The 56,931-nt window shown below is 72.3% G+C and carries 44 protein-coding genes; 26 read left to right on the plus strand and 18 right to left on the minus strand.

Translation table 11 applies throughout. The features are described from left to right. Positions 1-1,139: 1,139 nt before the first annotated feature. Positions 1,140-1,319: a hypothetical protein gene (locus AB0J36_RS24440; RefSeq protein ID WP_357128614.1), complete on the minus strand. Its 180-nt coding sequence runs from the start codon at positions 1,317-1,319 to the stop codon at positions 1,140-1,142. Positions 1,320-1,338: 19 nt separating this feature from the next. Here AB0J36_RS24440 and AB0J36_RS24445 point away from each other — a divergent pair, with 19 nt between their 5' ends. The 5 genes from AB0J36_RS24445 (at position 1,339) to pulA (ending at position 9,824) form a co-directional block, all read left to right on the plus strand. Then, positions 1,339-2,181, plus strand: coding sequence for a hypothetical protein (locus tag AB0J36_RS24445; RefSeq protein WP_357397075.1), 843 nt, complete (start codon positions 1,339-1,341; stop codon positions 2,179-2,181). Positions 2,182-2,230: 49 nt separating this feature from the next. After that, positions 2,231-2,620: a hypothetical protein gene (locus tag AB0J36_RS24450; RefSeq protein WP_357128053.1), complete on the plus strand. Its 390-nt coding sequence runs from the start codon at positions 2,231-2,233 to the stop codon at positions 2,618-2,620. Between the two features lie 135 nt (positions 2,621-2,755). Next, positions 2,756-3,421, plus strand: a complete 666-nt coding sequence (locus tag AB0J36_RS24455) for a hypothetical protein (protein WP_357397079.1) — start codon at positions 2,756-2,758, stop codon at positions 3,419-3,421. Between the two features lie 92 nt (positions 3,422-3,513). Beyond that, positions 3,514-4,212 carry a cellulose binding domain-containing protein gene (locus AB0J36_RS24460; protein ID WP_357397083.1) on the plus strand — a complete coding sequence of 233 codons (699 nt, stop codon included), beginning with the start codon at positions 3,514-3,516 and terminating at the stop codon, positions 4,210-4,212. A 110-nt stretch (positions 4,213-4,322) separates the two neighbouring features. Then, positions 4,323-9,824: a pullulanase-type alpha-1,6-glucosidase gene (gene pulA / locus AB0J36_RS24465; RefSeq protein WP_363661151.1), complete on the plus strand. Its 5,502-nt coding sequence runs from the start codon at positions 4,323-4,325 to the stop codon at positions 9,822-9,824. Positions 9,825-9,896: 72 nt separating this feature from the next. Here pulA and AB0J36_RS24470 read toward each other — a convergent pair whose 3' ends face one another. The 3 genes from AB0J36_RS24470 to AB0J36_RS24480 all read right to left on the minus strand — a co-directional run bounded on the left by AB0J36_RS24470 (position 9,897) and on the right by AB0J36_RS24480 (position 16,095). Beyond that, positions 9,897-11,543: a hypothetical protein gene (locus AB0J36_RS24470; RefSeq protein ID WP_357128065.1), complete on the minus strand. Its 1,647-nt coding sequence runs from the start codon at positions 11,541-11,543 to the stop codon at positions 9,897-9,899. 287 nt (positions 11,544-11,830) lie between these two features. Then, a complete protein-coding gene (locus AB0J36_RS24475) occupies positions 11,831-13,816 on the minus strand; it encodes a right-handed parallel beta-helix repeat-containing protein (protein WP_357397089.1) in 1,986 nt (661 codons plus the stop codon). 791 nt (positions 13,817-14,607) lie between these two features. After that, a complete protein-coding gene (locus tag AB0J36_RS24480; RefSeq protein ID WP_357128071.1) occupies positions 14,608-16,095 on the minus strand; it encodes an aminopeptidase P family protein in 1,488 nt (495 codons plus the stop codon). A 132-nt stretch (positions 16,096-16,227) separates the two neighbouring features. Between AB0J36_RS24480 and asnB the strand changes: the two genes are divergently transcribed. Beyond that, entirely contained in the window at positions 16,228-18,189 is a 1,962-nt protein-coding gene (gene asnB / locus AB0J36_RS24485; RefSeq protein WP_357128568.1) for an asparagine synthase (glutamine-hydrolyzing), read from the plus strand. 97 nt (positions 18,190-18,286) lie between these two features. On the opposite strand, the gene AB0J36_RS24490 is transcribed toward asnB, so the two are convergent. Beyond that, positions 18,287-19,435 carry a lytic polysaccharide monooxygenase gene (locus AB0J36_RS24490; protein WP_357128074.1) on the minus strand — a complete coding sequence of 383 codons (1,149 nt, stop codon included), beginning with the start codon at positions 19,433-19,435 and terminating at the stop codon, positions 18,287-18,289. A gap of 409 nt (positions 19,436-19,844) precedes the next feature. On the opposite strand from AB0J36_RS24490, the gene AB0J36_RS24495 reads away from it, so the two are divergent. The 3 genes from AB0J36_RS24495 to AB0J36_RS24505 all read left to right on the plus strand — a co-directional run bounded on the left by AB0J36_RS24495 (position 19,845) and on the right by AB0J36_RS24505 (position 23,893). Next, positions 19,845-20,981 (plus strand): XdhC family protein, encoded by a 1,137-nt coding sequence (locus AB0J36_RS24495; RefSeq protein ID WP_363661152.1) that lies wholly within the window; start codon positions 19,845-19,847, stop codon positions 20,979-20,981. A 61-nt stretch (positions 20,982-21,042) separates the two neighbouring features. After that, on the plus strand, positions 21,043-21,978 hold the full coding sequence (locus AB0J36_RS24500; protein WP_357128571.1) for a PfkB family carbohydrate kinase: 936 nt from the start codon (positions 21,043-21,045) through the stop codon (positions 21,976-21,978). Between the two features lie 88 nt (positions 21,979-22,066). Next, positions 22,067-23,893 (plus strand): alpha-galactosidase, encoded by a 1,827-nt coding sequence (locus AB0J36_RS24505; RefSeq protein ID WP_363661153.1) that lies wholly within the window; start codon positions 22,067-22,069, stop codon positions 23,891-23,893. Positions 23,894-24,036: 143 nt separating this feature from the next. On the opposite strand, the gene AB0J36_RS24510 is transcribed toward AB0J36_RS24505, so the two are convergent. Next, a complete protein-coding gene (locus tag AB0J36_RS24510; RefSeq protein WP_363661154.1) occupies positions 24,037-24,867 on the minus strand; it encodes an MBL fold metallo-hydrolase in 831 nt (276 codons plus the stop codon). Continuing rightward, positions 24,864-25,268 carry a hotdog domain-containing protein gene (locus AB0J36_RS24515; RefSeq protein ID WP_355052715.1) on the minus strand — a complete coding sequence of 135 codons (405 nt, stop codon included), beginning with the start codon at positions 25,266-25,268 and terminating at the stop codon, positions 24,864-24,866. Before AB0J36_RS24515 ends, AB0J36_RS24510 begins: the two co-directional genes overlap by 4 nt. 116 nt (positions 25,269-25,384) lie before the next feature. Here AB0J36_RS24515 and AB0J36_RS24520 point away from each other — a divergent pair, with 116 nt between their 5' ends. Then, entirely contained in the window at positions 25,385-26,461 is a 1,077-nt protein-coding gene (locus AB0J36_RS24520; RefSeq protein ID WP_357397101.1) for a phosphatase PAP2 family protein, read from the plus strand. A gap of 98 nt (positions 26,462-26,559) precedes the next feature. Here the strand turns inward: AB0J36_RS24520 and AB0J36_RS24525 are convergent, their stop codons facing one another. The 3 genes from AB0J36_RS24525 to AB0J36_RS24535 form a co-directional block, all read right to left on the minus strand. After that, positions 26,560-28,146, minus strand: a complete 1,587-nt coding sequence (locus tag AB0J36_RS24525; RefSeq protein WP_363661155.1) for a PH domain-containing protein — start codon at positions 28,144-28,146, stop codon at positions 26,560-26,562. Between the two features lie 40 nt (positions 28,147-28,186). After that, positions 28,187-28,726, minus strand: a complete 540-nt coding sequence (locus AB0J36_RS24530; protein ID WP_363661160.1) for a PH domain-containing protein — start codon at positions 28,724-28,726, stop codon at positions 28,187-28,189. 381 nt (positions 28,727-29,107) lie between these two features. Beyond that, on the minus strand, positions 29,108-29,338 hold the full coding sequence (locus AB0J36_RS24535; protein ID WP_357128092.1) for a hypothetical protein: 231 nt from the start codon (positions 29,336-29,338) through the stop codon (positions 29,108-29,110). Positions 29,339-29,579: 241 nt separating this feature from the next. Here AB0J36_RS24535 and AB0J36_RS24540 point away from each other — a divergent pair, with 241 nt between their 5' ends. From AB0J36_RS24540 to AB0J36_RS24550, 3 genes are read left to right on the plus strand one after another with little or no spacing between them, the layout of a single operon-like run. Beyond that, complete coding sequence (locus tag AB0J36_RS24540; protein ID WP_355052719.1) at positions 29,580-30,686, plus strand: MoxR family ATPase; 1,107 nt, start codon at positions 29,580-29,582, stop codon at positions 30,684-30,686. Further along, positions 30,665-31,666 (plus strand): DUF58 domain-containing protein, encoded by a 1,002-nt coding sequence (locus AB0J36_RS24545; protein WP_357128577.1) that lies wholly within the window; start codon positions 30,665-30,667, stop codon positions 31,664-31,666. The genes AB0J36_RS24540 and AB0J36_RS24545 overlap by 22 nt, the downstream gene beginning before the upstream one ends. Further along, positions 31,663-32,613: a VWA domain-containing protein gene (locus tag AB0J36_RS24550; RefSeq protein ID WP_357128095.1), complete on the plus strand. Its 951-nt coding sequence runs from the start codon at positions 31,663-31,665 to the stop codon at positions 32,611-32,613. Before AB0J36_RS24545 ends, AB0J36_RS24550 begins: the two co-directional genes overlap by 4 nt. Positions 32,614-32,984: 371 nt before the next feature. Here AB0J36_RS24550 and AB0J36_RS24555 read toward each other — a convergent pair whose 3' ends face one another. From AB0J36_RS24555 to AB0J36_RS24570, 4 genes are all read right to left on the minus strand, one after another. Then, complete coding sequence (locus AB0J36_RS24555) at positions 32,985-34,238, minus strand: acyltransferase family protein (RefSeq protein ID WP_357397107.1); 1,254 nt, start codon at positions 34,236-34,238, stop codon at positions 32,985-32,987. Then, positions 34,235-35,131 (minus strand): alpha/beta hydrolase, encoded by an 897-nt coding sequence (locus tag AB0J36_RS24560; protein WP_357397110.1) that lies wholly within the window; start codon positions 35,129-35,131, stop codon positions 34,235-34,237. Before AB0J36_RS24560 ends, AB0J36_RS24555 begins: the two co-directional genes overlap by 4 nt. Positions 35,132-35,232: 101 nt before the next feature. Next, positions 35,233-35,895: a response regulator transcription factor gene (locus tag AB0J36_RS24565; protein WP_357128104.1), complete on the minus strand. Its 663-nt coding sequence runs from the start codon at positions 35,893-35,895 to the stop codon at positions 35,233-35,235. After that, positions 35,892-37,142 (minus strand): histidine kinase, encoded by a 1,251-nt coding sequence (locus AB0J36_RS24570; RefSeq protein WP_357128107.1) that lies wholly within the window; start codon positions 37,140-37,142, stop codon positions 35,892-35,894. The genes AB0J36_RS24565 and AB0J36_RS24570 overlap by 4 nt, the downstream gene beginning before the upstream one ends. A gap of 155 nt (positions 37,143-37,297) precedes the next feature. Between AB0J36_RS24570 and fabG the strand changes: the two genes are divergently transcribed. From fabG to AB0J36_RS24590, 4 genes are all read left to right on the plus strand, one after another. Further along, the gene (gene fabG, locus AB0J36_RS24575) at positions 37,298-38,002 is read left to right on the plus strand and encodes a 3-oxoacyl-ACP reductase FabG (RefSeq protein WP_355052725.1); all 705 of its coding nucleotides are present in this window, start codon (positions 37,298-37,300) and stop codon (positions 38,000-38,002) included. A 28-nt stretch (positions 38,003-38,030) separates the two neighbouring features. Then, positions 38,031-38,798, plus strand: a complete 768-nt coding sequence (gene fabI, locus AB0J36_RS24580; RefSeq protein WP_357128110.1) for an enoyl-ACP reductase FabI — start codon at positions 38,031-38,033, stop codon at positions 38,796-38,798. 126 nt (positions 38,799-38,924) lie between these two features. Continuing rightward, positions 38,925-39,977 (plus strand): ferrochelatase, encoded by a 1,053-nt coding sequence (locus AB0J36_RS24585; protein ID WP_357128113.1) that lies wholly within the window; start codon positions 38,925-38,927, stop codon positions 39,975-39,977. Continuing rightward, positions 39,970-40,749 carry an HAD-IIA family hydrolase gene (locus tag AB0J36_RS24590; RefSeq protein ID WP_355052728.1) on the plus strand — a complete coding sequence of 260 codons (780 nt, stop codon included), beginning with the start codon at positions 39,970-39,972 and terminating at the stop codon, positions 40,747-40,749. Before AB0J36_RS24585 ends, AB0J36_RS24590 begins: the two co-directional genes overlap by 8 nt. Positions 40,750-40,893: 144 nt before the next feature. Here AB0J36_RS24590 and AB0J36_RS24595 read toward each other — a convergent pair whose 3' ends face one another. Then, positions 40,894-41,688 (minus strand): hypothetical protein, encoded by a 795-nt coding sequence (locus AB0J36_RS24595; RefSeq protein WP_355052729.1) that lies wholly within the window; start codon positions 41,686-41,688, stop codon positions 40,894-40,896. Positions 41,689-42,058: 370 nt separating this feature from the next. On the opposite strand from AB0J36_RS24595, the gene AB0J36_RS24600 reads away from it, so the two are divergent. Further along, complete coding sequence (locus AB0J36_RS24600) at positions 42,059-42,871, plus strand: DUF3097 domain-containing protein (protein ID WP_357397119.1); 813 nt, start codon at positions 42,059-42,061, stop codon at positions 42,869-42,871. 79 nt (positions 42,872-42,950) lie between these two features. On the opposite strand, the gene AB0J36_RS24605 is transcribed toward AB0J36_RS24600, so the two are convergent. Beyond that, positions 42,951-44,252 carry a serine hydrolase domain-containing protein gene (locus tag AB0J36_RS24605; RefSeq protein ID WP_363661156.1) on the minus strand — a complete coding sequence of 434 codons (1,302 nt, stop codon included), beginning with the start codon at positions 44,250-44,252 and terminating at the stop codon, positions 42,951-42,953. A gap of 98 nt (positions 44,253-44,350) precedes the next feature. On the opposite strand from AB0J36_RS24605, the gene AB0J36_RS24610 reads away from it, so the two are divergent. From AB0J36_RS24610 to AB0J36_RS24625, 4 genes are all read left to right on the plus strand, one after another. Further along, positions 44,351-44,824: an NfeD family protein gene (locus AB0J36_RS24610; RefSeq protein WP_357128123.1), complete on the plus strand. Its 474-nt coding sequence runs from the start codon at positions 44,351-44,353 to the stop codon at positions 44,822-44,824. A 5-nt stretch (positions 44,825-44,829) separates the two neighbouring features. Then, positions 44,830-45,936, plus strand: coding sequence for an SPFH domain-containing protein (locus AB0J36_RS24615; protein ID WP_357128126.1), 1,107 nt, complete (start codon positions 44,830-44,832; stop codon positions 45,934-45,936). Positions 45,937-46,277: 341 nt separating this feature from the next. Continuing rightward, positions 46,278-47,048, plus strand: a complete 771-nt coding sequence (locus AB0J36_RS24620) for a hypothetical protein (RefSeq protein WP_357128129.1) — start codon at positions 46,278-46,280, stop codon at positions 47,046-47,048. A gap of 218 nt (positions 47,049-47,266) precedes the next feature. After that, entirely contained in the window at positions 47,267-49,468 is a 2,202-nt protein-coding gene (locus AB0J36_RS24625; protein ID WP_363661157.1) for a transglycosylase domain-containing protein, read from the plus strand. A 142-nt stretch (positions 49,469-49,610) separates the two neighbouring features. Here the strand turns inward: AB0J36_RS24625 and AB0J36_RS24630 are convergent, their stop codons facing one another. Beyond that, the gene (locus AB0J36_RS24630; protein WP_357128135.1) at positions 49,611-49,973 is read right to left on the minus strand and encodes a DUF1330 domain-containing protein; all 363 of its coding nucleotides are present in this window, start codon (positions 49,971-49,973) and stop codon (positions 49,611-49,613) included. A 173-nt stretch (positions 49,974-50,146) separates the two neighbouring features. Here AB0J36_RS24630 and AB0J36_RS24635 point away from each other — a divergent pair, with 173 nt between their 5' ends. Beyond that, entirely contained in the window at positions 50,147-50,719 is a 573-nt protein-coding gene (locus tag AB0J36_RS24635) for a TetR/AcrR family transcriptional regulator (RefSeq protein ID WP_363661158.1), read from the plus strand. 150 nt (positions 50,720-50,869) lie between these two features. Here AB0J36_RS24635 and AB0J36_RS24640 read toward each other — a convergent pair whose 3' ends face one another. Next, a complete protein-coding gene (locus AB0J36_RS24640; RefSeq protein WP_357170917.1) occupies positions 50,870-52,717 on the minus strand; it encodes a thiamine pyrophosphate-requiring protein in 1,848 nt (615 codons plus the stop codon). 119 nt (positions 52,718-52,836) lie between these two features. Between AB0J36_RS24640 and AB0J36_RS24645 the strand changes: the two genes are divergently transcribed. From AB0J36_RS24645 to AB0J36_RS24655, 3 genes are read left to right on the plus strand one after another with little or no spacing between them, the layout of a single operon-like run. Beyond that, entirely contained in the window at positions 52,837-53,649 is an 813-nt protein-coding gene (locus tag AB0J36_RS24645; protein ID WP_357128144.1) for an RNA methyltransferase, read from the plus strand. Between the two features lie 28 nt (positions 53,650-53,677). Continuing rightward, positions 53,678-55,129, plus strand: a complete 1,452-nt coding sequence (gene argG, locus AB0J36_RS24650) for an argininosuccinate synthase (RefSeq protein WP_357128147.1) — start codon at positions 53,678-53,680, stop codon at positions 55,127-55,129. A gap of 41 nt (positions 55,130-55,170) precedes the next feature. Further along, positions 55,171-56,853, plus strand: a complete 1,683-nt coding sequence (locus AB0J36_RS24655) for a PucR family transcriptional regulator ligand-binding domain-containing protein (protein WP_363661159.1) — start codon at positions 55,171-55,173, stop codon at positions 56,851-56,853. Positions 56,854-56,931: the final 78 nt, after the last annotated feature.

The raw sequence follows: 56,931 nt of genomic DNA on the forward strand, positions 1-56,931 counted from the left end.
GTCGGGGGAAACGCGCACTCGGCACACGGGGGCATGCCGGGCGGGGAAAGATCGTGGGGGGATCAGCCGGCGGCCCAGCAGGGGCCTGCTCGGATGTTCCGGAGGGTGGTCCAACGGTCCAGGCCAGCGGATCATTCCCCCGCTAGGGGACCGGGGACGGCCGGTGGTGCTCGGCCGTGCGGGGAATGTAACGACACCGACCCGGAGGGTGTTCCCGGCCGCGGCTACCGGCTCTGGGCCGGCGAGCTACTCGGCGGCGCGGGGGATGTAACGACACCGACCCAGCGGGTGTTCCCGGCCGCGGCTACCGGCTCTGGGCCGGCGAGCTGCTCGGCGGCGCGGGGGGTGTAACGACGCCGGCCTGGCGGCTGTTCCCGGCCGCGGCTACCGGCTCTGGGCCGGCGAGCTGCTCGGCGGTGCGGGGGGTGTAACGACGCCGGCCTGGCGGGTGTTCCCGGCGGCCGGGGCTGCGACCCGGGGGTCGCGACGGCGTGCCAGGTATAACGACCCCGCCCGGCCCGCGATTCCGCCCGCTCGGTGTCACCGACCACAGCATGCCGACGGCCCAAACCCGGACAGACATCGCATCCGTGACGCCGTGCACGGGCCCCACCGGCGTGATCGTCACCAGAGCGCCGATCTGGGGGCGTCCGCGCAGAGGGACGCCCCCACATCACCGGCCGGAGTGGATCACCCGGGCGATCCGGTGTCTCCGGGGAGATGTGGGGGCGTGATCGAGTCGACGTCGGCGATGTCGGGGTGTCCGGGCGTGCGGGATACCCCGATATCGCTGACCTGGAGTCGATCAAAGGGGCGGGCACGATCGTCCGCGCGTGTCCAAGCGCGTTGGACTACCGAAACCGGACAAAATCACAATCCGACGCTCGGTGATCTGCGCAGTATCGGGGATGTTGCTGCCTCAGAACCCGCTGAGGCAGCAACATCCCCGAAAGTGCTCTCTCACCGACCAGGGCGCACCAACCCGAGTGAAGTCTGAGACGGCGCACACGGCGCAAGATCGTGCTCGAACCAGGAAAGAGGGCCCTCGTCGCGCGGCCGAGGCCACTACAACCAGGATCGAGCACGATCATGCCCGCACGGACCTGCCTCGGTTGCCCGGAGGTTGGACCGGCGGGTGGTTAGGCGGAGTCCGCCGCGTCGTTGGCCTGGGCGTGACGTTCCCGCAGTCGCTCCCGGATCTCCTCCGGGGTGTACGCGCGTCGGCGCCGCTCGGCCCGGGCAATGACCACACCGGACGCTGCCACCCCGGCGAGGCCGGCCAGGCCGAGGACCTTCCACCACCGCACTCGTTGCCGCATCGGCCTAGGCTAGTCCCTCATGAGCATCAGCCTGGATGAGGCCGTCGAGTTGACCCGCACCGGTGACGTGTGGGTGTTCCGGGGCCGCAGCGTGCCGGACCGGGCGATCCAGTTCACCACGAACAGTCCGGTCAACCACGTCGGAATGGCCGTCGTGCTGGACGACATGCCGCCGCTGATGTGGCACGCGGAGTTGGGCAAGTCCCTGCCGGACCTGTGGTCGGGCACGCACCAGCGCGGTGTTCAGTTGCACGACCTGCGAGACGCGGTCTGCGTGTGGGCCAACCGGTACGGTCAGCGGGCCTGGCTGCGGCAGCTCGACCCGCCGGCGGAGGGCGAGATGGAACGCGCGGTGCTGCGGACCGTCGCGCGCCTGGACGGCACGCCGTTCCCGTCGACCGCCCAGTTGGCGTGGCGGTGGGTGCGCGGCCGGGTGCCGTCGTTGCCGGGTCCTGGCCGGGCGGCACTCCGAGCCGTATCGCGGGCCGCCCAAGCGGCCTGGATCGATCCCGCTGCTTCGGCCACCCCGACCGGTTCGACCAACGGGGCCACACCGACCGCTTCGACCAACGGGGCCACACCGACCGCTTCGACCGACGGGGTCACCCCGGTCGCTGCGGGCAGTGCGGCCAACCGGGGGACAACTGCCGCTCCGACCAGCGCGGCCGCTCGGGATCGGGCGTTGGAGACGGCGTACTGCGCCGAGGTGGTGGCCGTGACCTACGAGGCGATGGGCCTGCTGCCCGCCGGCAAGCGTCCGAACTGGTACGACCCGGGCCGGTTCTGGAGTGGTGACGACCTGGGGTTGGCCGGGGGCGCCCGACTGGGTACGGAGATCGAGGTGCGGGTCCCGCCCCGCTGAGGCTCGGCCCGAGGTTTGGCCCACCCGGCGCGGGGCAATTGCTGTCCCCGTGAACGCCTCCACGGATCTCGACACGCTGACCGGGTTCTTCGACCGGTACGGCGCCGCGTTGACCTCGGGCGACCTGCCGTCCCTCGGTGGGTGTTACGCCCTACCCGGGTTGGTGGTGGCGGACACGTACAGCTTCTCGTTCACCTCGCTGGCGGCGGTCGCGCTGTCCTTTGTGGGCGCCGCACCCGACTACCAGGACCGGGAGCTGATCGCCGCGCACGCCCGGATCGAGGACGTGCAGGCGGTGTCCGCGCTGCTGACCCTGGTGTCGGTCGAGTGGGAGTTCCTGGACAGCCAGGGGCGTGCGGTGCCGGGGGAGCGGTACCGCTACCTGCTGCGAATCTCGGGTGAGGGGCCGCTGATCTGCACGGTCGTCCGGACGGGCTGACCGCCAGCGGAGCGTCGACGCGCCCGAGCCGTTTTCCGGACGGAGGGGGCCGGTCGGTCTGATCCGTACCCGCCAGGTTTCCGGTCCGCCCGGCGCTGGCTACGCTGTCGCGTCGGTGGGACGAGGGGAGACCTGATGGCGGTGGGGCCGGACGGCGCGGGAGGTCCGCGGACGGCGCGAGTGGTGCTGTCGCTGCCGTGGATCGTGGTGCTGGTGGGCGTCTGCGCGCTGGCGGTGCTGTTGGTGGTCGCGCTGTTGTCGTTCCGTACCCGGGAGCGGGAAAGCGCGCCGCAGGCCGCGCCGCCGGTGTTCCTGCCGACGACGCCGGCTGCCGCGTCGTCGGCCCCGACACCGGGTGGGTTGGAGCGGCGGTCGGCGTCGCCGCGCGCGTCGCGCAGCAGCCGGACGCCGTCGCCGCGCGTCACCACGAAGTCGCCGTCGCCGGGCGCGACGAGCGCCGCGGCCCTGGCGACAAAGGACCCGGCGGTGTCGGCGCAGTACAAGGTCGGCACGGATGGCTGGAACGCGACCGATGCCACGCTGTCGGTGACGAACGGGTCGGACCGGTCGGTGGACTGGCGGGTGGAGTTGGCCTTCGCGGATGACACGCGGGGTCTGCGCGTCAGCGGGGCGGCGGGGATCTCGGTGGCGGCGCAGGGTGACGGCGCGTTCGTGCTCAGCGGCGGAGAGTCGTTGGGTGCGGGGGACACGCAGACCCTGCGGTTGCGGGTCAGTTGGGATGGATCGGCGCAGCGTCCGGTGCGGTGCGTGATCAACGGGGTGGAGTGCCGGCTCAGCTGACCGTGCGTCGGGCGCGTCGCGCGCGACGCCGACGCTTTCCGGGGCGGGCCGTCGATCGCTAGGCTGCCCGGACGGCCCGCTGAGGGAGGTACATGTCCGGCATGCGTCGTGCCCCGCGACCGTCGCACGGTCCGGCGGCCATCGCGTCGTCGCCGTGGATCGTGGTGGGCGCCGGCGTCGTCGTGATGGTGGTCCTGCTCTTCGTGGCGCTGGGCGCGTACCGGGGGCGTAGTCCGGCGCGGGACGGCGGGCCGCCACCGGCGGGTCTGCCGTTGCCGCAGGCGCCGGTGTCGCCGTCCGGGCTGTCGCCGACGCCGCTGCCGCAGAACTCGGCGCTGCTGCCTGGGTTGTCGCCGCGGGCCAGCGGGCTGCCGCCGAGCGCGCCGGTCACGCCGGTCACGTCGCGGCCGTCGACGGTCGGTCCGACGGTGGCGTCGACGTCGGCGCGACCGCCGATCCGGCCGTCGCAGCAGCCGTCGGCGGTGAGCGGACGCTACCGGGTGGTGCAGAGCTTCGACGGTGGTTTCATCGGCGAGGTGCTGATCGTCAACGGGTCCGGTGTGGACCGGGGTTGGACGGTGCGGTTCGAGTTCGCCGGTGGTCGACTGGTGACCACCTGGGTGGAGGGCGTGCCCCAGGGGACGCTGCGGCAGTTCGACGGCGGCTTCACGTACGTCAGCGGGGTGGACGTGCCGGCCGGTGGGTCGGTGGCGCTGCGGTTCCACCTGGAGCGGGCGTCCTCGACGCCGCGCGGGTGCACTGTCGACGGGGCGCGTTGTAGCGGGTTCTGAGCGAGCCTTCCGCAAGTTTGCTGCTCTGTTACGACTTTGTTTGCAAGGTATTGCAGTTCGTTGCGGCAAGGGTTAGCGTGCGGCCAATCACGACCAGAGGAAGGCCGTCGATGAAACCCCCGCCGATACGCCGTACCGCCCTGCTCGCGCTCGTCAGCCTGCTCACCGTCACTCTCGTCGGCGCGCCGGCCACCGCCGGTCCACTCGGCGCCAACGCCGACCCCCGGCCGTCCAGCGCCGAATCCCGGACCGCGGCCGGCGCGGTCCAATGGCGCGACGAGCCCAGCGCCGACGCGTTGCTGGCCGCGGGCGCCGACACCGCGCGTGCCGAGCAGTTCTACTTCGTCCTGCCGGACCGGTTCGCCAACGGCGACCGCCGCAACGACTCCGGCAGGCTCACCGGCGACCGGCTGCGCACCGGTCTCGACCCGGCCGACAAGGGCTTCTACCACGGCGGTGACCTCAAGGGCGTGATCGACAAGCTGGCCTACATCCAGGGCCTGGGCACCACCGCCATCTGGCTCGCCCCGATCTTCAAGAACCGCCCGGTGCAGGGCGAGGGGAACGACATCTCCGCCGGCTACCACGGTTACTGGATCACCGACTTCACCCAGGTCGACCCGCACTTCGGCACGAACGCCCAGCTCAAGGAGCTGGTCTCGCTGGCGCACCGGCGAGGCATCAAGGTCTATCTCGACGTGGTGGTCAACCACACCGCCGACGTCATCAGGTACGCCGAGGACCGCTACGCCTACGTGGACAAGGCGACCTCGCCGTACACGGACGCGCGGGGGCGGGCCTTCGAGGACCGCAACTACGCCGACGGCAGCCGGGACTTCCCGACCGTCGACGCGAACGCCGGCCCGTACACGCCGGTCCTTCCCGAGCCGGGTGACGCGACGGTGAAGGTGCCGGCCTGGCTCAACGACGCCAGCATGTACCACAACCGGGGCGACTCCACGTTCGCCGGCGAGAACAGCGAGTACGGCGACTTCTTCGGTCTCGACGACCTGTGGACCGAACGGCCCGAGGTGGTCCAGGGGATGACCAAGGCGTACGGGGACTGGATCGGCGCGACCGGCGTCGACGGGTTCCGGCTGGACACCGTCAAGCACGTCAACATGGACTTCTGGCCGCAGTTCACCCGGGGCGTCGAGCGGGCCGCCGAGACGGCCGGCAGACGCGACTTCTTCGTCTTCGGCGAGGTGTACAGCGCCGATCCGGAGGTCACCTCGACGTACGTGCGCCGCGGCGGCCTGCCGGCCACCCTCGACTTCGCGTTCCAGGAGGCCGCGCGGGGCTACACGGCGGGTGCCGGCTCGGCGAAGGCCCTCGCCGACGTGTACGCCCGGGACGACCTCTACGCCGCTCGGGACACCGACGCCGGCCGGCTGACGACCTTCCTCGGCAACCACGACATGGGCCGGATCGGGTCGTTCATCGCCGGCGGCGGCACCGACCCGGCCAGTCACCTGCGCCGCGACCAGCTCGCCCACCAGCTCATGTTCCTCACCCGCGGCCAGCCGGTGATCTACTCCGGTGACGAGCAGGGCTTCACCGGCCCCGGTGGGGACAAGGACGCCCGGCAGGACATGTTCGCCTCGAAGGTGCCCGACTACCTCGACGACGACCTGCTCGGCACCGACCGCACCCACGCCAGCGACCAGTTCGACACCGCCCACCCGCTGTACCGGACGATCGCCGAGCTGGGCCGGCTGCGCCAGGCGCACCCCGCGCTGCGCGACGGCATCCAGGTCACCCGGTACGCCGCCGACGGTCCCGGCGTGTTCGCCGCCTCCCGCGTCGCGCCCGCTGACCGGACCGAGTACCTCGTCGCGGTGAACAACGCCGCGACCGCGCAGACTGTCAGCGTGGACACCTGGTCGGCCGGCGCCACCTTCACCGGCATCTACGGCGCTTCCGCCAGCGCGAAGGCGGGCGGCGACGGGAAGGTCACGCTGACCGTGCCGCCGCTGTCGGCGGCCGTGTACCGCGCGGGCAGCCCCATCGTCCGGCCGAGCGGCACGCCGACCATCACCATCACCACCCCCGCGCCGGACGCGTCGGTGGCGACCCGCGCGGCGGTCACCGCACAGGTGACCGGCGACCCGCTGTCGACCGTCACGGTGGCGGCCCGGGTCGGCGGCGGCCGGTGGACGTTGCTGGGCAGCGCGGACCACGCGCCGTACACCGTGCACCACGACCTGGACGGGCTGGCCGGCGGCACCCGCGTCGAGTACCGCGCGGTCGTCCGGGACGGCCGGGGCCGCACCGCCACCGCCCGGTCCGTCGCGGTCGTCGGCACGCCCGAGCTGGGTGGATCCCGGGAGTGGGCGGTGGTGCACTACCAGCGCCCGGCCGGGGGGTACGACGACTGGGGGCTGTACGCCTGGGGCGACATCGACCCGGCGTACGTCACCGAGTGGCCCACGGGGCAACCGTTCGCCGGGGAGGACTCCTACGGCCGGTTCGCCTGGGTGAAGCTCAAGCCGGGCGCGAAGTCGGTGGGCTTCGTGGTGGTCGACAAGAACGGCACCAAGGACGTCGCCCAGGACCGCAGTATCGACGTGAGCGCCACCGGTGAGATCTGGCTCAAGCAGGGTGACCCGGCGATCTACCCGAGCAGGCAGGCGGCCACCGGCCAGTCGGACCCGCCCGTCGAGGAGGGCACCGCGGTGATCCACTACCGGCGGGCCGACGGCACCTACGACGGCTGGGGTCTGCACCTGTGGGACGGCGCGGCCAACCCGACCGACTGGGCCACCCCGCTCGCGCCCACGTCGACCGACGCGTTCGGCGCGGTGTTCCGGGTGCCGCTGGCGGCCGGGGCCACCGGGCTGAACTACATCCTGCACAAGGGCGACACCAAGGACCTGCCCGACGACCAGCGGCTCGACTTCGCCAGCGCCGGACGGGAGGTGTGGCTGCTCGCCGGCACCCCGGGGCGGCTGCTGCCGTCGACCGCGACCAGCGCCGGCGGGGACACCGACATCGGCAAGCAGAAGGCGCACTGGATCGACAGGTCCACGGTGGCCTGGCAGACCCCACCTACCGACGGTCGGGTGTACGCCCTGGTGGCCGCCCCGGCCGGCGGGGTGAGCGTCGTCGACGGGGAGCTGTCCGGGGCGTACACCAGTCTGCCGTTGCGCGCGCAGCGCAACGGGCTCACCGAGGCCCAGCGCGCGGCGTTCCCGCACCTGTGGTCCCACCGGGCCTTCACCCTCGACCGCGGTGACCTGGCGAAGGTGCCGGCGGCGCTGCGCGGACAGCTGCTGGTCACCGAGCGCGACGCCCAGGGCAAGCTGCTCGCCGCGACCGGCGTGCAGATCCCCGGCGTGCTCGACGACGTGTACTCCCGGGCCACCAAGGTCACGCTCGGCCCGACCTTCGCCGGCCGGACGCCGAGCCTCGCGCTCTGGGCGCCGACCGCCCGGACGGTGGAGCTGGAACTGTTCGACTCGCCCACGGCCGCGCCGACGACGGTGGCGATGCGCCGCGACGACCGCACCGGCGTCTGGTCGGTACGCGGCAGCCACGCCTGGACGGGGAAGTACTACCGCTACCGGGTGCAGGCGTGGCAGCCGGCCGCGCAGCGGATAGTCACCGCGTCGGTCACCGACCCGTACTCGGTGTCCCTCGCGGCGGACTCGACGCACAGCCAGCTCGTTGATCTCGACGACGCGGCGCTGGCCCCGCCGGGCTGGCGGACGCTGCGCAAGCCGGCCGCGGTGCCGGCCTCGAAGGCGCAGATCTCCGAGCTGTCGGTGCGTGACTTCTCCATCGCCGACGACACCGTGCCGGCGCAGCGGCGGGGCACGTTCCTGGCGTTCACCGACCCGGGGACCGCCGGCATGAAACACCTGCGGGCGCTCGGCGACGCCGGCGTCACCCACCTGCACCTGCTGCCGGCGTTCGACTTCGCCACCATCCCCGAGAAGCGGGCCGACCAGCGCCAGCCGGCCTGTGACCTGGCGGCGCTGCCGCCGGACTCGGACCAGCAGCAGACGTGCGTCGCGGCCGTCGCCGACACCGACGGCTACAACTGGGGGTACGACCCGCTGCACTACACCGTTCCGGAGGGCGGCTACGCCCTCGACCCGAGCGGGGCGGCGCGGACCACCGAGTTCCGTCGCATGGTGGCCGGAGTGAACGACGCCGGCCTGCGGGTGGTCATGGACGTGGTCTACAACCACACGGCGGCGGCCGGCGTCGACCCCAGGTCGGTGCTCGACCAGGTGGTGCCCGGCTACTACCACCGGCTGCTCGACGACGGCACCGTGGCCAACTCCACCTGCTGCGCGAACACCGCGCCCGAGCACGCGATGATGGGCAAGCTGGTGGTCGACTCGCTGGTCACCTGGGCCAGGCAGTACAAGGTGGACGGTTTCCGGTTCGACCTGATGGGCCACCACCCCAAGGCGAACATCCTGGCCGTCCGGGCGGCCCTGGATCGGCTCACCGTCGCCGGTGACGGCGTGGACGGCAAGGCGATCATGCTGTACGGCGAGGGCTGGAACTTCGGCGAGGTCGCCAACGACGCCCGGTTCGAGCAGGCCACCCAGGCCAACATGGCCGGCACGGGCATCGGCACGTTCAACGACCGGCTGCGCGACGCTGTGCGCGGTGGCGGCCCGTTCGACGCCAACCCGCGCGTGCAGGGCTTCGCCTCCGGGCTCTACACCGACCCCAACGGCGATGAGGTGAACGGGTCGGCGGCCGAGCAGAAGGCCCGCCTGCTGCACGCCCACGACCTGATCAAGGTGGGCCTCACCGGCAACCTGCGGGACTACCGGTTCACCGACACCTCCGGGCGCACGGTCACCGGGGCCCAGGTGGACTACAACGGCTCGCCGGCCGGTTACACCGCCGCGCCGGGGGAGGCCGTCACCTACGTCGACGCGCACGACAACGAGATCCTGTACGACGCGTTGGCGTACAAGCTGCCGCAGGGCACCAGCGCGGCGGACCGGTCCCGGATGCAGGTGCTGGCGCTGAGCACGGTGGTGCTGGGGCAGGGCGCCGGGTTCGTCACCGCCGGCACGGAACGGCTGCGGTCGAAGTCGCTGGACCGCAACTCGTTCAACTCCGGTGACTGGTTCAACCAGATCCGCTGGGACTGCGCCAGCGGCAACGGGTTCGGCGTCGGCCTGCCACCGGCGCAGGACAACCAGGACAAGTGGCCGTACGCGAAGCCGCTGCTGGCCGACCCGGCCCTGGTGCCCGACTGTGCGGCGATCGGCACCACCGACGCCCGGTACGCCGAGCTGCTGCGCGTCCGGGCGTCGTCGCCGGTGTTCGGGCTGGGCAGCGCCGAGCAGGTGCAGCGACGGGTGGCCTTCCCCCTGTCCGGCGAGTCGGAGACCCCGGGCGTGCTGACCATGACGCTGGACGCGCGTGGTCTCGGCGGGGCGTGGACCGCGCTGACCGTCGTCTTCAACAGCACTCCGGAGACGGCGACGCAGACGGTGACCGGTCTGCGGGGCGCGGACGTGTCGCTGCACCCGGTGCTGGTCAACTCGGCCGACCCGGCGCTGCGGACGTCGTCGTTCGACCGGGCGTCCGGCACCTTCACGGTGCCGGCGCGCAGCGTGGCGGTGTTCGTCCAGAAGTGAGCGGGGACCGGCCCCCTCCCGCGTCGCGGAAGGGGGCCGGTCCGTGTGGTGCGTCGTGCTCCGTGCTCTTGATCAGGCGAAGCAGTTCTCGATGGCGCCGCCCGGGATGGCCAGGCAGTTCGTCGGGCGGTTCGCGGTGATGGCGGACTTGTCGTCCACGTTCACCGGCCCGAAGAAGGTGAACACACCGCCCGGCGCGAAGGTCGAGAAGTTGTTGGCGACCTTCGTCTTCGACAGGTTGACCTCGCCGAAGATGTTGAAGATGCCGCCGCCGACCCCGATCGGGCCGATGGCCCGGTTGCCGACGACCTCGCTGTTGCGCAGCGTGAGGATGCTGCCGGCGTTGAAGACCCCGCCGCCGAAGAAGCCGGCGGTGTTCTCCTTGATCCAGCTGTCCTCGACGGTCACCGCGCTGTCGAAGGCGATGGCGAGACCGCCACCGACCCCGGCGGTGCTGTTCTTCGCGACCGTCACCTTGTGCAGGTTCAGCTGGCTGTCCGCCGCCGCCAGACCACCACCGGCGAGGACCGCCGTGTTCGAGGTGATCTCGGTGTCGTACGCGGTGGTGTTGCCCTCGATGTCGAGGTAGCCGCCGCCGAAGCCCAGCGTCTCGTTGTCGCTGATCACGGTCTTCTTGAGCTCGACCGTGCCGCCGTCGACGTCCTCGGTGAAGATCTCCGCGGCGCCGTTGGAGATGCCGCCACCGCCGATGATCGCGGTGTTGTCCTTGATCTTCGACTCCTCGACCTTGAGCAGGCCGGCGTTGAAGACACCGCCACCGAAGAAGAAGGCGGTGTTGCCCGCGACGGTGCTGTGCCAGATCTTCGTGGTGCCGAAGTTGGCCACACCGCCGCCGTTGCCGCCGGACTGGTTGAGGACGACCTCGGACTCGATGATCTCGGCGGAGCCGCCCGGCTGCACCAGGATGCCCGCGCCGTCGGTGTCACCCGGCTCCTCGACGAGCGGCGTGACGGCGCCCGGCGCCGCCTTCGTGGCGGCCTTCGCGGTCGCCTTCGGCGCGGCCTTCAGGCCGGCCTTCGGGTTGGCCTGCCGCGCGGTGAGGGCCTGGTCCAGCGGAACGCCGGCCTTCACCTGCGCCGCGATCGCCTCGGAGTCCGAGTAGGACGCCCAGACGGCCGCCGGCTCGACGGCGCTCAACAGTTCGAGGGTCTGACCACCCTTGACGGTCAGGCCCTTGATGGTGAGGTGTCCGCCAGGACCGACGTTGAGGATCCGGAAGTAGTCGGCCGTGGCCTCACGGGCGATGGTGGTGTGCTCGCCCTTGAGGGTGATGTTCTCGGTGATGACCGGCAGACCGTTGCCCTGGTAGTCGTTGCGGCTCAGGTTGTAGGTGCAGCCCTTGGCCAGCTCCAGCACACCGCCGTGCTTGTTGTTGGCGAACACGATCGCCTGGATCAGCTTGTCGGTGTCGCAGGGCACCTCCTTCCCACGCTCGTGGTCCTTGTCCCGGTCCTTGTCCTTGTCCTTGTTCTGGTCCTTGTCCCAGTCACGACCCTCGTCACCGTGCTGGTCGCCGTCCTTGCTCACCTGCGCGGTGTTCCAGTTCAGGCCGACCGCCCCGGCGCTGCCCGCGACGCCCACCGCCGCGAGACTGATCACGCCCGTCAGACCGGCCACGCCGCTGGCGAGCCAGAGCTTGCGGCGGCTCTTGGCCGTCGCCCGCCCGGAGGCTTCGTTGTTCGTTAGGTAGTTGGACATCGGAGCTCTCTGCCCTCTCCTCGTACCAGACAGGGTCGCCGCCCTCAGACGGTCGTCCCCTGCTACAAATCGGTTGTAGCTCCCAAAAACACCGTATGAGAATGTTCCTCGCCTCGGGGGTGTATCCGAAACAACCCCACATTAGGTTCATGTTGCCCCCAGCGAGGACCGGACGGACACACCCCTGCCCAAGTCGGCCTGTGGGCCCGTGACCTGCCCAAATGGGTACGCCCCTCCGAGCCGGTGACGGCTCGGAGGGGCGTTCTATGTGGTTCAGCCCCACCCGGTCAGGCGAAGCAGTCCAGAACGTTGAAGCAGTTGGTCGGACGGTTGGCGGTGACTGCGGACTCGTCGTCCAGCGTCACGGTGCCGCCGAGGCTGTTGAAGATGCCTCCCGGCTCAAGGGTGGAGAAGTTGTACGCCACCTTCGTCCGGTGGAGCGTGACCTCGCTGCCCTCGGTGTTGAGGATGCCGCCGCCCCGGGCGAACGGGCCGATGGCCCGGTTGCCGACGACCTCGCTGTCGCGCAGCGTCGTGCGGCTCTCGTCGTTGAAGAGGCCAGCGCCGGCGGACCCCGCGGTGTTGTCCTTGATGGCGGTGTCCTCGATCGTCGCGGTGCTGTCGGAGACGACCGCCACACCGCCACCGTCGCGGCCAGCGCTGTTCCTGGCCACCGTGGCGTGCTTGAGGGTGAGCTGACTGTCGGCCACGGCAACGCCGCCCCCGTCGAGCACCGCCGTGTTGTCGGTGACCTTCGTGTCGTGCAGGGTCGTGGTGCCCTCGACGTCCAGGACGCCGCCGCCGAAGCCGAGCGTCTCGTTGTCGGTGATCTCGCTCTTGTAGACCCAGACCGCACCGCCGTCGACGGACTCGGTGAAGATCTCGGCCGCGCCGTTGGCGATGCCGCCACCACCGATGATCCCGGTGTTGTCCTTGATCTTCGACTCGTCGACCTGGAGCACGCCGGCGTTGAAGATGCCACCGCCGAAGAAGAAGGCGGTGTTGTGTGCGACCGTGGTCTTGCTGAGCCTGGTGCTGCCGAAGTTGGCCAGCCCGCCGCCGTTGCTGCCGGACTGGTTGTAGAGCAGCTCACTGTCCAGGATCTCGGCCCGACCCCCAGGCTGTACGAGCACCCCGGCGCCGTCGTTGAACCCGGGCTCCTCCACCAGCGGCGCAACCTGAGCTCCGGTCGCCGCCGCCGCCGTCGTCGGGGCCGGGGCGGTTGCCGCTGCCGGCTTGGCTGCGGTTCCGGTTGCCGGCTTGGCGGCCGCGGCCTTGATCGCCTTGGCCGTTGTCGCTGCCGGCTTCGCTGCGGCTGCCGCCTTGGTCGCTGCTGTGGGCTCCGCCGCCTTGCTCGCTCCCGGCTTGGCGGCAGCGCCCTTGACCGCCGCGCCCTTGACCGCCGCCTGCTTGGTCGTTGCCTGCTTGGCCGCCGTCTGCTTGGCCGCCGTCGGCTTGGCCGTCGTTGTAGTCGGCTTGGCTGCCGCTGCGGTGGACGTCGCCGACTTCGCCGCCGCCGCCGTGGCCGGCTGGGCTGCGGCGCCCGCTGCGGTGGTGGCCGCCGGCTTACCCGTGGCCGGCGTGGTCCGGACCGAGGTCGCGTACGGCCCCCAGACCGTCGCCGGCTCCACGGTCATCGCCCGCTGGATGGTCTGCCCACCCTTGATGCTCAGGCCCTTGAGGGTGAGCTGCCCACCCGGTCCGACGTTCAGGATGCGGAAGTAGTCGGCGGTGGCCGCACGACCGATGGTCGTGTGCTCGCCCTTGAGCGTGATGGGTTCGGTGATCACCGGGAGGCCGTTGCCGTCCTGGTTGCGGGTCAGGGTGTACGTGCAGCCCTTGGCCAGCTCCAGCACACCGCCGTCGCCGTCGTTGGCGAAGGTGATCGCCTGGATCAGCTTGTCCGAGTCGCAGGGCACCTGCTTGGTGCGATCCTTCTCGTCCCGCTTGTCGTCCTTGCCGGCGTGGTCGTCGCTGCCGCTCCAGTCGTCGCCGCTCCACTCGTCGTTGCCACCGTTCTCCTCGCCGCCGTTCTCCTTGCCGCCGTCGGCGTTCGCGTCGGCGTCGCTGACGTTCTGCCGGTTGGTCGACGGCTGGGCGTCGGACACCCGGGCGGAGGTGGGTTTGTCGTCCCGTGCGGCCACGCCACCGAGGGCGGCCAGGCCGACCACCCCGGTCAGGCCCGCGACGCCGGCAACCCACAGGGCCCGTCGTCGTCGTGTTGGCGGAGCCGTCGAGGCCCCGCCGTCGGTACTCGTTACGTCGTTGGACATCAGAGCCTTCCGCCTCTCCTGCTACCAGACGGGGTCGCACCGCCCGCAGCGCCACGACCAGCTACAAATCGGTTGCAGCCTCCGATGTCCACCGTATGAGAACTATCTTCGCGAGGCGGACGTATCCGAGAAAACCCCGCATACGCCTCAAGTTAGGGCACGAGCCCGTAACGGTCCGGGGCGACAGGAAGGGGTGTGAGCAGCCCAAACGCCACGAGGCGCCCCTTGCCGTCCGGCGTGGGGCGCTTGGCGGTGCCGCTGGTGGTGATCGGCTCGGGTTCCTGGAAAACGCGCTCTCCGAGCGGGTCGGAAACCCCGACATCAAGGAGGTCGAGTGGATCTAGCCCGGTAGCAGGCATGATCCACTCCAGTGCGCCGATGGCGCGGTATCCCGGCGTCTGGATACCCCAAGCTCGGTGATCTGGAGTGGATCAACGCGCCGGCCACGGCCGGTGGCCCGGCACCCGCCGGCCACGAGTCCAGATCGAGGCCCGAGGCCCGAGGCCAGGCCCAGACCCAGGCCCGGACATCGGCCAGGCCCAAGCCCAGGCCCGGACATCGGCCAGGCCCAGGGATCGGCCAGGCCCAGGCCAAGCCCGGACATCGGCCAAGCCCGGACATCGGCCAGGCCCAGGCCCAGGCCAAGCCCGGACATCGGCCAAGCCCGGACATCGGCCAGGCCCAGGCCCAGGCCCAGGCCAGGCCCGGACTAGGTCCAGGCACTGGCCCAGGTCTATGCCGAGGCGGCGACCCCAGGGGCTCGGGGGCGAGGTCGAGGGGTGGGGCTTGGGTCAGCCGGGCAGACGGGGCCCGGCTTCGCGCTGCTCGGCCAGCCAGGTCTCCACCTCGTCGGAGGTGCGCGGCAGGCCAGCCGACAGGTTGACCGCGCCGGTCGCGGTGACCAGGACGTCGTCCTCGATGCGGATGCCGATGCCGCGCAGTTCGGCGGGGACCAGCTCGTCCTCGGGCTGGAAGTAGAGACCCGGCTCCACGGTGAGCACGTAGCCCTCGCCCAGGGCGCCGTCGCGGTACGTCTCCTTGCGGGCGTTCGAGCAGTCGTGGACGTCGATGCCGAGCATGTGGCCGAAGCCGTGCAGCGTCCAGCGCCGGTAGACCGACGACTTCTCGTCCATGGCCTCGTCCACGCTCACCGGCAGCAGGCCCAGGTCGGACAGGCCCTCGGCGAGCACCCGCATACAGGTCAGGTGGACGTCCTTGAACTTCACGCCGGGGCGGATGGCGTCCATGCCGGCCTGCTGTGAGGCGTACACGATGTCGTAGACCTGGCGTTGCAGGGCGGTGAACCGGCCGTCGACCGGCAGCACCCGGGTCACGTCGGCGGTGTAGAGGTTGCGCCCTTCGACCCCCATGTCCATGAGCAGCAGATCACCCGGGCGGGTGGCGCCGTGGTTGTGCACCCAGTGCAGGATCGTGGCGTGCTCGCCCGCGCCGACGATCGAGCCGTACCCGACGTCGTTGCCGTCGTGCCGCGCGCGCAGCGCGAAGATGCCCTCCAGCAGGCGCTCCGAGACGGCGCGGTCGGCCGGCAGGACGCGGGCCACGTCCTCGAAGCCCCGGACGGTGGCGTCGATCGCGTCCTGGAGCTGGCCGATCTCCCACTCGTCCTTGACCAGCTTCAGCTCCGAGATGGCGATGGCCAGCTCCCGGTCGCGGGCCGGCTGACCCTCGGCGCGCGGCCCGTCGTAGGGGCGCACGGCCGCGTCCACCTGGGCGTCGAAACCGCGCAACACCCGGGTACGCCCCGGAGCGAGGTCGGCCAGCGCCGCTTCCAGCCCGGTCAGGTCGGCGGTGGGCAGGTCCAGTTCGGTGGACTTCTCGCCGAGGGTGTGCCGCCGGCCCACCCACAGCTCGCCGTGCCGGCTGCGGAAGAACTCGTCGGTCTCCCGGGACGAGCGGGGCCGCATGTACAGCGTCGCGTCGTGGCCCGAGCCGTTCGGGCGCAGCACCAGCACGCTGTCCGGGTCGTGGTCACCGGTCAGGTAGGCGAAGTCGCTGCCCGGCCGGAACGGGTACGCGGTGTCGTTGGCACGGACCTTCTCGCCGCCGGTCGGGATGACCAGCGTCTCGCCCGGGAAGGCCGCGGAGAGCGCAGCCCGCCGCTTGGCGTAGTTGGGGATCTCTGGACGCGGCGTGACCGGGAGTTCGGTGTCGCGCCAGCCCTGCCGCATGAACGACAGGAACGCCTCCGGGAAGTCCGGATCGTGCGATTCCGTGCCGTCTGTCGGCGTACCCTCGGTGCTTTTGCGTTCCTCGGTCATTGCGCCGCTCCCCTCCGCTCGTGGCTGGTCCCGACGGTACCGCGCGCCCGGTTCGCGGTGGTGGCGGCCGGGAGCGCCCCGAACGACGGACGGCTGCGACGGGCCGACGGAGCGCGTGGAAAGATGACGACCATGTGCGGACTCCTGGCCTTCTTCAGCGCGAACGGCAACGCCGCCGCGCACCGCGACCACATCGCCGGAGCATTGGAATGCCTGCACCACCGCGGCCCGGACGAGACAGGGGTCGAGGTGGTCGGCGACGCGTCCGGCCGGTACGCGGACGGAGTGTTCGCCCACAAGCGGCTCGCCATCATCGACGTCGCGTCGAGTCACGAGCCGCTGCCCTACGCGAACGGCCGTTACCTGCTGACCTTCAACGGTGAGATCTACAACTACATCGAGCTGCGCGACGAGCTGATCCGGGACTTCGGCGCGCAGTTCGCCACCGCCGGTGACGGCGAGGTGATCGTCGCCGGCTACCACTACTGGGGCGAGCAGGTGCTCACCCGGCTGCGCGGCATGTTCGCCTTCGTCATCTGGGACCGGCAGGAGCGGCGCGCGTTCGGCGCCCGCGACTACTTCGGCATCAAGCCGCTGCACTACCTGGAGACCGCCGACGGCCTCTACCTGGCGTCGGAGAAGAAGGCGCTGCTGCCGTTCGCGCACAGCAACTACCAGGGCGACGCGGGCGTGGACGCGGCGAACCTGAGTCACTACCTGACCCTGCAGTACGTGCCGGAGCCCGGCACGCTGCACAAGGGCATCAGCCGGATCGGCTCGGGCGAGTACCTGACCTGGACCCCGGGCGGGCGGATCGACGTACGGCGGTGGTACCGGCCGGTGTTCCGGCCGGCGCCGGTCGACGATGAGCAGAAGCTGTACCACGAGATCCGCGAGACGCTGCGCGAGAGCGTTCGCATGCACATGCGCTCGGACGTGCCGGTCGGCTCGTTCCTGTCCAGCGGCATCGACTCGACCGCCGTGGTCGCGCTGGCCCGCGAGTTCAACCCGAACATCCTGACCTTCACCGTCGGCTACGACGTCCCGGGTTACTCCGAGATCGACGTCGCGCAGGACTCGGCGCGGCACCTGGACGTCACCACCATCCCCACCAAGATCGGTCCGCAGGACATGATCGACGCGCTGCCGAAGATCGTCTGGCACCTGGACGACCCGGTGGCCGACCCGGCGCTGGTGCCGCTCTACTTCGTGGCGAAGAAGGCCGCCGAGCACGTCACGGTGGTGCTCTCCGGTGAGGGGGCCGACGAGTTCTTCGGCGGTTACACGATCTACCGGGAGCCGCTGTCGCTGGGCACCGTCAACGGCCTGCCCGGTGGGGTGCAGAAGGGGCTGCGGGCGGTCTCCAAGGCCATCCCGCAGGGGGTCAAGGGCAAGAGCTTCCTCGAGCGGGGCACCACGCCGATCGAGGAGCGCTACTACGGCAACGCGCGGATGTTCACCGAGGAGGAGAAGCAGCACCTGATGCGTCGCTACGACCCCTCGGTGCGCTACACCGACGTGACCGCCCCGATCTACGCCGAGTGCACCGAGCTGGACGACGTCACCAAGATGCAGTACGTCGACCTCTACACCTGGCTGCGCGGCGACATCCTGGTCAAGGCCGACCGGATCTCGATGTCGCACTCGCTGGAGGTGCGGGTGCCGTTCCTCGACCGCGAGGTGTTCGACGTCGCGGCGAAGATCCCGGTGGACCTGAAGCTGCCGCCGCGCTCCGACGCCACCAAGTACGCGATGCGTCAGGCGTTGCAGGGCGTTGTCCCGCCGGCGATCGTCAACCGCAAGAAGCTGGGCTTCCCGACCCCGACCCGGGTGTGGCTGCGCGGCGAGATGTACGAGTGGGCCCGGCACGTGCTGAGCACCTCGGGCGCGGGTGATCTGCTCGACCTGTCGTACGCGCTGCGGCTGCTCGACGAGCACAAGCGGGAGGAGTTCGACCACTCCCGCAAGGTGTGGACGGTGCTGATCTTCTGCATCTGGCACGCCATCTTCGTGGCCAAGACGCTCGACCCGGGCATCCAGCGCAACCAGTCGGCCCTGCTGACAAAGCCGGTAGTCGGCTCCATGGTCCGCTAACCGCGCACCCACCCCGCACCCACCCTGTCGATCAAGAGGTTTGCGTCACCGGAAGCGCTCCGGATGACGCAAACCTCTTGATCATTTCAGGGGGACCTCAGCGACGGGCGCAGGTGACCGTCGGGAGGGTGTTGGTTCCTGTGCTGCTGGCCAGGAAGCCGAACGATGTCGTGCCCTCGGGCGCGACCGTGCCGTTGTACTGGACGTTCGTCGCGGTCACCGAGGCGCCGGACGTCGTCTGGGTGGCATTCCAGACCTGGTTGATCACTTGTCCGCTGGGCCAGGTCCAGCTCGCGGTCCAGCCGGAGAACGGCGTACTGCCGTGGTTCATGATCGTGACTTGTCCCTGGAATCCGCCCTGCCAGGTGCTGGTCACCGAGTAGACGGCCATGCAGTCACCGCTGGACGGCGGCGGCGTGGTCGGCGGCGGGGTGGTCGGCGGCGGAGTGGTGGGCGGGGGCGTGGTGGGCGGCGGAGTGGTCGGCGGCGGAGTGGTGGGCGGGGGCGTGGTGGGCGGCGGGGTGGTCGGGTTGTTCCCGCCCGGACCCACACCGGTCACCTGACCGCTACCACCGTCGAACGTCACGTCGGAGCAGCCGAAGAAGTTCTCCTGCGAGTCCGAACGCACCCAGCGGGAGTAGATGATGTGCCGACCGCTCTTGCCCGACGGCAGGTTGCCGCTGAAGTAGTAGTGACCGTCGTTGGTGCCGACCGCGCCGCGCTGCGGCGGGTTGGTCACCGTCAGGAACGGCTCCTCCAGGTCACTCCAGGCCAGCGCGCGGGTCGGGCTCCAGCTGTCCTTCGTCACGTAGAAGTAGAAGGTGCCCGGGTGGTGCGCCCAGTTGCTGTACCGGAAGTCCAACCGCGCGCCGGACGTCAGGTGGGTCAGCGGCCAGTCGGTGCGGGGCAGGTCGTAGCCCCGGTAGCCGGTGTTGCCACCGCTGCACAGCTGCCCGTCCGGGATGAAGCCGGTGGTACGGCCACCGGCGTCGGAGCGCAGCACGCTGAACCAGTTGTAGAGCGAGTTCGTGCCGCTCTGCGCCACGGCGGCGGCACACGCCGGGTTGTTCGGCCTGATCTCGCCGGTCTGGCTCATGCCGTCCTGCCAGCAGAGGTAGGTGCGGGCGCCCGGCGTCATCGCCGCGCCGTGCGCGGCCGCCGGTTGTGGACTGGACGCCAGGGCGACGGCGCCCAGCGCAAGGGTCAGGGCCGCGGTGAGCACTGCGGCCGTACGGGAACGGTTCACGGGTTCTCCTGACTCGCGAGGCGTGCCGCCCGAGGCCGCCCCGCCGCAAGCGGATACGACGATCACCCTGGCGCGCCCCGGCAGAAGATCGGCCGGCGGACACGCGCCATCGACGGTCCTGTCCTGGACCGGTGCCCTCGCGTCCAACAACCCGGCAACCGGCGGCGCGACAGCCCTCGCACCACCCGGTACGGGCCATCCCACCACGTCGCCCGCCACCGACGCAATAGTCGGTCCTCGATATGTCACACACGGCGGGTCGGCGCCGGCTCGGCGGACTCCTATCCGGTCCGGCGGGTTGCTTCCTATAGTGATGGTCTGCGCCCCGACGGTCTTCCCGCGCAGATCGCCCGCCTCGGGTCGCCTCACGCCGCCCGTAGCGTCGCGCAGACGAAGGAGGCGGCAGCGCGTGCCCGACGTGTTCGACGAACTGCACCGCCGCTGCCGGGCCGGCGAGCCGGTCGCCCTGGCCACCGTGGTCGCCACCTGGCGGTCCGCGCCGCAGCCGCCCGGCGCCGCCATGCTCGTCGCGGCCGACGGCACGGTCACCGGCAGCGTCTCCGGCGGCTGCGTCGAGGCGGACCTCTACGAGCGGGCCCGCCACGTGCTCGACACCGGCGTACCGGAGCTGGTGCACTACGGCGTCAGCGACGACGAGGCCTACGCCGTCGGGCTCACCTGCGGCGGCCTGCTGGACGTGTTCGTCGAGCGGTTCGACGGCGATGCCCTGGCGCAGCTCGACGTGGTCGCCGCCGCGCGGCAGGCCGGCGAACCGGCCGCGGTCGTCACGTGCGTGGCCGCCGACGCCGGTGACACGTCCGACCCGGCGGGGCGGCTGGGTCGCCGGCTGGTGCTGACCGGGCGGCGGGTGACGGGCTCGCTCGGCGACGACCGGCTGGACGACGCCGCGGCCGACGACGCGCTCGGGCTGCTCGCGGCCGGGCACAGCGGCGTCCTGGGGTACGGCTACCAGGGGCAGCGTCGGGGCGGCGGCCTCAGTCTCTTCGTCGCCGCGTACGCCACCGCGCCCCGGATGATCGTCTTCGGGGCGATCGACTTCGCGGCGGCGGTGGCGCACATCGGCGCGTTCCTCGGCTACCGGGTGACCGTCTGCGACGCTCGGCCCGTCTTCGCCACCGGCCGGCGCTTCCCCGACGCGCACGAGGTGGTGGTGCGGTGGCCGCACCGCTACCTGCGGGACGAGATCGACGCCGGCCGGGTCGACGGGCGCACCGTCGTCTGCGTGCTCACCCACGACCCGAAGTTCGACGTGCCGCTGCTGGCGCTGGCCCTGCGCCAACCCCTGGCGTACGTCGGCGCGATGGGATCGCGACGTACCCACGACGAACGGCACAAACTGCTCCGCGAGGCGGGGCTCAGCACCGCACAGCTCGACCGGCTGGCCTCACCGATCGGGCTGGACCTCGGTGGTCGTACCCCCGAGGAGACCGCGGTCAGCGTGGCCGCGCAGATCGTCGCGGCCCGCTGGGGCGGCAGTGGCCGCCCCCTGGCCGCGACCGACGGGCCGATCCACCACGCGGACTGATCCCGCTGTGCCAGCCTGGGGCGAGACGGCCGTCGCGGCCGCCGAGGGCGAGGGGGCTCTGATGGGGTACGCGGTGGTGCTCGGCGAGGCGCTCGTCGACCTGCTCGACAGCGACGTCGACGGGGAGCGGGTCTACCGGCAGGCCATCGGTGGCGGCCCGCTCAACGTCGCCGTCGGGGTGACCAGGCTCGGCGGGGCGGCCCAGTTCGTCGGCTCGCTCGGTGACGACGTGCTGGGCCAGCGGATCCGCGACTTCCTGAGCGGCGTCGGCGTCGGCCTGGCCGGTGCGGTCACGGTGTCCGCGCCGACCGCGCTGGCGGTGGTGACGTACGCCGGCCCGGAGCCGGACTTCCACTTCTACGGCGAGCCGCGCTCCTACGGCCTGCTCGGCCCGGACGACGTGGACCTGGCGCTGACGGAGGGCGCTGACGTGCTCTACTGCGGCTCGATCGTGCTGCTTGAGCCGGGCACGCTGGCCGCCGCCCGCCGGGCCTGGTCGCTCGCCACCGGCCTGCGGGTCCTCGATCCGAACGTTCGCCCGCGACTGCTCGACGGGCCGGTCGCGCTGGACGGGTTGCGGCAGGTGGTGGCGGAGTTCGCCGCGGGCGCGCACCTGGTCAAGTTGAGCAGCGCCGACGCCGGGCTGCTGTATCCGGGTGAGCCGGTCGAGGGGGTCGCCGCGTACCTGCGGGAGTTGGGCGCGTCCACCGTGGTGGTGACGCTCGGCGCGGCCGGCGCGGTGCTGGCCGCCGCCGGGGCCGACCCGGTGCGGGTGCCGGCGCCGAAGGTGGACGCCGTCGACGCCACCGGCGCCGGTGACTCGGTCATGGCCGCGCTCATCGCCGACCTGCTCCGTGACGGCGAGCCGGCGGATCCGACGGGCTGGGTCGATTCGGTGGCGTTCGCGCTGCGGGTCGCCGGTCTGGTCTGTGAGTCGCCGGGCGGGGCCACCGCCATGCCCACCCGCGCCGACGTCGAACGCCGCTTCGGCCGTTGAGGGCGGATGACGGCTGGTTGACGGCCCTGTTATGTGAACGTTAACATCGGCGTCTGCCTATTTCCTGCGTGTTATCCGGGAGACTCCGATGAGACTCGTCCTGGTACCACCGACATTCCGCCGCCTCGCCGCCGTACTGGTCGTCGCCCTGGTCGCCGTCGGCGGCGTCGCCGTCAGCGCGCCGGAGCCGGCGCGCGCCTGGGACAACGCGGTGGCCAGCACCCCGCCGATGGGGTGGAACAGCTACGACTCGTTCAACTGGAGCGTCACCGAGGCCGACGTACGGGCGAACGCCGACTACATGGCCACCAACCTGCGGCAGTCCGGCTGGCAGTACATCGTCATCGACTGGGGGTGGTACTACCCCGGACGGCACAACAACAGCCCCAACCAGGACTCCAACCTGCAACCCCGGCTCCGGATGGATGCCAACGGGCGGCTGCTGCCCGACACCACCCGGTTCCCCTCCGCCGCCGGTGACAACGGGTTCAAACCCCTGGCCGACTACATCCACGCCCAGGGCCTGAAGGTCGGGGTCCACCTGATGCGGGGCATCCCCCGCCAGGCGGTGGCCGACAACGTCCCGATCTCGGGCACCAGCTGCCGCGCCAACCAGATCAACAACAGCACCACCGCGGCCTGGCTCAACCTCATGTGGGGCCTGAACATGTCCAACCCCTGCGCGCAGAGCTACCTGGACTCGGTGTTCCAACTGCTCGCGTCCTGGGGGATCGACTTCGTGAAGGTGGACGACATCGCCGCGCCGACCTACCGGCAGGCGGAGATCGAGGGCTACAAGCTGGCGATCCAGCGCAGTGGCCGTCCGATGGTGCTGAGCCTGTCGCCCGGTGCGACCCCGCTGGCCAGCGGAAGCCACGTCCAGGCCAACGCGCACATGTGGCGGATCGTCAACGACCTCTGGGACAACTGGTCGTCCGTCGACGCCCTCTTCGACCAACTCCGCAACTGGACCCCGTACCGCGCCACCGGCGCCTGGCCCGACCCGGACATGATCCCCATCGGCCGGCTCTCCAAGTACGGGCCCGTCGGCTCACCGCGCTACTCCAACCTCACCTCGGACGAGCAGCGCACCCTGATGACCCTCTGGGCGATCAACCGCGCGCCGCTGATGTGGGGCGGCAACCTGGTTGAGAACCGCGCCTCGGAGCTGGCGTTGATGACCAACGCCGCCGTGCTGGCCGTCGACCAGAACAGCGCGAACAACCGTCAGCTCACCGGTGGCACCCGGCAGGCGTGGACCGCCGACGTGCCGGGCAGCACCGACCGCTACCTTGCCCTGTTCAACCGCGAGAGCGGCGCGGCGAACGTCTCGGTCAACCTGGCCGACCTCGGAATCGGCTCGGCCACCGTGACCGACCTGTGGTCCGGCGCGGCCCTCGGCACGGTGACCGGGACCCTCACCCGTTCGCTCCCGGCCCACGGCGCCGGGCTGTACCGGCTGACCCCAGGAAGCACCGTGCCCGTCCCGACCGCCTACACCCTCGCCGCCCAGCACAGCGGGAAGCTGCTGGACGTTTCCAACAACGCCACGACCGACGGCGCCGACATCGTGCAGTGGAGCGCGAACGGGCAGGCCAACCAGCGGTGGCGGTTCCAGGACGCCGGTGGCGGCTACCAGACGGTGGTCAGCGTGCACAGCGGCAAGTGCCTGGACGTGTACGGCGGCGCGTCCGCGACCGCCGACGGCGTCCGGGTCACGCAGTGGACCTGCAACGGCGGCACCAACCAGCAGTGGCGCGTCCAGGACCCCGGCACCGGCGTAGTCCAGCTGATAGCGAGGCACAGCAACAAGTGCCTGACCATCCTCAACGCCGCCACCACCGACGGCGCCCGCGCGGTCCAGTCCACCTGCACCACCGCCACCAACCAACAGTGGCGCCGCACAGCGGTCTAGCTCCCCCTCGTCCGATTGTCGTTCGGTGATCAAGAGGTTTGCGTCAGGATCCGGCGTGAATGTGACGCAAACCTCTTGATCGACGGGGTGGGCCGGGGGTGGGCCGGGCGCGGGGCCGGGGCCGGGGCCGGGGGTGGGCCGGGTCAGGCTTCGCCGTTCAGCTCGCGGTAGCCGCGGCGGGCGGCGATCAGGGCCGCGCGTGCCCCGAAGGGCGCCTCGGCGGCCACCCGCTCCGGCGGCGCGCCGCCGGTGTGCGCGGCCCGGATCAGCCAGGCCAGCCGCACCAGCTCGGCGTGCTGGGCCCGGACGAAGTCGACGTCCACCACGTCGCCGTGGCCCGGGACCACCACCGTGCCCGGGGTCGTCAGCCGCAGCAGGTCCGCGACCGCGTCCGGCCACTGCAGGGGGTACGAGTCCTCGAAGGCGGGCGGACCACTCTGCTCCACCAGATCGCCGGCGACGAGCACGTCCGCGTCGGGCACGTGCGCCACGAGATCCGCGTCGGTGTGCCCGCGCCCCGGGTGCCGCAGCACCACCCGCCGGCCGCCCAGGTCGAGCGTCGTCTCCGTGTGCACCGCGTGCGTCGGGGCCAGCAGCGGGGTGTCCGCCAGGTCGGCGGCCAGCTCAGGGTGCTCCGCGCGCACCTCCTCGTACGCCTCCCGGCGCAGCCCCTCCGGGTCGTCGCGCAGAGCGGCGGCGGCCCGCTCGTGCGCGTACACCGGTCGGGGTGGGTCGCCGGCCAGGACGGCGTTGCCGAAGCAGTGGTCGTAGTGGTGGTGCGTGTTGACCAGGGTCAGCGGACGGTCGGTGACCGCGCGGACGGCGGCGGCCAGCTCGGTCGCCTGCCCCGCCGAGGAGAGCGTGTCCACCAGCAGCGCCCCGTCGTCGCCGACGACGAGCGTGACGTTGACCCGCAGCAGGGGCTCGACAATCACGTACACCCGGTCGGCGACCTCGACGAACCCGCCGCTCACGACGCCCGCCCGGCCCGGTCGACGAAGCGTTGCCGGTCCACCAGGAGCCGGTCCACCCGGCCCCGGGCCACCGTCTGGTCGCCGTCGGAGACGCTGACCTCGAACGACAACCGTCGACCGTCGACCGTCGTCAGCAGCGCCTGCGCCCGTACCGTGCGGCCCACCACCGTCGGCGCGAGGTGCTCCAGCTCGACCCGGGTGCCCACCGTCGTGGAGCCGGGCGGCATCGCCGTCGCCGTGGCCGCGACGGTGGCCGCCTCCGCGAGCGCGAGCGCCCGGGGCGTGCCCAGCACCGGTACGTCCCCCGAACCGACCGCCTGGGCGGTGTCCGCGTCGGTGACGGTCAGCTCGACCTGGGCGGTCAGACCCGGCGCGAGGGCCGGCTCGGGCTGCTCCTGCATGGTCGTCAGCCTAGGTGTTCCCCGCGCCCGCCGAGCACGCGCCCGGCGATCCCGGCGCCGCCGCGCAGGGTGGTACCCGTCGGTCGATGCCGTAGCCGTCGTTAACCTTGACCGCGATGGCCGTCGTGACTGACCCCCAGCCCCCCGCCCGGACCGACCCACCCGCGTCCCCGGACGCGGGTCGTCGGCGCATAGTCGCCATGACGATCTGGGCGGTCGCCTTCGTCGGCGCGTGGCTCGGCATCGGGCTGCCCACCGACCCGGCGTACGCCTTCGTGTGGATCTGGCTCGGGACCATCGCCTGGAACAGCGACCGCCCGTGGCGCAGCCACCTGCGCTTCGCCCGGGACTGGGTACCGGTGGTGCTGCTACTGGCCGCGTACAACCTCTCGCGCGGGTTCGCCGACAACGGCGCCACCCCGCACGCCATGGAGCTGATCGTCGCCGACCGGTTCATGTTCGGCTGGGCCACCGGCGGGGAGGTGCCCACCGTCTGGCTGCAGGAGCACCTCTACCGCCCACAGGTGCACTGGTGGGACATCGCGGCGAGCTGGGTGTACTTCTCGCACTTCGTGGTGGCGCTGGCCGCCGCCGCCGTGCTCTGGATGCGCGACCGGCACCGCTGGGCCGCCTACATGCGGCGGTGGGGATTCCTGTGCGCCGCCGGCCTGGTCACGTACTTCATCTACCCGGCCGCGCCGCCCTGGTGGGCCGCGCAGAACGGCCTGCTCACCGAGGTGGCGCGGATCTCCACCCGGGGCTGGAAGGCGTTCGGCATGCACGGCGCCGGCAACGTGCTCAACGCCGGCCAGATCGCCTCGAACCCGGTCGCCGCCATGCCGTCGCTGCACACCGCGTGGGCGCTGTTCGTGGTGCTGTTCTTCCTGCACACCACCCGCCGCCGGTGGTGGCCGCTGCTGCTCGCGTACCCCCTGGCGATGACCTTCACCCTGGTCTACTCCGGCGAGCACTACGTGATCGACGTGCTGGTGGGCTGGACGTACGTCGGGCTGACCTACCTGGTCGTCGGCCTGGCCGAGCGGGCGTGGAGGTCCTACCGCGCCCGCCACCCGAAGGCCGGAACGCAACCGCCCCCCAACCAGCCCGACCCCCCGACCAGCCAGCCCGAACCCCCGACCCCCGGCGAACCAGACAGCACCACCACCCACCGCTCGGTCCCCGCCGACCACTGACCGCCCTGTCCTTGTTGATCAAGAGGTTCGCGTCACCGAATGCCCGATTCTTGACGCCAACCTCTTGATCAACAGGAGTCAGGGGGTGGGAGTGAGGGTTAGGGGGTTGGGGGGTGGGCTTGGTGGTGGGCTCTGCGGGTTAGTTCGGCTGCCAGGGACCAGGCTTCGGCGAGGTCGCGGTCCTGGGCCGCCGCGCCCGAGCCGCCGGCCGTGTCCGCGTACACGGTCGCGAGCCGCAGCCGGCGCTGCACCGGTCCCTGCACGACGCGCACACTCTGGATCCGGGCGTACGGCACGATCGCCAACTGCCGGGTGAGCAGCCCGGACCGGGTGGCGAAGACCCGATCGAACAGGCCCGCGCCGAGCGCGCCACGTCCGAGCGGGTGCAGCCAGCGCGTCCGGGGCGGTGGCGGGCTCAGCGTCAGCGCGTCCAGGCGTACGCCGGGCAGCACCTCGCCAACGATCATCGTGGCGGTCGGCAGGTCACCCACCGGCAGCAGCCGGTCCGGTCGGTTGCGGTCGTCGGCCTCCGCGATCGAGTAGCCGGCCACCTCCAACCGCAGTCGCAGCCAGTCGTTGACCCGCCACAGCAGCGGCCAGGTGGCCCGTACGGTCTGGACCCGGTCCAGCGGCACGGTCTGCGCCCGGGTCTCCAGTAGGCCGTTGTGCACCCGCAGGGTGCCACCGTCGCGGGCCAGCCGGAAGTTCCAGTCATCGAGGACCCGACGGATCGGTTGCAGGAGCACACCGGCCATCGCGGTCAACGTGCTCGCCACCGCGATGAACGACCACGACCCGGCGGTGACGAACTGCACCACGACGAAGGCAACGCCGAACGGGAGCAGGAACGCCTGCGGGGTGAGCAACTGGCTGACCAGGAGGTCCCGGTTGCGTACCGCGTGCAGTGGCCGAGCCCGCACGGCCGTCGGCGTCTCGACCCGCGTGGCGGGCGCGGTGTCGCCGGGCGGCGCCACGCGCCCGGCGAGCGCCAGCAGCCGCTCCCGCAGGCGGGTCGCGTCGGCCACCCCGAGGTACGCCAGCGGCGCTTCGGTCTTGCCTCCTCCGACGACCTCCAGGCGCAGCTCGGCCAGGCCGGTGAGCTGGGCGAGCAGGGGCCGCACCACCTCCACGGCCTGCAACCGCTCCAACGGGATGGCCCGGGTACGCCTCCAGAGCAGCCCCTCGTGCACCCGCAACTCGCGGCCCACCACGTGGTAGCCGGTGTTGTACCAACTGATCACCGACAGCACGGTCGCGCCGAGCGCCAGCACCACGACCATGGCGGCGAACCAACCGAAGCCGACCCGCGACAGTGTCGACCAGGACAGGCCGGCGATGACCACGACCAGTGACTTGGCACCGTGCAGCAGCGGGCTGAGCGGGTGCAGCCGCTGTCGAGGCTCCCCGCCACCACCGCTCACCGGGGCGGGCCAGGGCTGGACCGCCCCGGGCGGCCCGGCCGAGTACGGCGGCCCGGCCGAGTACGGCGGCGTAGCGGGATACGGCGTCCCGCCGCCATCCGGGGACCCCGCAGGGTGCGGCGGCACACCGGCGTGCGGCGGCACACCAACGTGCGGCGGCACACCAACGTGCGGCGGCACACCGGCGTGCGGCGGGCCGGCAGGGGGCGCGTCGCGGTCGGGCGGTGGCGGCACGGTGCCGGGCTCGACGGGGCTCTCGCTCATCGGGCCAGCGCCCGGTGGCGTCGGCGGTCGGCGTGGCTGGTCACAGCCCCTCCGCCCGGTCCTCACCGAGCGCGGTGAGCCGGTCGCGCAGTCGGGATGCCTCCGCCGGACGCAGGCCGGGCACCCGCGCGTCACTGGCGGCCGCCGCCGTGTGCAACTGCACGGTGGCCAGGTCGAAGGCGCGTTCCAGCGGGCCGGCGCTCACGTCGACGAACTGCATGCGGGAGTACGGGACGATGGACAACCGGCGGACCAGCAGTCCGTGCCGCACGAGCAGGTCCTCGTCGCGCTCGGCGTAGCCCCAGGCGCGTACCGCCCGGACGATGGCCGTGGCCCGCCACCCGCCGAGCACCAGCACGATGGCGAGGGCGAGTCCGAACAGCCAGTGACCGCTCAGTGCCCAGCCGACCGCCGTCACGGCCAGGCCGATGGCCACCACGATCGCGAGTCGGATCAACTCCACCCAGATCAGGTCGGTCGAGATCCGCTGCCACCGTACGGTGTCGGGCCACGGCTCCAACGGTCCACGGTCCGACGTCGCGCAGGCGTGCCCCACCGCCGAAAGGCCGGGAGCCGGCACGGAGCCGGGAGCCGCCGAAAGGCCGGGAGCCGGCACGGAGCCGGGAGCCGGCACGGGGCCGGGAGGTGGCAGGAGGCCAGGGGCCGGCAGGTCGGGCGGGGGTGAGAGGGCGGCGTGACCGGCCGACGGCGGTACGGCGTTCGGCGGCAGCGGGGCCGGTGACGAGGCGTCCGGCGGGGACGGGTCCGGGCCGAGCGTGCCGGGCGCCGGGAACGCGCCGGGCGGCGGCGCGATGTCGGGCGGTGCCGCCGCCGGGGAGGTCGGTGGGGACGGAACGGTGGGGCCAGGGGAGGCCGGTGGGTCGGCGCGGTCCTCCGGGCTCATCGACCAGATCCGTTCCACGCGCCCCGCGCCGCCGCGCTGCTGTGCCTCATCGCTCGCTCACACGTCGAGGGTAGGCGATCCGGACACCGGAGTGACGGTACGGAGAAAGCCACGGGCGTCCAGGAACGCTCCGAGAGTGTCCCGGTGCTCGGCGCAGGCCAGCCAGGTCTTGCGCCGGTCGGCGGTGTGCAGGCGGGGATTGTTCCACTCCAGCGCCCAGACGGCGGGGGCGCGGCAGCCTCGTGCCGAACAGACCAGGGCCTCGTCGGCGGGGGTGGGGACGTTCATCCGGGCCAGTCTAGGGCGGCCGGGGGCGGAAGTTTGAGCGCCGGGCGGCCACGGGGGGAGCCGCCCGGCGACGGGATGAATCGTACACGCGGCGGCCCGGTCCCTGTCCACCCGTGACGCGCGATTCGATGCTCGGGACCGCGTGGCGAAAATCGGCTTCTCCCCGCCTCGACACTCAGGAAGGCATGCGAGTCTTGATACCGCACCAGCCGCGACGACCGACAAACGCTGTGGAGGACCGGTGGCCCAGCCGACCACGCCCGACGCCCCGACGCCCAACGGGGCGGCACCCCAGGCGCCCGCCCCGGTGACCACGCCCGCACAGGACGCCACCCTGTTGGAGAAGGCGTTGTTCGAGATCAAACGGGTGATCGTCGGCCAGGACCGGATGGTCGAGCGGATGTTCGTCGCGCTGCTGGCGCGCGGCCACTGCCTACTCGAGGGTGTGCCCGGCGTGGCCAAGACCCTTGCCGTGGAGACCCTCGCGAAGGTCGTCGGCGGGTCCTTCGCCCGGGTGCAGTTCACCCCCGACCTGGTGCCGGCCGACATCATGGGCACCCGGATCTACCGGCAGTCGAGCGAGAAGTTCGATGTGGAGCTGGGCCCGGTCTTCGTCAACTTCCTGCTCGCCGACGAGATCAACCGTGCTCCGGCCAAGGTGCAGTCGGCGCTGCTGGAGGTGATGAGCGAGCGGCAGGTGTCCATCGGCGGGGAGAGCCACCGGGTGCCCGATCCGTTCCTGGTGATGGCCACCCAGAACCCGATCGAGCAGGAGGGCGTCTACCCGCTGCCGGAGGCCCAGCGGGACCGCTTCCTCATGAAGATCGTCGTGGGTTATCCGACCGACGCCGAGGAGCGGGAGATCGTCTACCGGATGGGCGTGGCCGCGCCGGAACCGACGGCGGTCTTCGACACCCCCGAGTTGATCGCGCTGCAACGCAAGGCCGACCAGGTCTTCGTGCACAACGCGCTCGTCGACTACGCGGTTCGTCTGGTGCTGGCCACCCGTACGCCCGCCGAGCACGGCATGCCGGACGTCGCTCAACTGATCCAGTACGGGGCCAGCCCGCGCGCCTCGCTCGGTCTGGTCCGGGCCACCCGCGCGCTGGCGCTGCTGCGGGGACGCGACTACGCCCTGCCGCAGGACGTGCAGGACATCGCCCCGGACATCCTGCGGCACCGGCTGGTGCTCAGCTACGACGCGCTCGCCGACGACGTGCCGGCCGACCACATCGTGCAGCGGGTGATGTCGACGATTCCGCTTCCGTCGGTCGCGCCCCGGCAGCAGGCCACCCCGCCGTCGAGCGCCCCACCACCCGGCGCGGGCTGGCCCGGGCAGCGGCCGTGACCTCACCCACCCCTCGTCCCGCCCCTCTGGGTGACCGCAGCGAGGCCGTGCTCTCCCGACTGCAGTTGCTGGTCACCCGCAAGCTCGACGGTCTGCTCCAGGGCGACTACGCCGGTCTGCTCCCCGGGCCGGGCAGTGAGGCGGGGGAGTCGCGGGAGTACCGCCCCGGTGACGACGTACGCCGGATGGACTGGCCGGTGACCGCGCGGACCACGACCGCGCACGTGCGGCGCACGGTCGCGGACCGGGAGTTGGAGACGTGGCTGGCGCTGGACCTGTCGGCGAGCCTGGACTTCGGCACCGGGCAGTGGCTCAAGCGGGAGGTGGTGGTGGCCGCTGCCGCCGCCATCACCCACCTGACCGTGCGCGGCGGCAACCGGATCGGCGCGGTGATCGGCACCGGCGGTGGCGCGTCCACGCCCGCGCGGCGCTGGCGGGCTGGCCCGCCTCCGGCCGGTCCGGGCGTGCTGACCCGGCTGCCGGCCCGCTCCGGCCGCAAGGAGGCGCAGGGTCTGCTGCGCGCCGTCGCCGGCACGGCGATCCAGCCCGGCCGGGGTGACCTGGGCGCGCTTGTCGACATGCTCAACCGCCCGCCCCGGCGGCGCGGGGTGGCCGTGGTGGTCTCGGACTTCCTGGCGCCGGTCGAGCAGTGGGCCCGGCCGATGCGCAAGCTGCGCGTCCGGCACGACGTGCTGGCGATCGAGGTGGTCGACCCACGTGAGCTGGAGCTGCCCGATGTGGGCGTGCTTCCGGTGGTCGACCCGGAGAGCGGTGAGCTGCACGAGGTGCAGACCGCCGACCCCCGGCTGCGGCAGCGCTACGCCGAGGCCGCCGCCGCCCAACGGGCCACGATCGCCGCCGCGCTGCGCGGTGCCGGCGCGGCCCACCTGCGTCTGCGTACGGACCGAGACTGGCTGCTGGACATGGTGCGTTTCGTGGCCGCGCAGCGGCACGCGCGTACCCGGGGGACGACACGATGATCCGTTTTCTGCAACCGTGGTGGTTGCTGGCCGTGCTGCCGGTGCTCGCGCTCGCCGCGTTCTACGTCTGGCGGCAACTGCACCGCCGGGCGTACGCGATGCGGTTCACCAACGTGGACCTGCTGCGTACCGTCGCGCCCAAGGGCCTGGGTTGGCGGCGGCACGTGCCGGCGACCGCGTTCCTGCTGTGTCTGCTGGTGCTCGCCACGGCCCTGGCCCGCCCCGCGATCGACACGAAGGAGCCGTTGGAGCGGGCGACCGTGATGCTCGCCATCGACGTGTCGCTGTCGATGCAGGCCGACGACGTGGCGCCGAACCGGTTGGAGGCCGCGCAGGAGGCGGCCAAGCAGTTCGTGGGCGAGTTGCCGGCGAGCTACAACCTGGGCCTCGTCTCGTTCGCCAAGGCGGCGAACGTGCTGGTGCCGCCGGGCAAGGACCGGGACGCGGTGACCGCCGCGATCGACGGGCTGGTGCTGGCCGAGGCGACCGCGACGGGTGAGGCGGTGTTCACCTGCCTGGAGGCGATCCGGTCGGTGCCGGCCGACGGCGCGGCGGGTATCCCGCCGGCGCGCATCGTGCTGTTGTCGGACGGGTTCCGCACCTCGGGTCGGTCGGTGGAGGAGGCGGCGGCCGCCGCGCAGGCGGCCAACGTGCCGGTCTCCACCATCGCGTTCGGCACCGACACGGGTCAGGTCGACATCGGCGGGCAGCTCCAACGGGTGCCGGTGGACCGGCTGGCCCTCGCCGAGCTGGCCGAGACGACCGAGGGTTACTTCTACGAGGCGGCCTCGGTGAGCGAGCTGAAGCAGGTCTACCAGGACATGGGCAGTTCGATTGGTTTCCGGACCGAGCCGCGTGAGGTGACCCAGTGGTACGCCGGGTTGGCGCTGCTGCTGGCGCTCTGCGCCGGCGCGCTCAGCCTGCTCTGGTCGTCACGGATGATCTGACCGCCAGCCGGGACGCCCGACGGCCCGTGCGAGGCCGGAGCGGCCGACGGTCGGGACAGCGAGGCGAGCGGCCGACGAACGGCCGGTGGTGGTCAGTGACCGCCGCCGGCCAGGACGAAGACGACGGCCACCCAGACGGCGGCGAGGGTGAAGCCCAGCGGGGCGACGTAGCGGCTCATGGACGGCTCCGAGTGGCGGCTGGACGGTCCGCGAGCGGGGGCGGACCGCAGGGGGTGGGGACGCGCACACGAAGTCGTGACCGGGCGGCTCCCGGCGACCGTCCGGAGACCGGACGGCGCGGCACGCACAACGGCGTTAACCGAGGTGGTGCGGGAGCGGAGCGGGGTCAGCTCGCCAGACTGAGTCGTGGCTCAGCGGGGCTGACCATCGGCCCGGCCACGACTAGGAGGATCGCTATCTCGCACAGCGATCACCTCCTGCAGGTCGGCCCGGTCCGAACGTCGATGATCGTACACCTGAGCCGCTCTCGGCACGCACTCGGCCGACCGGTCCGCGAGCGCTCCACCGCGCGGCCGGCCCGGCCCGGCCGGACGGGGCGTCGAGCCGCTCCCGCGCCCGCCGCGTACCACCGTGACCAGCACCGTGGCGAGCAGCGGCAACCAGCAGAACCGGGCCAGCACCCACCCCGGGCCGTCCGGCGTCGTGTGCAGTCCGGGCAGGGCCAGGCCACCCCGGGCGGTGAGCGCGGTCACCGCGACCAGCACCGGCTGGTGCCACAGGTAGATCCGCACGGCGTCGCTGTTCACCGCGGTCACCACCCGGCCCGCGAGCGGCCGGTCCAGCAGCCGTTCCCACCCGGTCCGGGCCAGCAGACCCAGCCCGACCTGGGTGACCGCCAGCGCCACGGCCAGCAGCGACGGCGGGTTCAGGTTGGACACGCCGGCCCCGGGCACGCCGACCGCGCTGATCGGGTAGCCCACCGCCACCAGCACGGCCAGCGCCACGGCCCCGCCACCGGCGAGCAGTCCCGCCGCCCGCCGGCCGGCCAGCCGTCCGTCGGCGTACGCGACGCCGAGCAGGTACGGCACCGACCAGGCCGCCAGCACGCCGACCGGTGGCACGGCAACGCCGTCGGCCAGCAGGCGGACCGCGAGGTCGCTCGCCGCCACCACGGCCACCGCCGGCAGCGCGCAGCGCGTCACACCCCATCGGCGTACGGCGGCGCGCAGCGGGCCACTCAAGGCGACCAGGAGCAGCAGCGGCGCTAGGAACCAGAGCGGACTGGCCGCGAGATGGAGCCCGACGGCGAGCGTGTCGTCCGACGCGCCCGCCACGGTGGCGGCCAGCAGCACGGCGGCCCCGGTGCCCAGCAGCGCCACCGTGGGCAGCAGCAACCGACGTGAACGGCGGGCCAGCCAGCCGGCCGAGGTGCCCCGGTGACGGGCCAACGACCGGGCCGAACCGAAGCCGGCGGCGAAGAAGAACAGGCCGAGCGTCTGCAACACCCAGGTGACCGGTGCCAGGGCCGGCAGCGCGGTCAGCGGACTGGCCTGACGCAGCCCGCCGTCACCGGTCAGCACCAGCCCGGTGACCAGCCAGTGCCCGAGCACCACCCCACCGATCGCGTACGCCCGCAACGCGTCGACGGTGCGGTCGCGGCTCATCGGGCGTCCTCGACCGGACCGGCGCCCCGCACGACCGCCGCGACCGCGATCAGGGTGGCGGTGCCCGTGTCCAGGTAGTCGTCGTGCCCGGACACCCCGTCCACCGGCAGCGGACGGGCCCCGAACGCCGGATCGCCGGGGCGACGCCCGTACCCGAGGCCGGCGAGCCGCACGGGCGGCACCCGGCGAATCCAGTCGGACGGCGCCTCGGCCGCCCAGAACCGCAGTCCGGCGCGCAGATCGCCGGCGCGCGGCACACCTGCGCCGACGCCACCGAGGCTGACCACGTCGGTGACCTGCGCCGGGGCGTGCGCCGCCGCCAGCGCCGCCACCAGGGCCCCGTAGCTGTGCCCGATCAGCGTGATCGTCGCGGCCGGACGGCGCGCGACCAGCTCCCGCAGCAGCCGGGCCAGTCCGGTCGCCCCACGCCGCGCGTCGGCGTCGCTGGCGGCGCCCACCAACCCGTCCGGCGGGTCGTAGCCGAGCCAGGCCAGCACGGCCACCCGCGCCGTGGGGTCGCTCGACCGGATCTGCCGGTAGAGCTGCGCCGCCTGCACCGACGGCGCCCGCCGCGGCACCCCGCCCAGTCCACGGTCGAAGTCGGCGAGCGTGCTGCCCACCCCGGGCACGAGCACCGCGATCCGGTCCGCGCCCGCCAGGTCGCCGAGGACCTCCACCGCCCGCCCGTCGCCGCGCGGGTCGAAGACCAGGAAACGGCGTCCGTGCGCCGCCCAGTCCGCATACGGGGGGCCGGCCGCGCGCATCGCCGCCGCCGTGCCGGGGTACGCCTCGACGAACCCCACCTCCATGACCGGCTCCGGTGGGCCGGGCAGGACCAGGCTCCCCCCGAGCAACGCGCTCAGAGCGACACGTGTGACACCTCGTCGTCGCATCACGTTCTCCCTCCCGAATGACGTCCGGAAGGGGAGAGTGCGGGGGCGAACGGGTCGCGGTCGTCGTACCGGGGAGCTGTCTCCCGGGTGGCCCCGAGGCGCTACTCGCCGGCGGCGACCAGACCCGTCTCGTACGCCAGCACCACGGCCTGGGCGCGGTCGCGCAGGCCGAGTTTGGCCAGGATGCGCCCGACGTGGGTCTTCACGGTCTGCTCCGCCACCACCAGGTCAGCGGCGATCTCCGCGTTGTTGCGGCCCCGGGCGATCAACCGCAGCACCTCGGTCTCGCGCGGGGTCAGCCCGGCCAGGTCGGTGGGGCGGGGCCGGCGACGGTCCGGGCGGGCCGCGAACTCGGCGATCAGTCGACGGGTCACCGCCGGGGCGAGCAGCGCGTCCCCGGCGGCCACCACCCGCACCGCCTGCACCAGGTCGGCCGCGGGCGCGTCCTTGAGCAGGAAGCCGCTCGCGCCGGCCCGCAGCGCCTCGTACACGTAGTCGTCCAGGTCGAACGTCGTGAGGATGAGCACCCGGGGGCGCTGCGCCGAGCGGTCGCCCAACAGTTGACGGGTGGCGGCCAGCCCGTCCAGGACCGGCATCCGAACGTCCATCAGCACCACGTCCGGGTCGAGCCGACGCGCGGCGGCGACCCCCTGCGCGCCGTCGGCGGCGTCGCCCACCACCAGCAGGTCGGGCTGGGCGGCGAGTAGCGCGCCGAAGCCCTGCCGGACCATCGCCTGGTCGTCGACGATCAGCACCTTGATCATGTGTCCAGGCTCCCCACCTCGTACGGCAGTTCGGCCGCCACCGCGTACCCGCCGTCGGGTAGCGGCCCGGCGGTGAACGTACCGCCGAGCGAGGTGGCGCGCTCCCGCATGCCGGTCAACCCGTGCCCCGCCCCGCCGTCGGCGGTCGGTGGGGCACCGCGCGGAAAGGCGGTCGGCGGGGCGTCGGGCGGGGAGTTGTCGACGCGTACTCCCAGAGCGGACGGACCGGAGCGGACGGTGACGCGCACCGCGGCGCCGGGCGCGTGCCGGGCCGCGTTCGCCAGGCCCTCCTGGACGATGCGGTACGCGGCCAGCCCGACCGGCGCGGGCACCGGACCCGGCGGCTCGGCGTCCAGGGTCACGGCCAGCCCGGCGCGACGGGCCGCGTCCACCATCGCGCCCAGGTCGGCCAGGTCGGGCTGCGGAGTGGTCTGCGGCCCGCTGGCCTCGCTGCGCAGCACCCCCAACAGCCGCCGCATGTCGGTCAGCGCGTCGCGGGCCGAGCCGGCGATGGCGACGAACTCGGCGGCGGCCGGGGCGGGCACGTCGTCGAGGCGGTACGGCGCGGTCTCGGCCTGCACGGCGATCAGCGACATGTGGTGTGCGACCACGTCGTGCAGCTCACGGGCGATCCGGGTGCGCTCCTCCAGCACCGCGCGGCGCTCCTGCTCGCGCTCGCTCAGTTCGGTCTGCGCGGCCAGGGCGCGCCGCGACAGCCGGTTGTGACGGAACAGGTCGCCGACGATCGCCAGCGCACCGAGCAGCAGCAGGACAGGCACCCGGTTGTCGGGGTGGACCAGAGTGAACACTGGCACCGTGCTGATCGTCACCACCCAGGCCAGCACCGGCCGGTCGACCCGCGCGACGACCACCGCCAGCACCGCGACCGACCCGAGCGCCAGCGGCGGGGTCCACGGCCAGGACCGGTCGGCCGGCGCGTTGAACGTGCAGATCAGCAGGGCCAACACCGTCAGCCGCCACGCCAGCAGCGGACGCCGGGGCAGCGCCAGCAGCGGCGCCACGGTCATCGCCGCGAACAGCAGCGCGACCGGCAGCGGCAGGCCCCACTCGCTCTCCACGGTCAGCGTGATCAGGAAGAGGCCGAGCGCGGCGAGCAGCCCCACCGGAGTGGCGTAGCGGGCGAGCCGGGGCCAACGGGCCAGCAACGACCGTTCGGGCGGGGCGTCCGGGCCCCACAGGGTCTGCCCCAGCGCTCCCAGAGCCACGACGACAGGTTGCCGGTTCACCACCCGGAGGCTACGGGCCGAGGGTGCCACCGGGCGTGCCCCCGCAGGTTGATCCCCAGGTCGTACCTGGGTGGGACACCACACCCGTTAGCGCTTACTTGCGGGTAACGCCTAGGCTCCGACGCGTCCATGCTGAGCAGTCGCAAGGAGGAACCGTGGCCCGTACCGTGCTGGTGACCGGCGGCAACCGGGGAATCGGCCTGGCCATCGCGCAGGCCTTCGCCAAGCAGGGCGACCGGGTGGCGGTCACCCACCGCAGTGGCGAGGCCCCCGAGGGGCTGTTCGGCGTACGCGCCGACGTCACCGACGCGGCCTCGATCGATGCCGCGTTCACCGCTGTCGAGGCCGAGCTGGGCCCGGTCGAGGTGGTGGTCGCCAACGCCGGCATGACCGACGACACGCTGCTGCTGCGGATGTCCGAGGAGCAGTTCACCAACGTGGTGGACACCAACCTCACCGGCGCGTTCCGGGTCGCCAAGCGCGCCTCGGGCAAGATGCTGCGGGCCAAGTGGGGCCGCATGATCTTCATCTCCTCGGTGGTGGGCCTCTCCGGCGGCGCCGGACAGGTCAACTACGCCGCCAGCAAGGCCGGCCTGGTCGGCGTCGCCCGCTCGGTCACCCGCGAGCTGGGTAGCCGCAACATCACCGCGAACGTGGTGGCGCCCGGCTTCATCGACACCGACATGACCGCCGGCCTGTCCGACGACCGCAAGGCGGAGATCCGCAAGTCCATCCCGGCCGGCCGGATGGCCAGCCCGGACGAGGTGGCCGCCGTGGTCACCTGGCTGGCATCGGACGGCGCCGGGTACGTCTCCGGGGCCGTGATCCCGGTCGACGGCGGCCTCGGCATGGGCCACTGACCTTCTCTGACTACGGAGGAAACCCTGCATGTCCGGACTGCTCGCCGGTAAGCGGCTGCTCGTCACCGGTGTCATCACCGACGCCTCGATCGCCTTCTCGGTGGCGAAACTCGCCCAGGAGAACGGCGCTCAGGTCGTGCTCACCGGCTTCGGCCGGCTCTCCCTGGTCGAGCGGATCGCCAAGCGGCTGCCCGAGCCCGCGCCGGTGATCGAGGTCGACGTGACCAACGCCGAGCACCTGGCCAGCCTCGCCGACCGGGTCCGCGAGCACGTCGACGGGCTCGACGGTGTGGTGCACTCGATCGGCTTCGCCCCGCAGAGCTGCCTCGGCGGTGGCTTCCTCGACGCGCCGTGGGAGGACGTGGCGACCGCCCTGCACGTGTCGACCTACTCGTACAAGTCCCTCGCGATGGCGGCGCTGCCGCTGATGTCGGCCGGCGGCGCGGTGGTCGGTCTGACCTTCGACGCCACCAAGGCGTGGCCGGTCTACGACTGGATGGGCGTCGCCAAGGCCGGCCTGGAGTCCGCCTCCCGCTACCTGGCCCTGCACCTGGGCAAGCAGGGCATCCGCAGCAACCTGGTCGCCGCCGGGCCGCTGCGTACCATCGCCGCCAAGTCGATCCCCGGCTTCGACCAGTTCGAGGACGCCTGGGTCGAGCGTGCCCCGCTCGGCTGGGACCTCAACGACCAGGAGCCCGCCGCGCGGGCCTGCCTGGCGCTGCTCTCCGACTGGTTCCCGGCCACCACGGGCGAGATCGTGCACGTCGACGGCGGCTACCACGCCATGGGTTCCTGACGTTGTAAGGAAGGGCACCCTGTTAACGCTTGCCGTAGAGCAGGGGGCCCTTCCTAACACGGCGCCCGCACCCGCCGGCAGGGGGCGTCGCCGGGCCGTCCTGGGCGAGGGACAAGAATGACCCCCATGGCGTACGACGCGGTGGTGCTGGTGTCCTTCGGCGGGCCCGAACGGCCCGAGGACGTGATGCCGTTCCTACAGAACGTGACCCGTGGCCGGGGGGTGCCACCCGAGCGGCTGGCCGAGGTCGCCGAGCACTACCAGCACTTCGGCGGGGTGTCCCCGATCAACCAGCAGTGCCGTGACCTGCTCGCCGCCGTCCGCGCCGACTTCGCCGCGCACGGTGTCGACCTGCCCGTCTACTGGGGCAACCGCAACTGGGACCCGATGCTCGCCGACACCGTCAGCCAGATGCGCGACGACGGCGTGACCCGCGCGCTGGCCTTCGTCACCAGCGCGTACGGCGGCTACTCGTCCTGCCGGCAGTACCAGGAGGACATCGCCGCCGCCCGCGCCGCCGTCGGGCCCGACGCGCCGGTGATCGAGAAGCTGCGGCAGTTCTGGGACCACCCCGGGTTCGTCGAGCCCCACGTCGACGCGGTCCGGGCCGCCCTCGCCCAGCTCGACCCCGCGAAGCGGGTCACCACCCGACTGGTGTTCACCGCCCACTCCATCCCCACCTCGATGGCGGCCAACGCCGGCCCGCACGGCGGCCGCTACGAGGCGCAGCTACGCGAGACCGCCCGCCTGGTGGCCGCGGCCGCCGCCCCCGACCTGGCGTACGACCTGGTGTGGCAGAGCCGGTCCGGCCCACCGCACGTGCCGTGGCTGGAACCCGACATCAACGACCACCTCAACGCGCTCGCCGAGGGCGGTGTCACCGGCGTGGTGGTCAGCCCGATCGGGTTCGTCTCGGACCATCTGGAAGTCGTGTGGGACCTGGACACCGAGGCCCTGGAGACCGCCAAGCAGCTCGGCCTCGACTTCGTCCGGGCCGGCACCCCGGGCACCGACCCGCGCTTCGTGACCATGGTCCGGGAGTTGGTCACCGAGCGCACCGATCCGGACGGCGCGCAGCTGCGCCGCCACCTCGGGGACCTGCCCAGGTGGGACACCTGTCCCACCGTCTGCTGTGTACCGACCCGCCGACCGACGCCTGCTGGGGGCACCGATGCATGACCGCAAGCCCGTGCAGAGCTGGCTCACCGACATGGACGGCGTGCTGGTGCACGAGGGCCAGCCGGTGCCCGGAGCGCCGGAGTTCGTCAACCGGCTGCGCGCCTCCGGCAAGCCGTTCCTGGTGCTGACCAACAACTCGATCTACACGCCGCGGGACCTGACGGCCCGGTTGAGCCGGATGGGGCTGGACGTGCCGGAGGAGTCGATCTGGTCCTCAGCGCTGGCCACCGGCCAGTTCCTCGCCGACCAGCGGCCGGGCGGCACCGCGTACGTCATCGGCGAGGCCGGGTTGACCACCGCGCTGCACGCCGTCGGGTACGTGCTCACCGACTTCGCCCCGGACTACGTGGTGCTCGGTGAGACCCGCACCTACAGCTTCGAGGCGATCACCAAGGCGATCCGGCTGATCAACGACGGGGCCCGGTTCATCTGCACCAACCCGGACGTGACCGGCCCGTCCGTCGAGGGGGCGTTGCCGGCCGCCGGCTCGGTCGCCGCCATGATCTCCAAGGCGACGGGGGTGGAGCCGTACTTCGTCGGCAAGCCCAACCCGATGATGATGCGATCGGCGCTGAACACGATCAACGCGCACTCGGAGACCACCGCGATGATCGGCGACCGGATGGACACCGACGTCCTCTGCGGCCTGGAGGCCGGGCTGGAGACCATCCTGGTGCTCACCGGCATCAGCAGCCGTACCGAGGCCGAGCGCTACCCGTACCGCCCGTCCCGCATCGTCAACTCGGTCGCGGACCTGATCGACGAGGTGTGACCCCGCCCGCGCGCCCCGCTCTCGTCGATCTTGCACTTACTGTCGCCGATATGGGGCGTGACGCCCTTTAGGTCGCAGCAGAAAGTGCAAGATCGACGTGGTGAGTCGGCGCGGCGCGGCGCGGGGGCGTGGCGCGCGGGGGCGTTACGGGCGTAGGGGGGCGTTGCAGGCGGCCACCAGGGCTTGGCGGCAGGCTGCGGTGAGCGGGCGGAGCGCGGCGTCGCGCTGCTGGGCCTCGTAGTTGTTGATCGCGCCGCCCGGGGCGGCGTGCCCGGCCAACGCCAGCACCCGGTCGAGCACCGCAGCCCGGGCGAACAGCCGGCGGGCCCGCGGGTCGAATCCCGGTGGCAGGTCGGTGGTGCCGTCCGGGCGGCGCAGCGCGGCCAGCGCGCCGGCCAGCTCGGGCCGCCACTGGGCCACGTCGAGCCGGGTCAGCACGGCGGTCGTCTCGGCCAGCGCGGCGGCCAACTCGGCCTCGGCCTCGGCGGCCCCGGGCAGCGACAGCGAGGCGGCCGGCGCGTCGGCCGGCAGCGGGTAGACCCGCCACAACACCGTCTCGAAACAGTCCCCGGAGCCGGAGGTGTGGCTGCGTACCTGCGGGATCAGGCCCAGCCCACCGGCCACCACCGCCTCGCCCGCCACCAGCGCCGCTCCGGCGAAGTCGCCGGGGCCGGGCAGACCCCTCGGGTCGCCCGGCGCGGGCAGCACCAGCCGGATCTCGTCGGGCGACAGCTTGGCCAGGGTGGGCAGCGCGGCACCCAGCGGCACGTCGGTCCAGGTGCCCGGGGCGTCCGCGACGAGATGCTCCTCGTCACCGGCGATCGCGTCGGCGACCTCGTCGTACGGCACCAACCCGGCGCGCCACGCGCGCACCCAGGCAACGAACCGGCTCGACCGGCGCGGCGCAAGCGTGGCCGCGCCCGTTGCGGGGGTGGACATGCCGAAAGGGTACGTGGTGATCGGTGGCCCTGTCTCGGCTGCCGCTCCGGCCGCCCTGCCTGCCCCGAACTGCCCCCTTCGCCCCGTCCACTACCGCCCTGCCCCAACCCACCCCCACCCCGCCCCCAACCCACCCCCGATCCCGTCGATCATGGAGTTGCGGTGCCTGATTGCTGACAGTTGATAGGGCTTCGTGCGCCACCACAACTCCATGATCGGCGGGGCGGGGCGGGGCGGGGCGGGGCGGGGCGCGGCGCGGCGGGGGCGCGGCGGGTGGGGCGGGGCGGGTTGGGGCGGGGCGGGGTGGGAACGGGGCGTGGCGGTGTGTCGGGGGGAGGGGGTTGGGGGAGGGCGGGTTAGCGTGATCTCCATGGCGGGGCGATACGGCGAGGACGTGCTGGCGGGGGACTGGCGGCGACGGAAGGTCACCCCCGAGGTGGACGCCGAAGCGGATCTCGTGGTGGAGGACGCCGACTCCGGCTTCTGCGGCGCGGTGGTGGGTTTCGAGGCCGGCGCGGTGGTGTTGGAGGACCGGCACGGTAAACGGCGTAACTTCCCGCTGCTGCCGGCGGCGTTCCTGCTCGACGGCCGCCCGGTGACGCTGCGCCGCCCGACCCGCGCTGTGGTGCCGGCGGCCCGCCGGCGGACCGCGTCCGGTTCGGTGGCGGTGGACAACGTCCGCGCCCAGGTCGCCAAGGCCAGCCGGATCTGGGTCGAGGGCATCCACGACGCCGCGCTGGTCGAGCGCATCTGGGGCGACGACCTGCGCGTCGAGGGTGTGGTCGTGGAGCCGCTGGACGGTATCGACGACCTGGACGCGGCGGTGCGGGACTTCGCCCCCGGTCCGACCCGACGACTGGGCGTGCTCGTCGACCACCTGGTGCCGGGCAGCAAGGAGAGCCGCATCGTGGCCCGGGTGACCTCGCCGTACGTGCTGGTGACCGGGCATCCGTACGTTGACGTGTGGCAGGCGGTGAAGCCGGCGGCGCTGGGCATCGCGGCCTGGCCGGTGGTGCCCCCGGGGCGGCCGTGGAAGGAGGGCGTTTGCGCGGCTCTCGGGGTGGCAGAGCCGGCCGACATGTGGCGGCACATCCTGTCCCGGGTGAACAGCTTCGCCGACGTCGAGACTCCGTTGATCAACGCCATGGAGCGCCTGATCGACTTCGTCACCGAGCCGGCCTGACCGCCTGCTCCGCCGTGACCGCCGACCGGGCGCTCGAGGCCGGGCGCTCAAGGCCGGGCGCTCAAGGTCGGACGGCGGGTCAGGGGGCCTCGTCCGGGCTGCGCGTGAAGACGAATGTGGCGATGTCGATCGCCGTCGCCCGTCCGTCGTCATCGCGCAGCACCGACAGGATCTCGCCGTTCTCCGGACCGGAGCGTCCCCGCCAGCGGTCCGTCCCCTCGGCGGTGAACCGGCTCACCCGCTCGCCGCGTACGTGAGCCACCAGCTCACCCGCATCTGAGCTCAGGTCCAGCGAGGTGCCCATCCACCACCAGCGACCGGTCAGCTCGGCCACGTCGGCAGCGGGCGCGGTGGTGGCGGGCCGCCATGGCTGGCTGAGCGCCGGTTCGGCATCCAGCACGGTGGTCAACAGCCGACGGCCGAGTGTGGTGATCGGGAAGCCGTACGAGTTGGCGAAGCCGATCACGGCGGTACGGCTGGGCCGGTGCACCACGAGGGCGGCCACGTACCCGGGCATCGAGCCGCCGTGCCCGACGTACACGCGCTCGCCGTCGCGGTAGAGCTCCAGCCCCAGGCCGTGCCCGCCGGTCCAGGAGTCGAGGTCGCTGATCACCACGGGGGCGCACATCTCGGTCAGCGTCTCGGCGGCCAGCACCGACGGGTCGGGGTCGGCCAGGAACGCGGCCCAGCGGCCCAGGTCCTCGATCGTCGACCAGAGCTGCCCGGCCGGGGCCATCGCGCCGGTGTCGGTGCGCGGCTCCTCGCGCAACGTGTGGTGCCAGGGGTGGACGACGTAACCGCGGGCGTACGGCTCGGTGGCCGCGTAGGTGGTGCGGCGCAGGCCCAGCGGGGTGAGGATCCGCTGGTCGAGCAGGTCTGCCCAGGGCGTCCCGGTGAGTCGTTCGAGCACCCCGCCGAGCAGCCCGTACGCCAGGTTGGAGTAGTGGTACGTGCTGTGCGGGGAGTAAGCGATCTTGTCGGCGGTGACCCCGGCGAGCAGGGTCGGTAGGTCGACGCCTTCGTTGCGCTCCCACCAGTCGCCCTCGGGTTCGCGCTGGATCCCGCTGGCGTGCCCGAGGAGTTGGCGCAGGGTGAGCGCGCCGAGGCCGGTGCCCGGCAGGTGCTGCTCCAGCCGGTCGTCGAGAGCCAGTCGGCCGGCGTCGCGCAACTGCATGATCAGGGTGGCGGTCATCGTCTTGCTGATCGAGCCCACCCGGTACTGCAGGTCGACGTCCGGGCGGGGGTGCTCGCCGGCGACGGCCAGGTGCGCCAGCGCGCCGTCGCGGACCACGCCCAGCACCAGCGACGGGACGTGGCCGTCGGCCTGCGCCTGGGCGACCCGCGCGTCGATCTGTCGGGCGGTCTCGGGTAGCAGGGTCAACGCATCTCCTCGGGTCGGGCCGCCGCTGGATGGGCCTCGCCGAGCCTACTGATCTTCGCGGGGGAGCCGCGCGAGCATTTGCGTGTCACGATCGTGGTGTGGACGCGGTGGTGTGGATCGTTCTGGGTGTGGTGCTGGCGGTCGCCGAGATCTTCACGACGACCCTGTTTCTGATCATGTTCGGGGCCGGGGCGTTCGCCGCCGCGGGCGCTGCGGCCCTGGGCGCGCCGGTCGCCGTGCAGGCGCTGGTCTTCGCGGTGGTGTCCGCGCTGAGCCTGGTCGTGGTCCGACCGGTGATCAAGCGGCACGGCCGGTCGGCGCTGGAGAGCGGCGAACAGCCGTTCGGCGTGGAGGCCATCGAGGGCTCCACGGCGCTGGTGCTGGAGCGGGTGGACGCCGACCACGGGCTCGTCAAGATCGACGGTGAGTTGTGGACGGCCCGGGCGTACGACACGACGCAGACTTTCGAGCCCGGTCAACGGGTTCGGGTGATAAAGGTCCGGGGCGCGACCGCCCTGGTGTGGCAGGACGACGTTTCTTCCGCCGGCGAGCTGCCGGAAGCGAGAGGGTGAACGGGATGACGATATTCGGGGTGCTGGTGATCGCGGTGGCGCTGATCGCCGTGATAACGCTGGCCAAGGCGGTGCGGATCGTGCCGCAGCAGCGCCATGACGTGGTGGAACGGCTCGGCAAGTACAAGCGCACCCTCAGCCCCGGTCTCAACCTGCTGGTGCCGTTCATCGACGCGGTCCGTACCAAGGTCGACATGCGCGAGCAGGTGGTCAGCTTCCCGCCGCAGCCGGTGATCACCTCGGACAACCTGGTGGTCTCGATCGACACGGTCCTCTACTTCAAGGTGGTCGACCCGGTCCGGGCGACGTACGAGATCTCCAGCTTCCTCCAGGCGATCGAGCAGTTGACGGTGACCACGCTGCGCAACGTGATCGGCTCGCTCGATCTGGAGCGGGCGCTGACCAGCCGCGACGAGATCAACCGGCACCTCTCCGGGGTGCTGGACGAGACGACCGGCCGCTGGGGCATCAAGGTGACCCGGGTCGAGATCAAGGCGATCGAGCCGCCGGCCAGCATCCGCGACTCGATGGAGAAGCAGATGCGCGCCGAGCGGGACCGCCGCGCCGCGATCCTCACCGCCGAGGGGCACAAGCAGTCGCAGATCCTCACCGCCGAGGGCGAGAAGCAGTCCGCGGTGCTGCGGGCCGACGGTGACCGGCAGGCCCGGATCCTGCAGGCCGAGGGCCAGGCGAAGGCGATCCGGACGGTGTTCGACGCGATCCACCAGGCGAACCCGAGCCAGAAGGTCCTCGCCTACCAGTACCTGCAGGCGCTGCCGCAGATCGCACAGGGCAGCGCCAACAAGGTCTGGATCGTGCCGGCCGAGCTGACCAAGGCGCTGGAGGGCATGGGTGGCGCGCTCGGTGGGCTGAGCCAGATGGTGGGTGACGTGCCCGCGCCGGAGGCCGCCGACCACGCGAGCCAGGTCGAGCGCGAGGCCGCGGCGGCGGCGCAGGCTGCTGCCGCCGCCGCCCAGCAGATCCACGACGAGGTACGCGTCGCCGAGGCGCAGGCCACCGGCGGCAACAAGCCGCAGGGCCTGCCCGCGCCGGAGCCGGTCACCCCGGACAGTCTGGTCAACGACCCGACGGACCAGCGCGAGCGCGGCTGACCCGGCACCCGGGCCGCGCGGTGCGGGCCGCCGCGCGGCACCGAGCGCCGGGTAAGCGCGTCCGGCGGCAATGAGCGCCGGGTAAAGCGCGTCCGGCGGCGTCGAGTGCCGGGTAAGCGCGTCCGGCGGCGTCGAGCGCCGGGTAAAGCGCGTCCGGCGGCGTCGAGTGGGTGCGGCTGGCCGGGCGGTGCCGGGCCGGGGTCCGGACGCCGGAGGTAAATGCGAGAAAGGCTCATGGGGCGCTCCGACGCCTGCCACGATCGGTCCTAGGACGGGTGGTGACCAGGCAATCGGGGCGCCCCGGCGCGTCCCGCACCGCTCGTGGACGAGCGAGGTGACGCATGAAGGATCCGGCGAATCGGATGTGGTCCTCGGCCCCCGTACCCGGCGCGCACGATCCGGTCGCGCCACTGGGCTCCCGGCGCAGCGGCGGCGGCTTCGGCGTACTGCCATTCGTCGGCGAGCCCAGCCCGCTCGCGCCCGCCACGAACGCCAGTTGGGCCTGGTCGGTACGCCGGTTCGCGCGGGCCGCGGTGTGGCTGCTGCCCGCGTACGCCATCCTCTACGGCGCGGTGGCGATGGCCAGCGACGGCGGGGTGGGCAACGACCCGTATCCGGCGGACGGCCAGGCGGTGTACCTGATCGGCTGGGTGGCGGCGGTCTGGCTCGGCCTGCTCGCGCTGCTGGCCCTCACCGGCCTGCTGGCCGCGACCCGCAGCCGGCGGGTGGCCGCCGCCGGGCTGCTGGTCAGCATCGCCGGCACGGTGCTGATGCTGCCGTTCGCCGGGTTCGAGGAGCAGACGCCGGTCTTCGGCACCACCGCGCGGTCGCTGGTGCTGCTCGGCGCGACGTTCTACAGCGCGGGGTGGTTCCTCACCGGGTGGGCGGTGGCCCGCTCGGGCACCTTCAGCCTCGGCGACGGGGTCATGCTGATCATCGCCGCGCCGCTGCTCGGCCTCGGCGGCGCCCTGATCGGGTCGCTCCAGACGTTCGGCGCGATCTTCGTGCTGATCGCCGGCATCGGCATCGGCTACCGCAGCGGCCGCCTGATGCCCCGCCAAACCGCCGACGACGCCGCCAACGCCAGCCTCTCCACCCCCCCAACCCCCTAACCCCCCCAACCCGCGCCGGCCCCGCCTCACCCCACCCCACCTCGCCTCGCCTCGGTGATCAAGAGGTTCGCGTCAAGAATCGGCCCTTATCTGACGCAAACCTCTTGATCACCGGGTGGCAGTGGGGGTGGGTGGGGGTGGGGTGGGGTGGGGGAGTTGGGGTGAGGTTGGCTACAGGGGGTGGTCGGTTGGCGTTATTTGTGGCAATCCTGGGTTGCATGGCCGCCCCCCGCTCGCCGCTGTCGCGGCTGTTCACCGTGCTGCTCACCGGCCTGCTGGCCGGGTTGGTCCTGGCCGCCGCGGCGCTGCCGGGCAACCTGCTGGTCGGGTTCACCGCGCGCGCCGCGCTCAGTTCGTACGCCGCGCTGCCCGACGCGCTGCGCACCCCGGCGACGCCGCAGCGCTCCTACCTCTACGCCAACGACGGCAAGACGCTGCTCACCACGTTCTACGACGTGAACCGGACGGACGTCGCGTTGGCGGACGTCGCCCCGGTGATGCGGCAGGCGATCGTGGCGGCCGAGGACCGGCGGTTCTACGACCACGGTGGCGCGGACCTGCGCGGCCTGGCCCGGGCGCTGGTCGCAAACGTCAAGGGCGGTGGCACCGAGCAGGGCGGCTCGACGCTGACCATGCAGTACGTCCGTAACGTCCTCAAGACCGACCCCACCCGCACCGCCGAGGAGCGGGCCGCCGCGACCGACCCCACCGTCGGTCGGAAGATCCAGGAGATTCGGTACGCGGGCGCGCTGGACAAGAGCCTCGGCAAGGACGAGATCCTCGGCCGGTACCTGAACATCGCCTACTTCGGCTCCGGCGCGTACGGGATCGCGGCGGCCAGCCAGCGCTACTTCGGCAAGCCCCCGGCGCAGTTGACCCTCGCCGAGTCGGCCCTGCTCGCCGGTCTGGTGCAGTCCCCGGACGCGTACAGCCCGATCAGCGGCGACAAGGACCAGGCCCTCGCCCGCCGGTCGTACGTGCTGGACTCGATGGTCGCCACCGGAGCGATCACCGCCGCGCAGGCCGCCCAGGCCAAGGTCGAGCCGCTGGCTCTGCACCCCACCGCCCAGCCCAACGGCTGCACCGCCGTCGCCCAGGGCCACGACGACTGGGGCTACTTCTGCGACTACCTGCGCCAGTGGTGGCTGACCCAGCCGGCGTTCGGCGCCACCCCCGCCGAGCGCGAGCAGGCCCTGCGCGCGGGCGGCTACACCGTCGTCACGTCGCTCGACCCGAAGATCCAGGCCACCGCGCAGCAGCAGGCCACCAAGGTCTACGGGTACGACAACAAGCGCGCCCTGCCGATCGCGGCCGTCCAGCCGGGCACGGGGCGGGTGCTCGCCATGGCGGTCAACCGGCACTACAGCCTCGCCGACAACCCGGCCGGGCAGGGCAACTACCCCAACACCGTCAACCCGCTGATCTCCGGTGGGGCCAGCGTCGACGGGTACCAGGCGGGCTCGACGTTCAAGCTGTTCACCATGCTCGCGGCGCTGGAGTCGGGCCGTACCCTCTCCACCGGGTTCGACGCCCCCGCCAAGCTGCCCACCCGGTACCCGGCCGAGGGGCCGGGCAGTTGTGACGGCAAGTGGTGCCCGGCGAACGCCAACCCGGCGTGGATGGACGGGTACCGGATGATGTGGGACGGCTTCGGCCGTTCGGTGAACACGTACTTCGTGTGGCTGGCCGAGCAGGTGGGCCAGGACAAGGTGGTCGAGATGGCGCAGCGGCTCGGCATCACGTTCCGCGCCGACACCGACGCCGCCTTCGCCAAGAACAACGCGGCGAACTGGGGATCGTTCACCCTCGGCGTGGCTGCCACCACCCCCCTCGACCTGGCCAACGCGTACGCCACGGTGGCCGCCGAGGGCACCTACTGCACGCCGGTGCCGGTGGTCTCGGTGACCGACGCGAAGGGCACGAAGGTGCCGGTCGGTGAGCCGTCCTGCAAAAAGGTCCTCGACCCCGACGTGGCGCGCGCCGCGACCGACGCGGCCCGCTGCCCCGTGGGCCAGCAGTCGCCGTACGGGCAGTGCAACGGCGGCACCGCCACCGGTGTGAACGACATTCTCGACGGCCGTCCGGTGGCCGGTAAGACGGGCAGCTCGGAGGAGAACGCCACCGAGACGTTCGTCGGCTTCACCCCGCAGGTGGCCGTCGCGGGCATCGCGGCCAACCCTGACGACCCGGCCGACTCGGTGGGTTCGGCGGTGCAGAGCAAGGTGATCGACGCGGTCGCGCGGGTCATCGCCACCGCCGTGAAGGGCCAGCCGGAGAAGGCGTTCACCGCCCCCAGCAAGGAGTTGGCCGGCGAGCCCCGCCGCCCGGTGGAGCGCCCGGCCGTCCCCGAACGCCAGCAGCCCACCCCGGACCAGGACCCGCTCTCGGCCCTGCAACGCTGGCTCGACCGTCGGGGCTGACCCCGGATCCAGCGGCGGCCTGGCTCACCTCGGGCCGGGCCGCCGTGCTCTTTCCACACGCCCGCTGGCTGGCCTCGGTCACGCCCGAGGTCACCGCCGAGCTTGGCGGTGACCTCGGGCGGCGACGTGACCGGGCGCGGCCTCAGCGGTTGGTAGCGGCTGCCGAGATCGCTGCGCGCACCTGCTGGGCGAAACCGGCGACGGTGAAGTCCGAGGCCAGGCTGTCGACCAGGATGATGTCCGAGATCGCGTTGTTCATCCGAAGCGGCAGGATCGCCTGGTACTCGGGCGAGTTGTACCACTTCTCGGCGTCGGCGCGGCTGGGGAACTCCATCAGGACGACGGAGCCGGGCCAAGCTCCCTCGACCACGTCCACGTCGCCCTGGGCGAGCCACTTGCCGCCGTACGGGTGCACGGTGGCCTCGACCTGCTCCAGGTACGACAGCCCCGCCTCGTTCGGGATGCCGCCAGGGATGCGCAGGTGGTTGATCAGGTAGGTGCTCATGGGGATCTCCAGTCCTCGAATTTTGGATGACGCCCATAATCTAACCGAGGCGCGCAGCTGCGGCAAGTTTTGGATTAGGGTCGTCCTCTATAGTTGGGGGGTCGACTGGTGAGAGGGGGAGCGCGATGGGCAGGACGTCCCGTGCGGAAGCGGCGAGGCACCGCGAGGAAGTGGTGGCCGCCACGTCGAGGCTGCTCCGTGAACGCGGCGCGGCGGGCATGAGCGTGCAGGACCTCATGGGTGCCGCCGGGCTGACCCACGGCGGGTTCTACAAGCACTTCAGCTCGAAGGACGAGTTGTTGGGCATCGCCGCCGCGACGGCCTTCGGCGAACTCCTGGCCCTGCTGGACCAACTCTCCGACGATTTCCCCGACCGGTCGGAAGCGCGGAACGCGCTGCTGCGGCACTACCTGTCACCCGAGCATCGCGACACACCCGGCACGGGATGTGCCAATACCGCGCTGGCCGCCGACGCCGCCCGGTCACCCGCCGACAGCCCGCTCCGGACGTCGTACGCGGAGGGTGTCCAGGAGACCATCAGGCGATTGACTGACATCGAGGATGCGCCCGGCCGAGACGGGCCCGACGCCCGTCGGGTGGCGCTTGTCGATCTCGCGACGATGGTCGGTGCGCTCACGCTGGCCCGTGCGACGGGCCAGACGCCCCTGTCGGCGGAGATCCTCCAAGCCGCGCGGGAAGCCCTGTCCGGCCCGGTCAGCGCTAGCCGCGACGGGGACGGCGACTAGCGACGCCTCGCCCGCACCCCGTCCCACCCACCATCCCCGGCGATCCTGCACTTTCGGTTGCCGATTCGCCGCCCCTATGGCGCTTTGTCCCCACCGAAAGTGCAAGATCGCGGGGGGAGGGCTAGGGGAGGGGGAGGGGGAGGGGGTGGGTCAGCGTTCGCGGCGGCGGGGGCGGTAGCTGGCGATCGTCGCGGGTAGGCCGCGGCGGATGATGCCGGCCCAGTCGGTGTCGCCGCGCAGGACCGCGGCCGCGGTCTTGCGGGCCTGCTCGGCGGTGAAGTGTGGCGGCAGCATCAGCTCGGCCGGGTCGACCAGCGCGTTGATGACCACCGGACGGTCGGCGGCGAGCGCCCGATCCCAGACGCCCGGGATCTGATCGGGCGAGTCGACCAGCTCACCGCGCAACCCGAGCACCTCGGCCCACTGGTGGTAGCCGATGTCCGGGAGCTGTTGGCTGTCCGGGAACATCGGCGTCCCCTCCGAGGAGCGCTGCTCCCAGCTGACGAACGCCAGGTCCCGGTTGTTGAGCACCAGCACCACGAACCGTGGGTCGGCCCAGCCGCGCCAGTACTTCGCCACCGTGATCAGCTCGTTGACGCCGTTCATCTGCATGGCCCCGTCGCCGATCATCGCGATCAGCGGCCGGTCCGGGTGGGCGAACTTCGCGCTCAGCGCGTACGGCATCGCGCCGCCCATGGACAGCAGCGTGCCGGAGAGACTGGCCAGCATCCCGGGCCGGACCTGCACGTGCCGGGCGTACCAGGCGGTCGCCGTGCCGCAGTCCACGGCGAGCATCGCGTCGTCGGGGAGCCGGTCGCTGAGGGTGCTGAACAGCAGTTGCGGGTTGACCGGGTCGGCGCGCTGCCCGGCCAGGTCGCGCTGGGCGCGTCGCCACGCCGAGGTGGCCTCGGCGATCTCCGCCCGCCAGGCGGTCGGCCCGGGGCCGGGGCCCAGCTCGTCCAGCAGCGCCCGCAGGGTGGGGCGGGCGTCGCCGGTCAGGTTCACCTCGGTCGGGTACCGCAGGCCGAGCTGCGTGCCGTCCAGGTCGATCTGCACCGCGCGGGCCTGGCCGGGCGGCGGGTAGAACTCCGAGTACGGCATGTTGCTGCCCACGATCAGCAGCCGGTCGCAGCCGGTCATGAGCTGCCAACTCGGCCGGGTCCCGAGCAGCCCGATCGCGCCGGTCACCCACGGCTCGCGATGGTCGACGACGGTGAAGCCGAGCAGCGCGGTGGCGACCCCGGCGCCGAGCCGGTGGGCGATCTCGCGTACCTCGGCCTCGGCCCCGAGCGCGCCCTGACCGACCAGCATGGCCACCCGTTCGCCGCCGCGCAGCACCTCGGCGGCGCGGCGCAGGTCGGCCGTCGGCGGGACGGTCGGCGTACTGCTCGGCACGTTGCTGGTGTGGTAGTAACCGTGCGCGTGCGGGGGATCCACGACGGCCGGCTCGTCCTGGATGTCGGAGGGGAGCACCAGCGCGGTCACCGTCCGACGGGACAGCGCCGTGCGGCACGCCCGGTCGACGAGGTGGCGGACCTGCGCGGGGTGGTCGAGCTGGGCCAGGAAGGCCGCCGCCACGTCCTTGTAGAGGGCCAGCAGGTCGACCTCCTGGTAGTAGCCGCCGCCCTCGGCGGTGACCGCCGTGTGCCCGAGCAGGGCGACCACGGGTTGGTGGTCGAGCTTGGCGTCGTACAGGCCGTTGAGCAGGTGGATGGCGCCGGGGCCGCTGGTCACCAGCGCGCAGCCGAGTGGGCCGCCGCCGTATTTGACGTGCGCGGACGCGGCGAACCCGGCGGTCTCCTCGTGCCGCACCTGGACGAACTGGGCGCGTTCGTTGGTGCGTTGCAGGGCGGAGGTGATGCCGTTGATGCCGTCTCCCGGATAGCCGAAGTACCGGCGTACGCCCCAGCTGAACAGGCGGGAGACGATGTGGTCCGCGACGGTCGGACGGCGGGGCAGGGTGCCCCCTTCGGCCGCTGCCGTGTGCTCTGCGCTCACCTGGCTGGTCCTTCCCGTGGCGTCCGGTACCCCACCGGTCGTTCCCCTTCTCGACCGGACAAAACACCCCCGCCGGGCGGACGTCGGGACGGCCGCCGGCCGTCCGGCAGAATCGTCGGGTGCCCGTCCACCAGATCACCGACCCTGACGACGACCGGATCGCCGACTACCGCGCGCTCACCGACGTCGAGCTGCGCACCCGCTGGGAGCCTCCGCACGGCCTGTTCATCGCCGAAGGCGAGCTGGTGCTGCGCCGGGCGCTGCGGGCCGGCTATCCGGCCCGGTCGTACCTGGTCGACGCCAAGCGCGTCGACCAGCTCGCCGACCTGGACACCGGCGACGCGCCCGTCTACGCCGCCACCCAGGACGTGCTGCAACGGGCCACCGGCTTCCACGTACACCGGGGGGTGCTGGCGTCGTTCCACCGCCGCTCGCTGCCGACGGCGGCCGAGGTGCTCGCCGGCGCGCGCCGGGTGGTGATCCTCGAGGACGTCAACAACCACACGAACCTGGGCGCGATCTTCCGGGGGGCCGCCGCGTTGGGTATCGACGCGGTGCTGCTGTCGCCGTCCTGCGCCGACCCGCTCTACCGGCGCAGCGTGCGGGTGAGCATGGGGGAGGTCTTCGCGCTGCCGTACGCCAAGCTCGACCGCTGGCCGGCCGGTCTCGACGAGGTACGGGAGGCGGGGTTCACCGTTCTCGCCATGACGCCCGCGCCGGACGCCGTACCCATGCAGCGGTTGACCCCGGCGCAGCGCGAGCGGGCGGCGCTGCTGCTGGGCGCCGAGGGGCCCGGCCTGACGGCGGCGGCGCAGGCGGCCAGCGACGTGCGGGTGGTCCTGCCGATGCGGCGTGGAGTGGACTCGTTGAACGTCGCCGCGGCGGCGGCCGTGGCGTTCTGGGAACTGGGACGCGACGATCCGCTTGCATGATCATGCGTCTTGTTGAATAATCTTCCCCGTGTCTAAGGTTCTCACCTCCCTGCCCATCGGCGAACGTGTCGGCATCGCCTTCTCTGGCGGCCTCGACACCTCGGTCGCGGTCGCGTGGATGCGCGACAAGGGCGCCGTCCCCTGCGCGTACACCGCCGACATCGGCCAGTACGACGAGCCCGACATCGGCTCGGTCCCCGGCCGTGCGCTCAGCTACGGCGCCGAGGTCGCCCGACTCGTCGACTGCCGCGCCGCCCTGGTCGAGGAGGGCCTCGCCGCGCTGACCTGCGGCGCCTTCCACATCCGCTCGGGCGGACGCTCCTACTTCAACACCACCCCGCTGGGTCGGGCGGTGACCGGCACCCTGCTGGTCCGCGCGATGATCGCCGACGACGTCCAGATCTGGGGCGACGGCTCGACCTTCAAGGGCAACGACATCGAGCGGTTCTACCGCTACGGCCTGCTGGCCAACCCGATGCTGCGCATCTACAAGCCGTGGCTCGACACCGACTTCGTCACCGAGCTGGGTGGGCGCAAGGAGATGTCCGAGTGGCTGATCGAGCGCGGCCTGCCGTACCGGGACAGCACCGAGAAGGCGTACTCCACCGACGCCAACATCTGGGGCGCCACGCACGAGGCGAAGACCCTGGAGCACCTCGACACCGGCATCGAGACGGTCAGCCCGATCATGGGCGTCCGGTTCTGGGACCCGTCGGTGGAGATCCCCACCGAGGACGTCACGATCGGCTTCGACCAGGGCCGCCCGGTGACGATCAACGGCAAGGAGTTCGGCAGCGCCGTCGACCTGGTGCTGGAGGCCAACGCCATCGGCGGCCGGCACGGCCTGGGCATGTCCGACCAGATCGAGAACCGGATCATCGAGGCCAAGAGCCGGGGCATCTACGAGGCGCCCGGGATGGCGCTGCTGCACACCGCGTACGAGCGGCTGGTCAACGCCATCCACAACGAGGACACCCTGGCCAACTACCACAGCGAGGGTCGCCGCCTCGGCCGCCTCATGTACGAGGGTCGCTGGCTGGACCCGCAGGCGCTGATGCTGCGCGAGTCGTTGCAGCGCTGGGTCGGCACGGCCGTCACCGGTGAGGTGACCCTGCGGCTGCGCCGGGGCGAGGACTACTCGATCCTCGACACCACCGGCCCCGCGTTCAGCTACCACCCGGACAAGCTGTCGATGGAGCGCACCGAGGACTCGGCGTTCGGCCCGTCGGACCGGATCGGCCAGCTCACCATGCGCAACCTCGACATCGCCGACTCGCGGGCGAAGCTGGAGCAGTACGCCTCCCTCGGCATGGTCGGTGGCGCGGGAAGCGAGCGGATGATCGGGGCCGCACAGGCAGCCTCCACCGGACTGATCGGCGCGATGCCGGAGGGCGGCGCGGAAGCCATCGCCTCCCGAGGCGTCGCCACCGCCGCGGACGAGGCGCTCGACCGCGCCGCCATGGAGTTCGGCGTCGACTGACCGGTACCGGCAGGCCGAGGTCCGGGGTCACGCACGGTAGCGTGTCGGCCGTGTTCCCTACCGTGCGTGAGGTCCTGGCCCTGGACCCGGTCCGCCACGGCGCCCCGCGGGTGGTCGCCGGGGACGCCGGGCTGGACCGGCCAGTCCGCTGGGTGCACGTCGCCGAGGTCCCCGACATCGCCACCCTCCTCGGCGGCGGCGAACTGGTGCTCACCACCGGCATCGGCCTGCCGGCCGACGACGCGGGACTGCGCGCGTTCATCGGCGACCTCGCCGACGTGGGCGTCTCCGGACTCGTCGTCGAACTGGGCCGCCGCTACGTCAGCGGCGTACCCCGGGTGATGACCGCCGCCGCCGAACGGCGCGGCCTACCCCTGGTCGAGCTACGCCGGGCCACCCCGTTCGTGCGGATCACCGAGGCCGTGCACGCGCTGATCGTCGACGCGCAGCTCACCGAGCTGCGGGCCGCCGAGGAGATCCACCAGCGGTTCACCGACCTCTCCGTCGAGGGCGCCGACGCCGCCGAGGTGATCCGGCAGGCCGCCGAGTTGTCCGGCTGCCCGGTCGTGCTGGAGAACCTGTCCCGGCAGGTCCTCGGATACGACCCGGCGGGGGAGAGCGCGGAGCTGCTGCTGGACGGCTGGGAGCAGCACTCCCGGCGCATCCGGCCCGCCGGCCGGACCGCGTACGACCCGGACAGTGGCTGGCTGGTGACCGTCGTCGGCGCGCGGGGCCAGGATTGGGGACGGCTGCTGCTGCGCTGGCCGGCGAGCGGCGACGCGCCCACCGACGCTCCCCCCAATCGGCTGAGCATCCTCGTCGAGCGGGCCGCGTCCACCCTCGCGCTGGGCCGGTTGATCCGCCGCGACGCCGAAGGGCTGGAACGACAGCTGCACCGCACCCTGCTCACCGCCCTGCTCGACCACTCCCGGCCGGTCGACGAGGTGGCGCTGCGCGCCAAGGCGCTCGGTGTGACGCTGGACCGTCGGCACCTCGTCGGCGTGCTGGTCCGCCACCGAACCGACGATTCTGCCGCGGACGGCGGCCCCGAAGCCGGCCAGGCCCGGCTACGCGACCTCTCCGAGGCCGTCGGCCAGGCGCTGCGGGAGGCCAAATTGACGGCACTGACCAGCGCCGTCGACGACAACTCGGTGGGCGCGCTGCTGGCCCTGACCGACCCGGCCGCCGAGGACCGCGCGCTGTCCGCGTTCGCCGAGGCCCTTCGTCGGGTACGCCTCGACGGCGCCACAGGCCGGGCCGTGTCCAACGCCCCCGTCGGGGTCTTCGTGGCCGCCGGGTCCGGGGTGAGCAGCCTGCGCGAGGCCCGGCGGTCGCTGGTGGAGGCGCGGCAGATCGCCGAGGCCGCCCGCCGGGACCGGCGTGACCTGCCCGTCTTCCGGCTGCCGCACGTGGGTCTGGCCGGCCTGCTGCACCTGCTGCGTGACGAGCCCCGACTCCAGACCTTCGTCGAGCGGGAACTCGGCCCGCTCCTGGAGTACGACGCCCAGCACCCCCGGGAGCGGCTCCTCGACACCCTGCGCGCGTACCTGGAGCAGGGGCGCAACAAATCCGCCGGCGCGGCGGCCGCGCACCTGTCCCGACCGGCCTTCTACGAACGCCTCGCCCGGATAGCCCGCATCCTCGACGTGGACCTCGACTCGGTAGAGGCCAGCCTCTCCCTCCACGTGGCCCTCCTAGCCCTAGAAGCAGTCCGCGCCCCCTAACCCAGACCCCCCACCCCACCCCCCCACCCCCCCCCCCCCCCCCCCCCCCCACCACACAGAAAAGAAAACATAGCAGAG

This window comes from Micromonospora sp. NPDC049662 (assembly GCF_040675055.1).
Taxonomy (GTDB): Bacteria; Actinomycetota; Actinomycetes; order Mycobacteriales; family Micromonosporaceae; genus Micromonospora.

What these genes read in the sequence shown, in the direction of transcription:
- AB0J36_RS24585 (WP_357128113.1), top strand. Translation starts at nt 38,925, where the DNA reads ATGGCGTACGACGCGGTGGTGCTGGTGTCCTTCGGCGGGCCCGAACGG.
- AB0J36_RS24600 (WP_357397119.1), top strand. Translation starts at nt 42,059, where the DNA reads ATGGCGGGGCGATACGGCGAGGACGTGCTGGCGGGGGACTGGCGGCGA.
- AB0J36_RS24615 (WP_357128126.1), top strand. Translation starts at nt 44,830, where the DNA reads ATGACGATATTCGGGGTGCTGGTGATCGCGGTGGCGCTGATCGCCGTG.
- AB0J36_RS24480 (WP_357128071.1), bottom strand. Translation starts at nt 16,095, where the DNA reads ATGACCGAGGAACGCAAAAGCACCGAGGGTACGCCGACAGACGGCACG.
- AB0J36_RS24455 (WP_357397079.1), top strand. Translation starts at nt 2,756, where the DNA reads ATGGCGGTGGGGCCGGACGGCGCGGGAGGTCCGCGGACGGCGCGAGTG.
- asnB (WP_357128568.1), top strand. Translation starts at nt 16,228, where the DNA reads ATGTGCGGACTCCTGGCCTTCTTCAGCGCGAACGGCAACGCCGCCGCG.
- AB0J36_RS24475 (WP_357397089.1), bottom strand. Translation starts at nt 13,816, where the DNA reads ATGTCCAACGACGTAACGAGTACCGACGGCGGGGCCTCGACGGCTCCG.
- pulA (WP_363661151.1), top strand. Translation starts at nt 4,323, where the DNA reads ATGAAACCCCCGCCGATACGCCGTACCGCCCTGCTCGCGCTCGTCAGC.
- AB0J36_RS24590 (WP_355052728.1), top strand. Translation starts at nt 39,970, where the DNA reads ATGCATGACCGCAAGCCCGTGCAGAGCTGGCTCACCGACATGGACGGC.
- fabI (WP_357128110.1), top strand. Translation starts at nt 38,031, where the DNA reads ATGTCCGGACTGCTCGCCGGTAAGCGGCTGCTCGTCACCGGTGTCATC.
- AB0J36_RS24595 (WP_355052729.1), bottom strand. Translation starts at nt 41,688, where the DNA reads ATGTCCACCCCCGCAACGGGCGCGGCCACGCTTGCGCCGCGCCGGTCG.
- AB0J36_RS24515 (WP_355052715.1), bottom strand. Translation starts at nt 25,268, where the DNA reads ATGCAGGAGCAGCCCGAGCCGGCCCTCGCGCCGGGTCTGACCGCCCAG.
- AB0J36_RS24630 (WP_357128135.1), bottom strand. Translation starts at nt 49,973, where the DNA reads ATGAGCACCTACCTGATCAACCACCTGCGCATCCCTGGCGGCATCCCG.
- AB0J36_RS24550 (WP_357128095.1), top strand. Translation starts at nt 31,663, where the DNA reads ATGATCCGTTTTCTGCAACCGTGGTGGTTGCTGGCCGTGCTGCCGGTG.
- AB0J36_RS24505 (WP_363661153.1), top strand. Translation starts at nt 22,067, where the DNA reads ATGAGACTCGTCCTGGTACCACCGACATTCCGCCGCCTCGCCGCCGTA.
- AB0J36_RS24500 (WP_357128571.1), top strand. Translation starts at nt 21,043, where the DNA reads ATGGGGTACGCGGTGGTGCTCGGCGAGGCGCTCGTCGACCTGCTCGAC.
- AB0J36_RS24440 (WP_357128614.1), bottom strand. Translation starts at nt 1,319, where the DNA reads ATGCGGCAACGAGTGCGGTGGTGGAAGGTCCTCGGCCTGGCCGGCCTC.
- AB0J36_RS24520 (WP_357397101.1), top strand. Translation starts at nt 25,385, where the DNA reads ATGGCCGTCGTGACTGACCCCCAGCCCCCCGCCCGGACCGACCCACCC.
- AB0J36_RS24525 (WP_363661155.1), bottom strand. Translation starts at nt 28,146, where the DNA reads ATGAGCGAGAGCCCCGTCGAGCCCGGCACCGTGCCGCCACCGCCCGAC.
- AB0J36_RS24460 (WP_357397083.1), top strand. Translation starts at nt 3,514, where the DNA reads ATGTCCGGCATGCGTCGTGCCCCGCGACCGTCGCACGGTCCGGCGGCC.
- AB0J36_RS24565 (WP_357128104.1), bottom strand. Translation starts at nt 35,895, where the DNA reads ATGATCAAGGTGCTGATCGTCGACGACCAGGCGATGGTCCGGCAGGGC.
- AB0J36_RS24470 (WP_357128065.1), bottom strand. Translation starts at nt 11,543, where the DNA reads ATGTCCAACTACCTAACGAACAACGAAGCCTCCGGGCGGGCGACGGCC.
- AB0J36_RS24445 (WP_357397075.1), top strand. Translation starts at nt 1,339, where the DNA reads ATGAGCATCAGCCTGGATGAGGCCGTCGAGTTGACCCGCACCGGTGAC.
- AB0J36_RS24555 (WP_357397107.1), bottom strand. Translation starts at nt 34,238, where the DNA reads ATGAGCCGCGACCGCACCGTCGACGCGTTGCGGGCGTACGCGATCGGT.
- AB0J36_RS24560 (WP_357397110.1), bottom strand. Translation starts at nt 35,131, where the DNA reads ATGCGACGACGAGGTGTCACACGTGTCGCTCTGAGCGCGTTGCTCGGG.
- AB0J36_RS24620 (WP_357128129.1), top strand. Translation starts at nt 46,278, where the DNA reads ATGAAGGATCCGGCGAATCGGATGTGGTCCTCGGCCCCCGTACCCGGC.
- AB0J36_RS24535 (WP_357128092.1), bottom strand. Translation starts at nt 29,338, where the DNA reads ATGAACGTCCCCACCCCCGCCGACGAGGCCCTGGTCTGTTCGGCACGA.
- AB0J36_RS24625 (WP_363661157.1), top strand. Translation starts at nt 47,267, where the DNA reads ATGGCCGCCCCCCGCTCGCCGCTGTCGCGGCTGTTCACCGTGCTGCTC.